At 53.3% G+C, this 57,671-nt stretch carries 48 protein-coding genes, 1 tRNA gene and 1 riboswitch (1 of these 50 running past the window's edge); of the genes, 32 read left to right on the top strand and 17 right to left on the bottom strand.

Annotated features, from left to right (window positions below; genetic code table 11):
- From IEW52_RS12425 to IEW52_RS12395, 7 genes are all read left to right on the top strand, one after another.
- Window positions 1-341 carry the 3' end of a DUF1972 domain-containing protein gene (locus IEW52_RS12425; protein ID WP_188630394.1) on the top strand. The gene continues 766 nt to the left of window position 1, outside the view, so the window shows 341 of its 1,107 coding nt (coding positions 767-1,107); its start codon lies beyond the left edge, outside the window; it ends in the stop codon at window positions 339-341.
- Between the two features lie 15 nt (window positions 342-356).
- Window positions 357-1,448: a dTDP-glucose 4,6-dehydratase gene (rfbB, locus tag IEW52_RS12420; protein ID WP_188630403.1), complete on the top strand. Its 1,092-nt coding sequence runs from the start codon at window positions 357-359 to the stop codon at window positions 1,446-1,448.
- Entirely contained in the window at window positions 1,445-2,305 is an 861-nt protein-coding gene (gene rfbA / locus IEW52_RS12415) for a glucose-1-phosphate thymidylyltransferase RfbA (protein ID WP_188630393.1), read from the top strand. Before rfbB ends, rfbA begins: the two co-directional genes overlap by 4 nt.
- A gap of 16 nt (window positions 2,306-2,321) precedes the next feature.
- Window positions 2,322-2,855: a dTDP-4-dehydrorhamnose 3,5-epimerase gene (gene rfbC, locus IEW52_RS12410; RefSeq protein ID WP_188630392.1), complete on the top strand. Its 534-nt coding sequence runs from the start codon at window positions 2,322-2,324 to the stop codon at window positions 2,853-2,855.
- A gap of 12 nt (window positions 2,856-2,867) precedes the next feature.
- Complete coding sequence (gene rfbD, locus IEW52_RS12405; RefSeq protein ID WP_188630391.1) at window positions 2,868-3,767, top strand: dTDP-4-dehydrorhamnose reductase; 900 nt, start codon at window positions 2,868-2,870, stop codon at window positions 3,765-3,767.
- Window positions 3,768-3,840: 73 nt separating this feature from the next.
- The gene (locus tag IEW52_RS12400; RefSeq protein ID WP_188630390.1) at window positions 3,841-5,226 is read left to right on the top strand and encodes an undecaprenyl-phosphate glucose phosphotransferase; all 1,386 of its coding nucleotides are present in this window, start codon (window positions 3,841-3,843) and stop codon (window positions 5,224-5,226) included.
- Window positions 5,216-6,520, top strand: coding sequence for an O-antigen ligase family protein (locus tag IEW52_RS12395; RefSeq protein ID WP_188630389.1), 1,305 nt, complete (start codon window positions 5,216-5,218; stop codon window positions 6,518-6,520). The genes IEW52_RS12400 and IEW52_RS12395 overlap by 11 nt, the downstream gene beginning before the upstream one ends.
- A 254-nt stretch (window positions 6,521-6,774) precedes the next feature.
- On the opposite strand, the gene map is transcribed toward IEW52_RS12395, so the two are convergent.
- On the bottom strand, window positions 6,775-7,647 hold the full coding sequence (map, locus tag IEW52_RS12390) for a type I methionyl aminopeptidase (protein ID WP_268236664.1): 873 nt from the start codon (window positions 7,645-7,647) through the stop codon (window positions 6,775-6,777).
- Window positions 7,648-8,219: 572 nt separating this feature from the next.
- Here map and rpsB point away from each other — a divergent pair.
- The 20 genes from rpsB (at window position 8,220) to tilS (ending at window position 33,212) form a co-directional block, all read left to right on the top strand.
- Complete coding sequence (rpsB, locus tag IEW52_RS12385) at window positions 8,220-8,945, top strand: 30S ribosomal protein S2 (protein WP_188630387.1); 726 nt, start codon at window positions 8,220-8,222, stop codon at window positions 8,943-8,945.
- A 106-nt stretch (window positions 8,946-9,051) separates the two neighbouring features.
- The gene (gene tsf, locus IEW52_RS12380) at window positions 9,052-9,930 is read left to right on the top strand and encodes a translation elongation factor Ts (RefSeq protein WP_188630386.1); all 879 of its coding nucleotides are present in this window, start codon (window positions 9,052-9,054) and stop codon (window positions 9,928-9,930) included.
- A 72-nt stretch (window positions 9,931-10,002) separates the two neighbouring features.
- Window positions 10,003-10,731: a UMP kinase gene (pyrH, locus tag IEW52_RS12375; RefSeq protein ID WP_188630385.1), complete on the top strand. Its 729-nt coding sequence runs from the start codon at window positions 10,003-10,005 to the stop codon at window positions 10,729-10,731.
- A gap of 172 nt (window positions 10,732-10,903) precedes the next feature.
- Window positions 10,904-11,461: a ribosome recycling factor gene (frr, locus tag IEW52_RS12370; protein WP_188630384.1), complete on the top strand. Its 558-nt coding sequence runs from the start codon at window positions 10,904-10,906 to the stop codon at window positions 11,459-11,461.
- 92 nt (window positions 11,462-11,553) lie between these two features.
- Window positions 11,554-12,312, top strand: coding sequence for a polyprenyl diphosphate synthase (uppS, locus tag IEW52_RS12365; RefSeq protein WP_188630402.1), 759 nt, complete (start codon window positions 11,554-11,556; stop codon window positions 12,310-12,312).
- An 883-nt stretch (window positions 12,313-13,195) separates the two neighbouring features.
- Window positions 13,196-14,071 (top strand): phosphatidate cytidylyltransferase, encoded by an 876-nt coding sequence (locus IEW52_RS12360; RefSeq protein WP_188630383.1) that lies wholly within the window; start codon window positions 13,196-13,198, stop codon window positions 14,069-14,071.
- A 169-nt stretch (window positions 14,072-14,240) separates the two neighbouring features.
- The gene (gene ispC, locus IEW52_RS12355; protein WP_188630382.1) at window positions 14,241-15,431 is read left to right on the top strand and encodes a 1-deoxy-D-xylulose-5-phosphate reductoisomerase; all 1,191 of its coding nucleotides are present in this window, start codon (window positions 14,241-14,243) and stop codon (window positions 15,429-15,431) included.
- Entirely contained in the window at window positions 15,431-16,780 is a 1,350-nt protein-coding gene (rseP, locus tag IEW52_RS12350) for a sigma E protease regulator RseP (RefSeq protein WP_188630381.1), read from the top strand. The genes ispC and rseP overlap by 1 nt, the downstream gene beginning before the upstream one ends.
- Window positions 16,781-17,298: 518 nt before the next feature.
- A complete protein-coding gene (gene bamA / locus IEW52_RS12345) occupies window positions 17,299-19,773 on the top strand; it encodes an outer membrane protein assembly factor BamA (RefSeq protein WP_373286232.1) in 2,475 nt (824 codons plus the stop codon).
- 473 nt (window positions 19,774-20,246) lie between these two features.
- Complete coding sequence (locus IEW52_RS12340) at window positions 20,247-20,750, top strand: OmpH/Skp family outer membrane protein (RefSeq protein WP_188630380.1); 504 nt, start codon at window positions 20,247-20,249, stop codon at window positions 20,748-20,750.
- 12 nt (window positions 20,751-20,762) lie between these two features.
- Window positions 20,763-21,785, top strand: coding sequence for a UDP-3-O-(3-hydroxymyristoyl)glucosamine N-acyltransferase (gene lpxD, locus IEW52_RS12335; RefSeq protein WP_188630379.1), 1,023 nt, complete (start codon window positions 20,763-20,765; stop codon window positions 21,783-21,785).
- Window positions 21,786-21,819: 34 nt separating this feature from the next.
- Window positions 21,820-22,281 carry a 3-hydroxyacyl-ACP dehydratase FabZ gene (gene fabZ, locus IEW52_RS12330; protein WP_188630400.1) on the top strand — a complete coding sequence of 154 codons (462 nt, stop codon included), beginning with the start codon at window positions 21,820-21,822 and terminating at the stop codon, window positions 22,279-22,281.
- 2 nt (window positions 22,282-22,283) lie between these two features.
- Window positions 22,284-23,075, top strand: a complete 792-nt coding sequence (gene lpxA, locus IEW52_RS12325; RefSeq protein ID WP_188630378.1) for an acyl-ACP--UDP-N-acetylglucosamine O-acyltransferase — start codon at window positions 22,284-22,286, stop codon at window positions 23,073-23,075.
- Window positions 23,068-24,288 (top strand): lipid-A-disaccharide synthase, encoded by a 1,221-nt coding sequence (lpxB, locus tag IEW52_RS12320; RefSeq protein ID WP_188630377.1) that lies wholly within the window; start codon window positions 23,068-23,070, stop codon window positions 24,286-24,288. Before lpxA ends, lpxB begins: the two co-directional genes overlap by 8 nt.
- Window positions 24,288-24,896 carry a ribonuclease HII gene (gene rnhB / locus IEW52_RS12315; RefSeq protein WP_188630376.1) on the top strand — a complete coding sequence of 203 codons (609 nt, stop codon included), beginning with the start codon at window positions 24,288-24,290 and terminating at the stop codon, window positions 24,894-24,896. The genes lpxB and rnhB overlap by 1 nt, the downstream gene beginning before the upstream one ends.
- The gene (gene dnaE, locus IEW52_RS12310; RefSeq protein WP_188630375.1) at window positions 24,893-28,360 is read left to right on the top strand and encodes a DNA polymerase III subunit alpha; all 3,468 of its coding nucleotides are present in this window, start codon (window positions 24,893-24,895) and stop codon (window positions 28,358-28,360) included. The genes rnhB and dnaE overlap by 4 nt, the downstream gene beginning before the upstream one ends.
- A 13-nt stretch (window positions 28,361-28,373) precedes the next feature.
- Window positions 28,374-29,324 carry an acetyl-CoA carboxylase carboxyl transferase subunit alpha gene (gene accA / locus IEW52_RS12305; RefSeq protein WP_188630374.1) on the top strand — a complete coding sequence of 317 codons (951 nt, stop codon included), beginning with the start codon at window positions 28,374-28,376 and terminating at the stop codon, window positions 29,322-29,324.
- Window positions 29,325-29,794: 470 nt separating this feature from the next.
- Complete coding sequence (locus tag IEW52_RS12300) at window positions 29,795-30,544, top strand: M48 family metalloprotease (protein ID WP_229667932.1); 750 nt, start codon at window positions 29,795-29,797, stop codon at window positions 30,542-30,544.
- A 426-nt stretch (window positions 30,545-30,970) separates the two neighbouring features.
- Window positions 30,971-31,720 (top strand): M48 family metalloprotease, encoded by a 750-nt coding sequence (locus tag IEW52_RS12295; protein ID WP_188630373.1) that lies wholly within the window; start codon window positions 30,971-30,973, stop codon window positions 31,718-31,720.
- Window positions 31,721-31,883: 163 nt separating this feature from the next.
- Entirely contained in the window at window positions 31,884-33,212 is a 1,329-nt protein-coding gene (gene tilS, locus IEW52_RS12290) for a tRNA lysidine(34) synthetase TilS (protein ID WP_188630372.1), read from the top strand.
- 268 nt (window positions 33,213-33,480) lie between these two features.
- Here tilS and xthA read toward each other — a convergent pair whose 3' ends face one another.
- Complete coding sequence (gene xthA / locus IEW52_RS12285) at window positions 33,481-34,287, bottom strand: exodeoxyribonuclease III (protein ID WP_188630371.1); 807 nt, start codon at window positions 34,285-34,287, stop codon at window positions 33,481-33,483.
- Window positions 34,288-34,875: 588 nt separating this feature from the next.
- Here xthA and IEW52_RS12280 point away from each other — a divergent pair.
- Both IEW52_RS12280 and IEW52_RS12275 read left to right on the top strand, forming a co-directional pair.
- Entirely contained in the window at window positions 34,876-35,907 is a 1,032-nt protein-coding gene (locus IEW52_RS12280; protein WP_188630370.1) for an efflux RND transporter periplasmic adaptor subunit, read from the top strand.
- Window positions 35,894-38,986 (top strand): efflux RND transporter permease subunit, encoded by a 3,093-nt coding sequence (locus tag IEW52_RS12275; RefSeq protein ID WP_188630369.1) that lies wholly within the window; start codon window positions 35,894-35,896, stop codon window positions 38,984-38,986. The genes IEW52_RS12280 and IEW52_RS12275 overlap by 14 nt, the downstream gene beginning before the upstream one ends.
- Before the next feature lie 499 nt (window positions 38,987-39,485).
- On the opposite strand, the gene IEW52_RS12270 is transcribed toward IEW52_RS12275, so the two are convergent.
- Window positions 39,486-39,570, bottom strand: a tRNA-Tyr gene (locus IEW52_RS12270).
- A 124-nt stretch (window positions 39,571-39,694) separates the two neighbouring features.
- Here IEW52_RS12270 and IEW52_RS12265 point away from each other — a divergent pair.
- On the top strand, window positions 39,695-40,168 hold the full coding sequence (locus tag IEW52_RS12265; RefSeq protein ID WP_188630368.1) for a VC2046/SO_2500 family protein: 474 nt from the start codon (window positions 39,695-39,697) through the stop codon (window positions 40,166-40,168).
- Window positions 40,169-40,272: 104 nt separating this feature from the next.
- On the opposite strand, the gene IEW52_RS12260 is transcribed toward IEW52_RS12265, so the two are convergent.
- The 6 genes from IEW52_RS12260 to IEW52_RS12235 all read right to left on the bottom strand — a co-directional run bounded on the left by IEW52_RS12260 (window position 40,273) and on the right by IEW52_RS12235 (window position 45,810).
- Entirely contained in the window at window positions 40,273-41,361 is a 1,089-nt protein-coding gene (locus IEW52_RS12260; RefSeq protein WP_188630367.1) for a ketoacyl-ACP synthase III, read from the bottom strand.
- A 373-nt stretch (window positions 41,362-41,734) separates the two neighbouring features.
- Window positions 41,735-42,112, bottom strand: coding sequence for a thiol-disulfide oxidoreductase DCC family protein (locus IEW52_RS12255; RefSeq protein ID WP_188630366.1), 378 nt, complete (start codon window positions 42,110-42,112; stop codon window positions 41,735-41,737).
- Between the two features lie 80 nt (window positions 42,113-42,192).
- Window positions 42,193-43,668, bottom strand: a complete 1,476-nt coding sequence (locus IEW52_RS12250; protein WP_188630365.1) for a carboxypeptidase M32 — start codon at window positions 43,666-43,668, stop codon at window positions 42,193-42,195.
- Window positions 43,669-43,775: 107 nt separating this feature from the next.
- Window positions 43,776-43,916, bottom strand: coding sequence for a DUF3149 domain-containing protein (locus IEW52_RS12245; protein WP_188630364.1), 141 nt, complete (start codon window positions 43,914-43,916; stop codon window positions 43,776-43,778).
- 203 nt (window positions 43,917-44,119) lie between these two features.
- The gene (locus IEW52_RS12240; protein WP_188630363.1) at window positions 44,120-44,974 is read right to left on the bottom strand and encodes a TraB/GumN family protein; all 855 of its coding nucleotides are present in this window, start codon (window positions 44,972-44,974) and stop codon (window positions 44,120-44,122) included.
- 5 nt (window positions 44,975-44,979) lie between these two features.
- The gene (locus tag IEW52_RS12235) at window positions 44,980-45,810 is read right to left on the bottom strand and encodes an SDR family oxidoreductase (protein WP_188630398.1); all 831 of its coding nucleotides are present in this window, start codon (window positions 45,808-45,810) and stop codon (window positions 44,980-44,982) included.
- 624 nt (window positions 45,811-46,434) lie between these two features.
- Between IEW52_RS12235 and IEW52_RS12230 the strand changes: the two genes are divergently transcribed.
- The gene (locus IEW52_RS12230; protein WP_188630362.1) at window positions 46,435-48,516 is read left to right on the top strand and encodes a putative bifunctional diguanylate cyclase/phosphodiesterase; all 2,082 of its coding nucleotides are present in this window, start codon (window positions 46,435-46,437) and stop codon (window positions 48,514-48,516) included.
- A gap of 112 nt (window positions 48,517-48,628) precedes the next feature.
- Here IEW52_RS12230 and IEW52_RS12225 read toward each other — a convergent pair whose 3' ends face one another.
- From IEW52_RS12225 to IEW52_RS15920, 7 genes are all read right to left on the bottom strand, one after another.
- Window positions 48,629-49,186, bottom strand: a complete 558-nt coding sequence (locus IEW52_RS12225; RefSeq protein ID WP_188630361.1) for a manganese efflux pump MntP — start codon at window positions 49,184-49,186, stop codon at window positions 48,629-48,631.
- 13 nt (window positions 49,187-49,199) lie between these two features.
- Window positions 49,200-49,363: riboswitch (yybP-ykoY riboswitch) on the bottom strand.
- Window positions 49,364-49,472: 109 nt separating this feature from the next.
- Window positions 49,473-50,711 carry an organoarsenical effux MFS transporter ArsJ gene (arsJ, locus tag IEW52_RS12220; protein ID WP_188630360.1) on the bottom strand — a complete coding sequence of 413 codons (1,239 nt, stop codon included), beginning with the start codon at window positions 50,709-50,711 and terminating at the stop codon, window positions 49,473-49,475.
- A complete protein-coding gene (locus tag IEW52_RS12215; protein ID WP_188630359.1) occupies window positions 50,712-51,713 on the bottom strand; it encodes an ArsJ-associated glyceraldehyde-3-phosphate dehydrogenase in 1,002 nt (333 codons plus the stop codon).
- Window positions 51,714-51,717: 4 nt separating this feature from the next.
- On the bottom strand, window positions 51,718-52,224 hold the full coding sequence (locus tag IEW52_RS12210) for a cyclin-dependent kinase inhibitor 3 family protein (protein WP_188630358.1): 507 nt from the start codon (window positions 52,222-52,224) through the stop codon (window positions 51,718-51,720).
- Between the two features lie 11 nt (window positions 52,225-52,235).
- Entirely contained in the window at window positions 52,236-53,255 is a 1,020-nt protein-coding gene (arsB, locus tag IEW52_RS12205) for an ACR3 family arsenite efflux transporter (protein ID WP_188630357.1), read from the bottom strand.
- A gap of 16 nt (window positions 53,256-53,271) precedes the next feature.
- Window positions 53,272-53,991, bottom strand: a complete 720-nt coding sequence (gene arsH / locus IEW52_RS12200) for an arsenical resistance protein ArsH (RefSeq protein WP_188630356.1) — start codon at window positions 53,989-53,991, stop codon at window positions 53,272-53,274.
- Window positions 53,981-54,772: a metalloregulator ArsR/SmtB family transcription factor gene (locus IEW52_RS15920; RefSeq protein WP_188630355.1), complete on the bottom strand. Its 792-nt coding sequence runs from the start codon at window positions 54,770-54,772 to the stop codon at window positions 53,981-53,983. Before IEW52_RS15920 ends, arsH begins: the two co-directional genes overlap by 11 nt.
- A gap of 355 nt (window positions 54,773-55,127) precedes the next feature.
- Between IEW52_RS15920 and IEW52_RS12190 the strand changes: the two genes are divergently transcribed.
- Complete coding sequence (locus IEW52_RS12190; protein WP_188630354.1) at window positions 55,128-55,577, top strand: PliI family lysozyme inhibitor of I-type lysozyme; 450 nt, start codon at window positions 55,128-55,130, stop codon at window positions 55,575-55,577.
- A gap of 513 nt (window positions 55,578-56,090) precedes the next feature.
- Here IEW52_RS12190 and IEW52_RS12185 read toward each other — a convergent pair.
- The gene (locus tag IEW52_RS12185; RefSeq protein ID WP_188630353.1) at window positions 56,091-56,294 is read right to left on the bottom strand and encodes a cold-shock protein; all 204 of its coding nucleotides are present in this window, start codon (window positions 56,292-56,294) and stop codon (window positions 56,091-56,093) included.
- Between the last annotated feature and the right edge of the window lie 1,377 nt (window positions 56,295-57,671).

Genomic DNA, 57,671 nt, shown 5'->3' with positions numbered 1-57,671 from the left:
ATGAGGCCCCAGTGGTAGAAGCGTTACGCTTTTATGCTCGTTTTTATCTTCATGGCCATCGAGTTGGGGGTACTAACCCTTCATTGGTGGAAGCACTGGGTGCAGGTTGTGCGGTCATTGCCCATGATAACCATTTTAATCATTGGGTGGCAGGTCCTGATGCAGCTTACTTTCAAGATGAGCAGGCATGTGCCAAGTTGTTTGACAGTTTATTGGGTGCAACTGTTCGTCAAGCGGATATGAAAGCAGCCAGCCGAGCGCGCTTTTATGAGCGTTTTACTTGGCAAAAAATATTGCAGGAATATGAGCAACTTTTACTGAAGTGGTACCCTAAAAACTAAGGAAATTGAGTGATTATGCGTATTTTGGTCACTGGCGGTGCCGGATTTATCGGCTCCGCTGTTGTGCGTCACCTGCTTGAAAGCACCACTGCCCAAGTGGCGAATTTGGATAAACTTACCTATGCGGGTAACCTCGAATCTTTGGCTGAGGTGAGTGACTCACCACGGTATCGTTTTGATCAGGTAGACATCTGCGATGCTGTAGCGCTAGGTCGGGTATTTTCCGAGTTTCAACCCAGCCATGTGATGCACTTGGCGGCCGAGAGTCATGTGGATCGCTCTATTGATGGCCCTGCGGATTTTATTGAAACTAATATTGTGGGTACTTACACTTTGCTGGAAGCTGCTCGGCACTACTGGAATGGTTTGCCTGCTAAAGAAAAGAGTGAGTTCCGGTTTCACCATATTTCTACTGATGAAGTGTATGGGGATCTGGAAGGCACAGATGATCTGTTTACCGAAACAACCTCTTACGCACCCAGCTCGCCTTATTCGGCTTCAAAGGCTAGCTCAGATCATTTGGTGCGTGCATGGCAGCGCACCTACGGTTTGCCAACCTTGATCACCAACTGTTCTAATAATTACGGGCCGTATCACTTTCCCGAGAAGCTGGTTCCGCATATGATTTTGAATGCTCTGTCCGGCAAGCCACTGCCCGTGTATGGCGATGGCAGTCAGATCCGTGATTGGCTCTATGTGGAAGATCATGCTCGAGCGCTGGTAAAAGTCGTAAGTGAAGGTGAAGTTGGCGAGACCTACAACATTGGTGGCCATAATGAGAAACGTAATCTAGAAGTGGTTGAAACTATCTGCGATCTGCTGCAAGAGATCGTTCCACCAGGATCTTATGTGCATACTAAGTGGTCACCTGTATCTGAGGTTGCCACTTACCGAGAGTTGATCACCTTTGTGAAAGACCGCCCCGGCCACGATGTGCGTTACGCCATTGATGCGAGTAAAATTGAGCGAGAGCTGGGCTGGGTTCCCGAAGAGTCTTTTGAAACAGGAATTCGTAAAACCCTGCAGTGGTATCTGGATAACCCTGAATGGTGGCAGCGGGTATTGAGTGGCGAGTATCAGCTAGGCCGTTTGGGAGAGAAAGCATGAAAGGTATTATTTTAGCCGGTGGATCTGGCACCCGTTTGTATCCGATTACCAAAGGCGTCTCCAAGCAACTATTGCCAATTTATGACAAGCCGATGATTTTTTATCCGTTGTCGGTATTGATGCTGGCGGGGATCCGTGAAGTGTTGGTGATCTCTACCCCTGAAGATCTACCCAATTTTCAGAAACTATTGGGTGATGGCGCGGATTACGGTATTGAACTGAGCTATGCCGAGCAGCCTTCGCCAGATGGCTTAGCGCAGGCCTTCATCATAGGTGAAGATTTTATTGGTGACGACAGTGTTTGCCTCGTATTGGGCGACAATATTTTTTACGGTCAAAGCTTTAGTCGTCAGCTACAGGCGGCTGTTAGCCGTCCTTCCGGTGCGACTGTGTTTGGTTATCTAGTTAATGACCCCGAGCGCTTTGGAGTGGTAGACTTCGATGCCAATGGCAAGGCGCTTTCGATTGAAGAAAAACCTGTCCAGCCCAAATCCAACTATGCGGTTACCGGCTTGTATTTCTACGATAATGATGTGGTTGAGATCGCCAAACAGGTTAAGCCTTCGCACCGTGGCGAGCTGGAGATTACCAGTATCAACCAGGCTTATCTGGAACGGGGTGATCTGAATGTGGAACTGCTTGGCCGTGGTTTTGCCTGGTTGGATACCGGCACTCACGAAAGCCTGCTTGAAGCGAGTATGTTTGTGCAAACCGTTGAACATCGTCAAGGCTTGAAGATCGCCTGCCTCGAAGAAATTGCTTACCGTAACGGTTGGCTTACTCGTGCACAGATGCAGGCACAGGGCGAGCTATTGGCTAAAACAGGTTATGGTCAATACCTGCTCAAGCTGGCATAAGAAGAGAAGATTTAATATGAAAGTGATTGATACCGCCCTGGCTGGGGTGAAAATTATCGAGCCCAGTGTGTTTGGCGATCATCGTGGTTTTTTTAAAGAAACCTTTAATGTCCAACGCTATAAAGAGCTGGCGGGAATTGATCTTGAATTTGTGCAAGATAACCATTCTCGTTCCCGCAAAGGGGTATTGCGTGGCCTGCATTTTCAGAAAACCAAACCACAGGGCAAGTTGGTTAGCGTAGTACGCGGTGCAGTGTACGATGTGGCCGCCGATATTACCCCTAATTCACCAACTTTTGGGAAATATGTAGGGGTAGAATTGAGTGAAGATAATCATCGCCAGCTTTGGGTGCCACCCGGTTATGCCCATGGTTTTGTGGTGTTGAGCGAGGAAGTTGATTTTGTGTACAAGTGCACAGATTACTATGATCCTAGCGATGAAGGAGGAGTAGCCTGGAACTGCCCTGTGCTTGCGATAGACTGGCCATTGCAAGATGTGCAGCTTTCTGAAAAAGATAAACACTACCCCAATCTCAAGGGGCTGACCTAAAGGAACACCATAATGCGAGTATTGATTACCGGCGCTCAGGGGCAGGTGGGGCAAGAGCTGATGCGACTTGCGCCAGCTGAATTTGAAGTGTGTGGGTTGGGTTCTGCTTCCCTTGATATCACCAGTGCTGATCAAGTGTTGTCAGCCGTTACTCAGTTCCAACCTGCGCTGATCATCAATGCGGCCGCTTATACTGCAGTGGATAAGGCTGAATCCGATATTGAACGTGCTTGGGCAGTTAACCATGTAGGCGTAGCTAATCTGGCTACTGCTGCTGAAGGTTTGAGTATTCCGGTCTTCCATATATCCACTGACTATGTGTTTGCTGGTGACACAAGCACACCTTATCGTGAATCGGATGCAACTAATCCTGGTGGTGTTTATGGTGCCAGCAAGCTGGCTGGCGAAGAGGCATTGGCGTCGGCTTGTAGCCAATATCTTGTGCTGAGAACCAGTTGGGTGTTTGGTGTACATGGAAGTAATTTTGTGAAAACCATGTTGCGCCTGGGAGGGGAACGAGACAGTCTATCCATCGTTGCTGATCAGCAAGGCGGACCGACATCTGCAGCCAGTATTGCAACTGCACTTTGGCAGCTGGCCGACATTTATCAAGCGCGTCAGCAGTTACCTTGGGGGGTGTACCATTTTAGTGGCACTCCTCACTGCACCTGGTTTGATTTTGCTGAAGAAATTTGTCATCAGGCTGAATCACTCGGTCTGCTGCAACAATCCCCGCAGCTGTCACCGATCAGCACGGCTGATTATCCTACACCGGCACATCGGCCTGCATGGTCTGTGATGAATTGCACCAAGTTATTCGTAAATTTGGGGATTCATTCGCCCAATTGGAAAGAGGATCTCAGGCTGGTGCTGACTGAGCTGCAACAGAATACAGTGCAAGCTGCAGACTAATAAACAGAGAGACTCAGCCTGATCAAACGGAAGAGCTGTTAACCTGTTTACGCGCTTGAACCAAGAGTATATTATGTCTCGAACTAAACGCGGTCTTACTGATCGTTATCCTGCCCAAATCACAGTACCATTATTTGATGCAGTATCATTGCTAATTGGAGCTGTTCTGGCTCACGCTATGCGCTTTGGCCATATTGAACTGCACGACCGCTATTGGTTGGCAGTCGTTATTATCACCTTGCTGGTTACCTTTATTAATAGCTTTATTGGTGCCTATGAACGCTGGCGTATTACTCGCATTTATACATTGCTGGCTCGCCAGTTTTTAGTATGGCTAGCTGTTGCTATTGTCGTGACGTCAGTCATTTATTTTACGCAGTCTGCCGATCGTTATTCCCGGCTATGGGTTGGTATGGCGCTACTTGTTTCATTTATCTTATCGGCGGGGGTGCGAATAGGTATTCAACTATTACTGCGCAGAGCCCGCCAACAAGGTCGCTCACTGCGCTCGGTATTTATGATAGGGCCTGGGCAGAATATTACGCATGTGGGGCGTGGTATGCGTAACAGTTCAGAGGAGGGTTACCGTATAGCAGGAGTGCAACGACTGAGAAGTGTAGAGGTTGACCCTGATTTTTTGTCTGCACTGTCGCGACGTGTGAGTGAATGTGGCGCGCAAGAAGTGTGGATTTGTGTCCCCCTGGAGATGGGTTCTGTTGTGCGCGCTATTTTTTATGCGTTACGTCACCACACTGCTGAAGTGCGATTTATTCCCGAATTCAGAGATATGCAACTGCTTAACCACCGTATGAGTGAAGTGGCTGGCCAGTATGCCTTTGATTTGAGTGTGACCCCGATGAATGGTGTGGCTCAAATGCTTAAGCGACTGGAAGATTTATTAATTGGTGGTTTGCTCTGCCTCGTCATTATTCCGGTGTGTTTGGTGATTGCCTGTGCTATCAAGTTAACCTCCCCTGGGCCGGTATTGTTTAAGCAGTATCGCACCGGAGTGAATGGTAAAAATTTCAAAGTCTATAAATTTCGTTCGATGACTGTGCATCAGGAACAAGGTGAGCAGGTAACCCAGGCAACCAAAGGTGATGCGCGTATTACGCCTATTGGCGCTTTTTTGCGCCGGACTTCTCTGGATGAGCTGCCGCAATTTTACAATGTGTTGCAGGGGCGGATGTCTATTGTGGGCCCTCGGCCACATGCATTGGCGCACAACGAGTTTTATAAAGAACAAGTTGAATCTTACATGAAGCGCCATAAGGTTAAACCGGGCATTACCGGCTGGGCTCAGGTTAATGGCTTGCGGGGAGAAACCGACACTCTGGATAAAATGGAAAAAAGAGTAGAACATGATCTCTGGTATATCAATAACTGGTCACTGTGGCTGGATTTGAGAATTATCTTTTTGACGATATTTAAAGGTTTTATCAACAAAAATGCTTACTGAATCGCAATATCAATATGGTGCGGATTTGCCTTTTAATAAGGTATCTTTTTCGCTTGTCAGGCGCTACACCAGTCTGGCGGTATTTTTGATGGGGGCGTTGGCGCTGGTTTTAGATAGCGGTTACACCTATGGCCCGGCCTTGCTGTTGTTGGCCAGTGTAATTTTGCTGTGGCGCCGCCCGGTATTGAACTTGCAGACCGAAGATAAATGGCTGATGGCGGTGATTGCCGGTTACAGTCTGTTATTTCTTGTCCAGCTGATGTTGGACGGAGCCGACTCCCGGACTTATGACAGACCCAGTCGTTTTTTGTTTGCCGTACCGGTGCTGTTGTTTGTGTTGGCTTATCCACCCAGGCTGAGTTGGTTGTGGAGCGGGCTGGCAGTGGGCTCTGTACTTACCGGCAGCTGGGCGATTTGGCAAAAGCTGGTTTTGGGCGTGGATAGAGCAACGGGTCATACCTATGTGATCCAGTTTGGCAACATAAGCATGTTGTTTGGCTTGTTCTGTTTGGCCGGTTTGGGCTGGGCAGTGGCGCAACATCATGCTAGGCGATGGGTAGTATTACTGCTAATGGGGGCGGTATTTGGTGTGCTGGGATCTTTGTTGTCCGGAACTCGTGGTGGTTGGATAGGATTTCCGTTTGTTTTTTTGGTGCTATATCGAGCCTATGGCAACTTGCTGGCGGTTAAGCTACGGCTAGGCATCATGGCAGGTTTATTGGCGCTGGTCGCCTTGGTGTATGTTATGCCACAAACCGGCGTACAGTCTCGAGTGCATCAGGCCTTTACCGATATTGACTTGTATATTAGTGGGCAAAGCCAAAACACCTCTTTAGGGGCGCGATTTGAGATGTGGCAGGGAGCGGCACACTTGATTGCCGAAAAGCCGCTTATCGGATGGGGCTGGGAGGGGTACCACGTGGGCATGCAGGCATTGGTAGATAAAGGCGAAGTACCACAGTTTGCCGCCGATAACCATGCTCATAATGAGTACCTGGATAATTTTGCCCGTCGCGGCATTCTGGGTTTACTGTCTTTGTTGGCGCTGTACCTGGTGCCATTACGGCTTTTTTCCAAGCGCTTGATTGAATCTAATTTGGAGCTGCGTGCGCTCGCCACAGCGGGAGCCATTTTACCGGTCGCTTTTATGGACTTTGGTTTGTCGCAGGTGTTTTTCGGTCATAACAGCGGCGTTATGGTTTATGCCTTTTGGCTTGTTGTGTTATGGGGCACGTTAAGGGCGTATGAGTCCGAAAAGGTAGCGCCCGGTGTCAGGGGGCCAACACCCGGCTAAATAAAGGGCTGTGTTTGTAGGCGCATACTTGTTCGCGCTGTGTTGGTGTTGTTCCAGCTACGCAGGCCGCCTAATAAATGGGCGGGCTAAAGGGAATGGAGTTTCGGTTTGAACGTGAAGAGTGAAGCATAGCGCCCGGCGCCTAGCGAAACGAAGATTCAGTATCAGCATGACGGTCAATAAAAAAACACCGAGTCTGTTATCAGACTCGGTGTTTTTTTATTGACCTTTACTCAACATTCAATACTAAAAACTCAGCCCTTGATAAACCGTGGCAAGGTATCATCTTTACGCAGGGTTAAAATCTCGCAGCCGTCTTCGGTTACCAGCAGGGTATGTTCGTATTGAGCAGACAGGCTGCGGTCTTTGGTGATCACGGTCCAGCCGTCGCCGAGCATTTTGCTGTGGCGTTTGCCTACGTTGATCATCGGCTCTATGGTAAAGCACATACCGGCTTCCAGCACGTCCCCGGTGCCAGCTTTACCATAGTGCAGCACTTGAGGTTCTTCGTGAAACTCGGCGCCTATGCCGTGGCCGCAGTATTCACGTACCACTGAATAGTTGTGGGCTTCGGCGTGCTTTTGAATGGCTTCGCCAATGTCGCCCAGGTGTCGGCCTGGCTTGACCATTTTTATGCCAATTTCCAGGCATTCCAGGGTGACGCGGCACAGGCGCTCGGCCATGATGCTGGGCTTGCCTACCATGAACATTTTTGACGAGTCACCGTGATAGCCATCCTTGATTACGGTGATGTCGATATTGATGATGTCGCCGTCCTTGAGCTTTTTGTCAGCCGGAATGCCATGGCAAATGACGTGGTTGACCGAGGTACAGATTGATTTGGGAAAGCCATGATAGTTGAGCGGCGCCGGAATGGCTTGCTGTTCGTTCACGATATAGTCATGACAGATCTGGTTGAGCTGCTCGGTGGTAACACCGGTTTTTACGTGCTCTTCAATCATTTCCAGTACATCGGCGGCCAGGCGGCCAGCCACGCGCATTTTTTCCATTTCTTCCGGAGTTTTGATGACTATGCTCATTGAATCTTGGTCTCTGTGAGTTGGCGCCCGGTAGGTATTGCGTTGTTTAGCGCTGGGCGTCGAATGAATAGGAGTGATAACGGGCACTATTTATGGACAAGAAGGCTGCTATCAGGCCGAAAATTGTAACGCCAAGCGACTAAGAAAACAAAGGGCCAAGAGTTTTTGCCACGGAATCCACGGAAGAACGCGGAAAGAGCAAGATGAGATAGAGCGAAAAGTGACTAAGGCATATGTTTTATAAGGTCTTAACAAAAAGATATGTATTTTCAGATTGGATCTCTATTTTTCAGTGGGTTCCGTTGCGAAGAAGGTTTTGGTTTTTAAAGCTTTTAAAGAGTAAAAAAGGTGCTGGGGCTAGCCCGGTATGTCGGTAGAAGGGCTACAGCGAGATACTGGAGCGAGTCCGGTATGACGGGTGAGAGCTGGCACGGGGCGCTAATCTTTTCTGGTATTTTGGGTGTGTTTTATGATATAAAACGCGCCGTAGTTCCGATCTTGTTTTGCTTGCGGCTTATGGCCGACAGCTTACGGCTTGGCGTTACACACATTCACTTTTTTAACACACACACACATCGGCACATGCTCTAGGGTGCTCTTCGGAGTTGGAGACATGGGATGTGTGGAGGCCTAACCCAATACACTTATTTGAGGAAATCATGGCACAAGTATCTATGCGCGACATGCTGAAAGCCGGCGTTCACTTTGGTCACCAGACTCGTTACTGGAACCCAAAAATGAAGCCGTTTATTTTTGGCGCCAGCAACCGGGTTCACATTATCAACCTGGAAAAAACCGTTCCTATGTTCAACGATGCGTTGAACTACATGGGCAGCGTTGCTTCTAAAAAAGGTAAAATCCTGTTTGTTGGTACTAAGCGCGCAGCTTCTGAAGCCGTTAAAGAAGCCGCTACCAAGTGCGACCAGTTCTATGTAAACCACCGCTGGTTGGGTGGCATGCTGACCAACTGGAAGACTGTTCGCCAGTCTATCAGCCGCCTGAAAGAGCTGGAAACCCAGTCTGCAGACGGTACTTTCGACAAGCTGACCAAGAAAGAAGCGCTGATGCGTTCTCGTGAAATGGAAAAGCTGGAGAAGTCACTGGGCGGTATTAAAAACATGGGCGGCCTGCCAGACGTACTGTTTGTAGTAGACGCTGACCACGAGCACATTGCTATCAAGGAAGCCAACAACCTGGGCATTCCTGTGGTATCAATCGTAGACACCAACTCTAATCCGGACAACATCGATTACATCATTCCTGGTAACGATGACGCCATCCGTGCCGTTCAACTGTACCTGAACGCTGCTGCTGACGCCGTGACTGCTGCTCGTGCACAAGACCTGGCCGTGCAAGCCGAAGACAACTACGTCGTAGAAGAATAATAAAGCAAAAGCCTAGGCTGATGCTCTATTAACCATACGAAAGTAATGGGTTAACAGGGGCCAAGTGCCCCTGTTTTCTTGTAGACCAAGATTGAGGATATTAAAGATGGCGACTATTACCGCGGCCATGGTAAAAGAACTGCGCGAGCGCACTGGCGCTGGCATGATGGATTGTAAAAAAGCACTGACCGAAGCCAATGGTGATATTGAGCTGGCCATTGAAGACATGCGTAAGTCTGGTCAGGCTAAAGCGGCTAAAAAAGCCGGTCGTATTGCTGCTGAAGGTGTGATCCTGATGCGTCAAGCCGACAACAATGCCGTGATGATCGAGCTGAACAGCGAAACTGACTTTGTAGCGAAAGATGCGGGTTTCCGTGCCTTTGGTGAGAAAGTAGCCGACATTGCTCTGGCAAACAAAATTAATGACCTGGACGCCCTGAAAGCGGCCGAGTACGAGAACGGCGAAAGCGTTGAAACCACGCTGACCAACCTGATCGCCAAGATCGGTGAGAACATGAGCCTGCGCCGTGTGGTACTGGTAGAAGGTGACAACCTGACTACTTACCTGCACGGTACCCGGATTGGCGTTATCGCCAACCTGAAAGGCGGTGACGAAGAAGTAGCGAAAGACGTTGCCATGCACGTTGCTGCTTCTAACCCACAGTTTGTTAAGCCTGAAGATGTATCTGAAGAAGTTGTTGCCAAAGAGCGCGAAATTCAGGTAGACATCGCTGTTAACTCCGGCAAGCCAAAAGAAATTGCCGAGAAAATGGTTGAAGGCCGCATGAAGAAGTTCACCGGTGAAATTTCTTTGACCGGTCAGCCGTTCGTTAAAGATCCTTCTATCACTGTTGCCGAGCGCTTGAAGCAGGCCGGTGCAGACGCCATTGGCTTTGTTCGCTTTGAAGTGGGCGAAGGCATTGAGCGTGCAGAAGAAGATTTTGCTGCTGAAGTTCAGGCACAAATTGCTGCTTCCAAGGCGTAATTACCGCTGTTGTTAGTGCTACCGAGACCGCGACATTTGTTGCGGTCTTTCTATGATCAGGAATAGATAAGCATGAGTACCAATCCTAAACCCGCATACAGACGCATTCTTCTTAAACTGAGCGGCGAAGCGCTGCAAGGTGAAGAGGGCTTTGGTATTGATCCCACCGTACTGGAACGTATGGCGCAAGAGATCAAAGAACTGGTTGAACTGGGCGTTCAGGTTGGCCTGGTGATCGGCGGCGGTAACCTGTTTCGTGGTGCAGGCCTGGCTCAGGCGGGCATGAACCGCGTGGTGGGCGACCACATGGGTATGTTGGCGACCGTGATGAACGGCTTGGCGATGCGCGATGCCTTGCACCGTGCTTATGTGAATGCCCGCCTGATGTCTGCCATTACACTGGAAGGTGTGTGCGACCCCTATAATTGGGCGGATGCGATCAGCTTGCTGCGCAAAGGTCGAGTGGTGATTTTTTCTGCCGGTACCGGTAACCCGTTTTTTACTACCGATTCTGCCGCCTGTTTGCGTGGCATTGAAATTGAAGCCGACGTAGTATTGAAAGCGACCAAGGTAGACGGTGTATTCAGCGAAGATCCCATGAAAAACCCGGATGCCGAGCTGTATAGCCACTTGGAATACAGTGAAGTGCTGAACAAAGAGCTGCAAGTTATGGATTTGGCTGCCTTTACCCTGGCGCGGGATCATAACTTGCCCATTCGCGTGTTCAACATGAACAAGCCGGGCGCCTTGCGTCGTGCTGTTATGGGTGAAACCGAAGGCACGCTGATCAGCCGGAAGTAATTTCAGGTGAAGGGTAAAGCGTGAAGAGTGAAGGGTTAAAGATGGCGTCAAGCGCCTTCCTGTAAAGAGTAAAGGGTTAAGCGTGAAGGCCACAGGTTTGGTGTTATGTCGTCCCCTTTACTCTTCACACTTCGCCCTTTACCCTTTACAAAAATAACTAAGGATATAAACCGTGATTAACGAAATTATAAACGACGCTAAAACGCGGATGGAAAAAAGCCTTGAGTCTCTTAAGGGCCAAATGAACAAGGTGCGTACCGGTCGTGCACACCCCAGTCTGCTGGACACCATTTATGTGGACTATTACGGTGCGGCCACTCCGCTCAAGCAAGTGGGTAACATTACCACCGAAGATTCTCGTACCTTGGCGGTCAGCGTGTTCGATCGTTCCATGATCCAGGCGGTAGAAAAAGCCATCATGAGTTCAGATCTGGGCCTTAATCCGTCCAGCGCCGGTACCCTGATCCGTATCCCGCTGCCGGCACTGACCGAAGAGCGTCGTAAAGATCTGATCAAGGTAGTACGTCACGAAGCAGAACAGGGCCGAGTGGCCATTCGCAACATTCGTCGCGATGCCAACGGTGACTTTAAATCTTTGTTGAAAGACAAGGAAATCTCTGAAGATGACGATCGTCGCGCCCATGACGACATCCAGAAACTGACCGATGCCTTCATCAAGCAGGTAGACGAAGCTCTGGCTGCCAAAGAAAAAGAGTTGATGGAAATCTGATAGTTACATCGGGTATAGTGACCGACGCCGCGCAGCTGCCTGTGCGGCGTTTTTCTTTGTGCAGGAGTGAGTTAATGCCAGCGAGTCAAACCATGGCAGCATTCGAGCATTCGGCGCAGTTACCTCGCCATGTGGCCATCATCATGGACGGTAACGGACGCTGGGCCGAGCAACGGGGTAAATTTCGGGTAAGTGGTCACAAGGCTGGCGTTAAATCGGTACGGGTGGCGGTGAGTTTTGCGCATCAGCTAAAGCTGGATGCGCTGACCTTGTTCGCCTTTTCCAGCGAGAACTGGCGCCGACCCGAAGAAGAAGTCAGTGCCTTGATGAGCCTGTTTATTGCCGTGCTGGGCTCGGAAGTGAAGAAGCTGCACCGCAATAACATTCGTCTTAAGGTGATTGGCGACTGGAGTGATTTCAGCGCGCATTTGCAGCGTAAAATCGCCGACGCCGAAGCGCTCACCGCCAACAATTCCGGACTGACGTTAAATATTGCCGCCAATTACGGTGGCCGCTGGGATATTACTCAAGCTTGTCGCCGTGCGGCAAAGCAGGTGGCCAGTGGCAAACTCGATGCGGCTGATATTAACGAAGACTATTTAAACGGCCTGATGAACATGGCCGATCTGGCACCGGTTGATTTATTGATCCGCACCGGTGGCGAGCAGCGGATCAGCAATTTTCTGCTTTGGCAGCTGGCCTATGCCGAGCTGCACTTTACCCCGGTGCTCTGGCCAGATTTTGACGACACCGCCTTTAGTGAAGCCATTGCCGCCTTTGTCGGCCGAGAGCGCCGCTTTGGCTGCACCGGAGAACAGATTCGCGCGTTGCTGGTTAAGGGTGAAGAGTGAAGAGTGAAGAGCAAAGGGTTAGAGCCTTGTTTGGTGTACCCCTTCACTCTTCACCATTTACACTTCACATTGAATTGTAGCGTGCCGCTTTAGCTGGCACTCCCGCCTTGGCGGGATTTAAAAATACATCCTGCTAACGCAGGACTGGCAGCTAAAGCGCCGGGCTACAGGGTGCCGGTGTGGTTGGGGGTTGATGTATTTGTAGGGTGCCGCTTTAGCTGGCATTCTCGCCTAGGCGGGATTTAAAAAATACATCCTGCTAACGCAGGACCGGCAGCTAAAGCGCCGGACTACAGGGTACCGGTGTGTTTTGTTGGGTTTGATGTGTTTGTAGGGTGCCGCTTTAGCTGGCACTCCCGCCTTGGCGGGATTTNTTGTAGGGTGCCGCTTTAGCTGGCACTCCCGCCTTGGCGGGATTTAAAAATACATCCTGCTAACGCAGGACCGGCAGCTAAAGCGCCGGGCTACAGAGTGCGGTGTGGTTGGGGGTGATGTGTTTGTAGGGTGCCGCTTTAGCTGGCACTCCCGCCTAGGCGGGATTTAAAAATACATCCTGCTAACGCAGGACCGGCAGCTAAAGCGCCGGGCTACAGGGTGCGGTGTGGTTGGGGGTTGATGTGTTTGTAGGGTGCCGCTTTAGCTGGCACTCCCGCCTTGGCGGGATTTAAAAATACATCCTGCTAACGCAGGACCGGCAGCTAAAGCGCCGGACTACAGGGTGCCGGTGTGTTTTGTTATTTTGCCTATCGTCAGGATCTGTTTTTTGGGCCGGTATGGTGTGCCCCTCACGGTAAGAAAGGGTGAGGCGTAAGGAGTGATGAGTCTGGTGTTTCCCCCTTTACTCTTCACCCTTCACTCCTCACTTTTAAAAAGAGGATTTATTTTGTTAAAGCTTAGAATTATCACGGCTTTATGCCTGGTTCCCCTGGTGTTGGCCGCCATGTTTTTGCTGCCACTGACGTATTTCTCCTTGTTTGCGGGGGGCGTGTTTTTACTGGCGGCCCGGGAGTGGGGCAACTTTATTGATCCACAGAAAACCAGTGTGTTCATGGTGTCGTTGGCCCTGATACTCATCGGCTCTATGGCCTTTATTCCCCAGAGTCAGTTATGGCTGGGCTCCACGGGTGAAGAGAGTTTATTGAGCGGCCTGCAAGCCTCGGCTGTCTGGGTATTGGGGGCGGGCAGTATCTGGTGGCTGCTGGCGTTGGGCCTGGTGCTGACCTTTCCGCGCAGCGCCGGTTTTTGGCGAGAGCAGCCGGGTTTGAAAGCGCTGTTTGCCATGCTGACGCTGGTGCCGTTTTATTGGGCCCTGCTGGTGCTGCGCAGCTATCAGTATGATCAGGACGCTCATTATGGCGCCTGGTTACTGTTGTTTGTGATGTCACTGGTGTGGGTGGCAGACACAGGTGCATATTTTGCAGGCAAAGCCTTTGGTAAACACAAGCTGTGCCCCAATGTCAGCCCGGGTAAAACCATAGAAGGCATGGTAGGTGGCGTAGTGGCGGCCAGCGTGCTGGCTCTGATCGTTACCCAAAGTATGGCCTTGCCGATGCATACCAGCGTGGTATTGCTGGTGGCGTCAATTGTCTCTGTGTTTGCTTCTGTGCTGGGTGATTTGGCAGAAAGCATGTTCAAGCGCGAAGCCGGCCTTAAAGACTCGGGTAATATCCTGCCCGGCCACGGCGGCATTATGGACCGCATTGATAGTCTTACCGCGGCACTGCCGGTGTTTGTTGTCGTCGTCTGGTTGTTAGGTTAATGATGATAAATCGAGTCACATTCAGCGGCAGAGGCGAAACTCGAACGCAGACTTGCCGTAAACCCATCCATGGGGGCTCTGCTGCGCCATCCCTGGCGCAGAAGGTCTGCTCACGAGCACTCGCCTCTGCCGCCCAACTCTCAGCCTCGTTTTTAGTGGGGGGGAGAAGATGGAGTTGCTAACCATACTCGGTGCTACCGGCTCTATTGGTCAGAGTACTCTGGCGGTAGTGCGCCAGCACCCGGAGCGCTTTACGCTGTTTGCCCTTAGCGCACACCAGAATGTGGTGCGCATGCTGGCCGATTGCCTCGAGTTCGCACCTCGCTATGCGGTGATGGTGGATGATACCGCCGCCAAAACCTTGCGCCATGAGCTGGCACAGCATGGTTGCCCCACTCAGGTATTGAGCGGCGCCAAGGCATTATGTGAGGTGGCCGCCGAGCCGGAAGTGACCACCGTCATGGCCGCTATTGTGGGCGCGGCCGGTTTATTGTCGACTCTGGCTGCGGTTGAGGCGGGCAAGCGGGTGTTACTGGCCAATAAAGAAGCGCTGGTGATGAGCGGTGAGCTGTTTATCGACAAGGTGCACTGCCATGGTGCCGAGCTGTTGCCGATAGACAGTGAACACAATGCTATTTTTCAGTGCCTGCCAACTACTCTGCAACAAAATCCGGGACGCGGCTGCCTGAGCGATGCCGGAGTCAGTAAAATTTTACTCACCGGTTCGGGCGGACCCTTTCGTTACACCCCGGTTGAACAGTTGGCGGCGGTAACGCCGGCCCAGGCGGTGGCACACCCCAACTGGAGCATGGGCCCGAAAATTTCCGTTGATTCGGCGACCATGATGAACAAGGGCCTGGAATATATAGAAGCCCGCTGGTTGTTTAATGCCGCCCCTAATCAGTTGCAGGTATTGGTGCATCCGCAGTCGGTTATTCACTCCATGGTGCAGTATTCCGATGGCTCGGTATTGGCGCAGCTGGGCCAGCCAGATATGATGACCCCCATTGCCCATGCCCTGGCGTATCCGGCACGGATTGCCTCGGGTGTGGCGCCGCTCGATTTTTGTACCCTGGGCGATTTAAGCTTTATGGCGCCAGACATGGCGCGGTATCCTTGCTTGCAGCTGGCGATAGACGCCTGCGCCAGTGGCCAGGGTGCCACCACGGCGCTGAATGCCGCCAACGAAGCGGCAGTGGCGGCTTTTTTGGCCGGCAAATTGAGTTTTATGGGCATTGCCACAGTCAACGAGGCGGTGATGCAGCAATTGGGTAGCACGCAGGTGGATAATCTGGATGACATTATAGCGCTCGATAATCAGGCACGACGGTGTGCCGCAGCAGAAATAGGGAAGCGATAATGGGTGGTATTTTATGGAACCTGGGCGCCTTTATTGTCGCGCTGGGAATATTGGTGGCGGTGCACGAGTACGGCCACTTTTGGGTAGCACGGCGCAATGGCGTCAAGGTGGAACGTTTTTCCATCGGTTTTGGCAAGGCTATCTGGCGGCGCATGGGTAAAGACGGCACCGAATATGTGCTGGCCATGATCCCCCTGGGTGGGTACGTTAAAATGCTGGACGGCCGGGTGGATGATGTACCGGTCGAGCTGCAAGATCAGGCCTTTAACCATAAGTCGGTATGGGCGAGAATGGCCATCGTGGTGGCGGGCCCCATGGCAAATTTTGTGTTTGCCGTTTTTGCCTTCTGGTTGATGTTTTTGATTGGTGTGCCGGCAGTAAAGCCGGTACTTGATGACGTAACCATGTCGTCTCCGGCGGCCGAAGCCGGGCTGACGCCGGGCATGGAAATAGTCGGTATCGATGGCAAGCCGGTGCGCACCTGGGAAGAGGTCAATTTTGCGTTGCTGGCTCGCCTGGGTGACGATGAAACCCGCTTTGAAGTTCAGAATAATGCCGGTCAGCGCAGCGAAGCGCGCATTGATCTGGCCAACTGGCAATTTGATCCCGATCAGGAATCGCCCATCGGTGCCTTGGGACTGGTGCCGGTAGGACCACAGCTTACGCTTACCGTGGCGCAGGTGGTGGATAATGGTCCGGCCAGTGCCGCTGGCGTACAGCCTGGCGATGTATTGCAGGCGATAAATGGCGAGCCACTTACCGATTGGCGTCAGTTGGTCAATCAGGTACAGGCCTCACCCGAGATTGAAATGGAACTTGAAGTGCTGCGCAATGGTCAGAGGCTGAGCCTGGCGTTAACGCCCGAGCGTCGCGAAAGTGCACAGCGGGTGTTTGGCTATGCCGGTGTGGCGCCTGAAGTAGAGCAGGTAGCCGACGAATATCGTTTCGATCTGCGTTACGGGCCGCTGGATGCCATTGGCGCCGGTATTGGTCGCACCTGGGACTTAATGGTGCTGACCTTTCAGATGCTGGGCAAGCTGGTAACAGGCGTGGTGTCGGTTGATAACCTAAGCGGCCCCATTTCTATTGCCAAGGGCGCTGGCGCCACCGCCGAATACGGCCTGGTGTATTTTTTAGGGTTTATGGCGCTGGTGAGCGTTAACCTGGGCATTATCAACTTGTTGCCATTACCGGTGCTGGACGGCGGCCACTTGCTGTTTTACCTGGTAGAAGCCGTTACCGGGCGACCCGTGCCAGAAAAAATTCAGGAAATCGGTTTTAAAATTGGAGCCGCCTTATTGATGATGTTGATGGGGTTAGCGCTGTTTAACGATTTTGCTCGGCTGTGAGGTTGTGAAGGGTGAAGGGTGAAGAGTTAAGGGTAAAGCGGACAAGCCAACCCCGAACTTGCAGAGACGGTGTGCTAGCCGTCTTCCTGACGAACGTCAGGATCTGTTTTTTGGGCCGGTATGGAGCCCCCCTTCACTCTTCACCATTTACACTTCACATTGAGTTGTAGGGTGCCGCTTTAGCTGGCACTCCCGCATTAGCGGGATTTAAAATAAATCCTGCTAACGCAGGGGCGAGCCTGCCTCGCCGTGACGAATCATTTCAGCTTAATCGAATATCCAGTGAATATTCGCAGTGGGCTGAAATGATGAGTATCCACTTAGCTAAAGCGCCGGGCTACAGGGTGCCGGTGTATTTTGGTAGGGTCGAATTCATTCGACCCTACGATTGATAATGATCTAGCCGTGAGGTGTGAAACGTAAGGCGTCGGGTTGACCACTTTACTCTTTACGCTTCACCCTTCACTCGCTTTCCCGAGTTTAGTTTATAAAATTACTTACAAGGATAGAGTCAGACCATGTCAGTTAAAGAAAGGGCAAAAAACCAAAAGGCGGTGAAGACCCCCGCTTTTACCAATACGCTGGTGGCTACCTGTTTGCTGGGGGCCAGTATGATGGCCCAGGCTCAGAGCGGTATGACTCCGTTTGTGGTGCAGGACATTCAGGTTAATGGCTTGCAACGGGTGACTCTGGGCGCCACCTTGCTCAGCCTGCCGGTGCGGGTGGGTGAAGAAGTAGACGCCGAGCGTCTGTCGGCGGCCATCAAGAGTCTGTATGCCTCCGGTAACTTCGAAGACGTACAATTACTGCGCGACAACGGCATTTTAGTGGTGCAGGTGACCGAGCGGCCCACCATTGCCGGCATCAGCTTCAGCGGCAATAAAGAAATAAAAGAAGAGCAACTTAACCAGAGCCTGGAAGGCGCCGGCGTGCGGGTGGGGGAGCCTCTGGATCGTACGACTCTCAGCTCGCTTGAAAAAGGCCTGGAAGACTTCTATTACGGTGTGGGCAAATACTCGGCCAAGGTGAAGGCGGTATTAACGCCGTTGCCGCGTAACCGGGTTGATTTGAAGTTTGAATTTGTGGAAGGCGCCGCCGCCGAAATCAAGCAAATCAACATTGTGGGCAACAAGGCGTTCAGTGAAGAGCAGTTGTTGTCTCAGCTTGAACTGTCCGACAGCGTACCCTGGTGGAACTTTATGGGCGACCAGCGCTACCAAAAGCAAAAGCTGGCCGGCGATATTGAAACCCTGCGTTCCTACTATCGTGACCGAGGTTATTTGAAAGCCGAAGTCAGCTCGACTCAAGTCGCCATGTCTCCCGACAAGGAAGGCGTGTATATCACCCTGAACGTGAGCGAAGGCGAGCGTTATACCGTATCCGGTGTTAACTTGCGCGGTAACCTGGTGGATCGACGGTCTGAACTGGAAGCCCTGGTCCCCCTGCAGGCGGGCGATTTGTATTCCGCCGCCGACGTGGCCCACATGGAAGAAGTGCTGTCCAAGTTTCTGGGCCGTTTTGGCTATGCCTACCCCAAGGTGTCGACCTTTCCGCAAATAGACGAAGCCAGCAAAAAAGTCGAGTTGGTGGTGAATATCGATCCGGGCAGCCGGGTGTATGTGCGCCGCATCAATTTTGGCGGCAACATCATCACCAAAGATGAAGTGCTGCGCCGCGAAATGCGCCAGATGGAAGGGGCCAGCCTGTCCAGCGAAGACATAGAGCAGTCGCGTACTCGCTTGAACCGTCTGGGTTATTTTGAAACCGTTGAAGTGGAAACCCGCCGTGTGCCGGGCGAAGCGGATCTAGTGGATCTGGATGTTAACGTTAAAGAACAACCCGCCGGCTCCATCAACTTTGGTGTGGGTTTTGGTACCGATTCGGGTTTCAGCATTCAGGCCGGTTTGCAGCAGGAGAACTTCCTGGGTACCGGTAACCGGGTGGGCATCAATTCCCAGATGAACGACTACTCGAAAGATGTTTCTCTGGATTATACCGATCCGTATTTTACCGTGGATGGTGTGAGCCTGGGTGGACGTATTTATTATCGTCAGTTTGATGCCCGAGACGCCAACATAGCCGACTACGACAGCACCTTGTACGGCGTACGCGCATTAAGCGGTTTTCCGGTTAACGAAGATAACCGACTCAACTTCAGTGTGGGTTACGAGCACAATACCCTGGGCAAGCCCAGTGACAGCTATGAACAGCTGAATGATTTTTGGGCGTTACATGGCGACAAGGTGGCGGGCAGCAACGAAATCAGCTTCGATACCTTTGATATTACCGCCGGTTGGACTCGTAATACCCTGAACCGGGGTTACTTCCCGACTGCGGGTGATCGCCAGAATCTGTCGCTTAAAGTGACGGTGCCGGGCTCGGATTTGCAGTATTACAAAACCAGCTTCGACGATGCCCATTACTTCCCGCTGGACCGCGAGCACAACTGGGTGCTGGCCGGCAAGTTCCGCGCCTCTTACGGTGATGGTTATGGCGATACGGACTCGGGCGCACAGCGTCTGCCGTTCTTTGAAAACTATTATGCCGGTGGCTTTAATACCCTGCGTGGTTTCAAGAGCAACTCGGTAGGCCCGCGGGCTGTTTATAACGATGGTACGCCAGGTAATCCTGATTATCGTGGTGACGACAGCACCATAGGCGGCAACGCCCTGGTGGCGGCGTCCGCCGAACTGATAGTGCCGACGCCGTTTGCCGGTGAAGATCTGCAGCGTTCGTTGCGTACCAGTGTATTCATGGATGTAGGTACGGTATGGAACACCAACTATTCGGCCGACTACGCCGGCAACTGTGCCAGCAACTGTGACCTGATTTATGACTTTGGTGATCCGTCCAACATCCGTGCCTCGGCAGGTGTGAGCATGCAGTGGCTGTCACCTCTGGGCCCGCTGGTGTTCTCGTTGGCGGCACCGCTGAAAGAAGTAGAAGGCGATCAAACCGAAATATTCAACTTCAATATCGGTAGAACGTTTTAAAAATTCGTGAAGGGTAAAGAGTGAAGGGAGAAGCGAACAAGCCAACCCCGAACTTGCAGGAGCGGCGTTTTAGCCGTCATCCTGACGAACGCCAGGATCTCGGTGTTTTTGTAGGGTGCCGCTTTAGCTGGCACTCCCGCCTCGGCGGGATTTAAAAATACATCCTGCTAACGCAGGACCGGCAGCTGAAGCGCCGAACTACAGGGTTGGGTGTGTTTTTGTAGGGTGCCGCTTTAGCTGGCACTCCCGCCTTAGCGGGATTTACAATAAATCCTGCTAACGCAGGACCGGCAGCTGAAGCGCCGAACTACAGGGTTGGGTGTGTTTTTGTAGGGTCGGCTTATTTTAAGCAAGAGTATTCGACCTCTGTGAATAGTGAATAGGGCGACATAACACCGAACCTGTGGATTAGGTGGCTTGTTCTCTTCACGCTTTACCTTCACTCCTCACATTGATTTAAAAGGAGAATAACTTTGAAACAGATGATTAAAGTGTTTGGTGTATTGGCTCTCATGATGAGCGCGGGTATGGCCTATGCGCAGAATACCAAGATTGCCGTGGTCGACACGGCGGCGGTATTTCAGAAAATGCCCCAGCGCGAACAGGTTGCCAACAAACTGAAAGGCGAGTTCAGCAGCCGGGTTAAAGAAGTGCAAAAGCTGGAAGCGGACGGTCGCACCTTCATTGAAAAGCAGCAAAAAGACATGGCATTCATGAACGATCAGCAAAAAGCCGATGCCCAGAAAAAGCTGAACGAAATGCAGAGTACCTATGTGCAAAAACGTCGCACCCTGGAAGAAGATCAGGCGCGTCGTGAGCACGAAGAACGCCAAAAAATGTTAAAGCGTATTCAAGGTGCCATTAACGACATTACCCAGTCACAAGGTATCGATCTGGTTATTGAGCGCGGCGCCGTTATTCATGTTTCACCCAGCCTCGATATCACCCAGCAGGTGATCAGTCGGGTTAGCAAGTAAGAGCTTTTGGTTATGACAATCACGTTACAAGAACTGGCACAGCTTCTGAATGCAGACCTTAAGGGTGATGCAAGCGTTGTTATTCGCCGTGTAAACACCCTGGATAAAGCCGGACCGGATGAAGTGGCTTTTCTGACGGACGACAAATATCACCATCTGCTTGAAGGGACCAAAGCCGGTGCGGTTATTGTCAAACCAGCCGATCAGGCCTTGTGTCCCGTGCCCAGTCTGGTGATGGACAACCCGTATCTTGGCTTTGCCCTGGCCGCTCAGGCGCTGGATACCACGCCGCAGCCTGCGGTTGATATTCATCCCAGCGCCGTGATCGCCGACGATGCCGTGTTGGGCCAGGGAGTCGCCATTGGTGCCAATGCCGTTATCGAGTCGGGCGTGACGCTGGGCGATGGGGTGGTGATTGGCTCGGGGTGTTTTATCGGCAAAAACGCCAGCCTGGGGGCTCGCAGCCGGTTATGGGCCAATGTGAGTATTTATCACAGAGTCACCCTGGGAGAGGACTGTCTGGTACAATCGGGGTCCGTGATTGGTGCTGATGGCTTTGGCTATGCCAACAACAAGGGCGAATGGGTCAAGATCCCGCAGCTGGGTGCCGTTGTTATTGGTAATCGGGTCGAAATTGGCGCCTGCACCACCATAGACCGCGGCGCCCTGGGTGATACCTGCATCGCCGATAACGTGATTATCGATAATCAGTGTCAGATTGCCCACAACGTCAACATTGGCTATGGCACCGCCGTGGCCGGTGGCACCGTAATGGCGGGTAGTCTAAAAGTCGGTAAATATTGTATTATTGGCGGCGCCGTTGTGATCAACGGCCACATAGAGATTTGTGATGGGGTGACGATCACCGGCATGAGCATGGTCATGCGACCCATCACAGAGCCAGGCATCTACTCTTCCGGTATTCCGTTGCAGCCAAACAAAGAATGGCGTAAAACGGCGGCTCGGGTAATGCGCATCGATGATATGCACAAGCGGTTGAACCGGCTTGAAAAGCAGTCAGACAAAAAAAATTAAGTACAATTGGTAGGGTTACATTTTGAATAACGAACTGAATACAGAACAGAATCAGTTGGATATCCAGGAAATTCTGGAACTGTTGCCGCACCGCTACCCGTTTTTGATGGTAGACAAGGTGGCACATTATGAAATTAGCCCTGAGCGCAAGACCCTGAGAGGCATCAAGAACGTGTCTTTCAATGAGCCTATGTTTACCGGTCATTTTCCGGGTAAACCTGTTTTTCCGGGTGTGTTGATCCTGGAAGCCATGGCCCAGGCCACCGGCATTCTGGCCTTTAAAATGGTGGGCAAACCCAAGCCCGGCGAACTGTATTATTTTGCCTCTATTGATAACGCCCGTTTCAAGCGTCCGGTCGTGCCAGGAGATCAACTGGTGCTGGATGTGGTCTATCTTAAAGAGCGTCGTGGTATCGCCAAGTTTACCGGTGTGGCCACCGTAGACGGCGAGGTAGTGTGTACCGCGGAACTGATGTGTGCCAAACGCGAGGGCTGAGTGTGAGCGAACAAAGTGCAAAGATTCATGAAACCGCCATTGTTCATCCGGATGCCAAAATAGGCAAGGGGGTCGAAATAGGCCCCTGGACGCTGATTGGTGCCGAGGTCGAAATCGGCGACGACTGCTGGATTGGTCCTCATGTGGTGATCAAGGGGCCAACTCGTATTGGTAAGCGCAATCATATCTTTCAGTTTTGCTCGATAGGGGAAGACTGCCAGGATAAGAAATACGCCGGCGAGCGCACCATACTTGAAATTGGCGACGATAACGTGATTCGTGAGTCTTGCACTTTTCACCGTGGCACCAGCCAAGATGAAAGCCTGACCCGAGTCGGCAGCCGTAACCTGTTTATGGTGAACGTGCATGTGGCTCATGATTGTCGTATTGGCGATGACTGTATTTTTGCCAATAACGCCACTCTGGCCGGCCACGTACATATTGGCTCGCACGTGATTTTTGGTGGCCATGCGGCGATTCACCAGTTTGGTCGTGTGGGCAGCCACGCCTTTATTGCCGGCTGTGCCGCCCTTAATAAAGACGTGCCGCCCTATGTGATGGCAGCCGGCCTGTATGCCAAGCCGTTCGGTGTGAACTCCGAAGGTTTGCGCCGTCGTGGTTTTTCGCCCGAGGCGATTTCGGCCATCAAGAAGGCCTACAAGATCATCTTCCGAAGCGGTAAAACCGTGGCCGATGTGATCCCCGAGCTGGAAGCGTTGAACAAGCAGCAGCCGGAAGTGGGCGTGATGATCGAGTTTTTGCAGCAAAACGAGCGCGGTATTATTCGTGCCTGAGTCTCAGTCACCCGACCGGGCTCAGGTTGATCCACGCCCGTTGCGCATCGGGTTGGTCGCCGGTGAGGTGTCGGGCGACACCCTGGGTGCCGGCCTGATCCGCGAACTGCGCCAGCGTCATCCCAATGCCATATTCGAAGGTATTGCCGGACCACAGATGGTGGCCGAAGGCTGCAACGCCTTGTTCGAGATGGACGAACTGTCGGTCATGGGCCTGGTGGAAGTACTGGGCCGACTGCCGCGTATTTTGAGCATTCGCAAACAGATTGCCCGCCATTTTCTGGATAACCCGCCGGATGTGTTCGTGGGCATAGATGCGCCTGACTTCAATATCGATCTTGAGCTTAAACTGCGCAAGTCCGGTATTGCCACCCTGCATTATGTGAGTCCCTCCGTGTGGGCCTGGCGACAAAATCGCATTCATAAAATAAAGAAGGCCACCGACATGGTGCTGGCCTTCTTGCCGTTTGAAAAAGCCTTTTACGATCGGTTTGACGCCCCGTGCCGCTTTATTGGGCATACCCTGGCCGATCAAATGCCCCTGGTACCCGACACCCAGGGTGCCCGCGAGCGGTTAGGGCTAAAGGCCGATGGCCATTACATGGCGCTGTTGCCCGGCAGCCGTCACGCCGAAGTGACCTTGCTCAGCCCCGTGTATCTGGAAGCCTGCAAGCAGCTTAAAGTGCGCCACCCCGACCTTGAGTTTGTGGTGCCACTGGTGAACCCCAAGCGCCGCGCAGAGTTTCTGGCCATTAAAGAGCTGGTGGCACCGCATCTGGACATCATTTTGATTGAAGGCCAGGGCCGTGAGGTGATGACGGCGGCGGATATTATTCTGCTGGCCTCGGGCACCGCTACCCTGGAAGCCATGCTGGCGAAAAAGCCGATGGTGGTGGGGTACAGATTCAAGCCGCTGAGTTATTGGCTGGCCAACAAGCTGGTGCATACCGCCTATGCCTCTTTGCCCAATCTGCTGGCGGACCATATGCTGGTGCCGGAGCTGATTCAGCACGAATGCACGCCAGACCATATAGTGGATGAAGTGAGCAAGCTGATTGACTTTGACACCAGCGAGCTGCTTGCCGAATTTACCCGGTTGCATAAAAAAATTCGCTGCAACGCCGATGAACAGGCGGCGATGGCGGTGCTGGAGCTGGCTGAGCGGCCGTTGGCTAATCGATCTGTGACAAACCGATCCGTGGCAAACAAGTAATGCTGGAAATTGTATATCCCCAAGGGGTGTTGGTGGCAGGCGTAGACGAAGTGGGCCGTGGCCCGCTGGTCGGCGACGTAGTGACTGCGGCCGTTATTCTGGACCCCAAACATCCCATTGCCGGCCTGGGTGACTCCAAGGTGTTGAGCGACAAGAAGCGCCAGTTATTGGCACCCTTGATACGCGAACACGCCCTGGCCTGGGCTATTGGCCGTTGTTCGCCCGCCGAAATCGACGAGCTGAATATATTGCACGCCACCATGCTAGCCATGAGCCGTGCCGTGGCGGCCTTGAGCGTGCAGCCCGGCTTTGTGTTTATTGACGGTAATCGTTGCCCGTCTTTGCCTATGCCCGCCCAGGCGGTGGTCAAAGGCGACAGCCGGGTGGCCGAAATCAGCGCCGCCTCCATTCTGGCCAAGGTAGCCCGCGATCAAGACATGATAGAGCTGGACGCATTGCATCCCCAATACGGCTTTGCCCAGCATAAAGGCTACCCCACCAAGGCGCATTTTGCCGCGCTGGCGCAGCATGGGGTGTTGCCGGAATATCGGCGCAGCTTCAAGCCGGTGGCAGCCCAGCTGTTGTTAAGCGGGGAGATCGCTAAATGACCACGGCCTTTGTTCACCTGCGGGTACACTCCGACTTTTCCATGGTGGATGGGGTGGCCAAAATTGGCCCCATTAACCAGCGCGCCCAGGAATTGGGCTATCCGGCGCTGGCGCTGACCGATCAAATGAACCTGTGCGGTCTGGTGCGCTTTTATGGTGACGCCCATCGCAAGGGGCTAAAGCCGCTGGTGGGTACCGACGTTTGGGTGCAAAGCGATGAGCTGGGCGATCAGGTGTTTCGCCTGACGCTACTGGCCATGAACAACGACGGCTATCAAAGTATTACCCGCATTATTTCTGCCGCCTACGAGCGAGGCCATGTACAGCACAGGCCGCTGGTCGACAAGGCGTGGTTGGCCGAATTCAACGACGGCATTATTGTGTTGTCGGGTGGGCGTGAAGGCGATGTGGGCATGGGTCTGCTAAAGGGCAACGAGGCGCTGGTCAATGAGTGCCTGGCCTTTTATCAGCAGCACTTTGCCGATCGTTATTATCTGGAATTGCAGCGTACCCTGCGGCCCGACGAAGAAACCTATCTGCACATGGCGGTGGCGCTGGCCGAGCGCGAGCAGCTGCCCGTGGTGGCGACCAACGAGGTGGTCTTTCTCGATAAAAGCGACTTTGATGCCCACGAAATTCGGGTGGCCATTCATGACGGCTTTACTCTGGATGATAAACGCCGGCCGCGGCGGTTCAGCCCCGAGCAATATTTAAAAAGCCCGGCCGAAATGGCCGAACTGTTCAGTGATATTCCCGAAGCGCTGGAAAACAGCGTGGAAATTGCCAAGCGCTGCAACGTTACCGTGCGGCTGGGCGAATATTTCCTGCCGGATTTTCCTACCGGCGACATGAGCATTGAAGACTTTCTGGTTAAGTGCTCGGAGAAGGGACTGGAAGAGCGACTGGAGTTCCTGTTCCCTGACCCGGCGGTGCGCGAAGCCAAACGCCCCGAGTACGACGAGCGACTGGCAATAGAGCTGGGCGTGATCAACCAGATGGGCTTTCCCGGTTATTTTTTGATCGTGATGGAGTTTATTCAGTGGTCGAAGGATAACGGCATTCCCGTGGGGCCGGGGCGGGGCTCGGGTGCCGGCTCTTTGGTAGCCTATGCGCTGAAGATTACTGATCTGGATCCTCTGGAATTCGACTTGCTGTTCGAGCGTTTTTTGAACCCCGAGCGGGTGTCGATGCCCGATTTTGATATCGACTTCTGCATGGACCGCCGTGACGAGGTTATTGATCACGTAGCCGAACTGTACGGCCGTGATGCGGTGAGTCAGATCATCACCTTTGGTACCATGGCCGCCAAGGCGGTGATACGGGATGTGGGCCGGGTGCTGGGCCACCCCTATGGTTTTGTGGATCGCATTTCCAAGCTGATCCCGCCGGACCCGGGCATGACGCTGGCCAAGGCCTTTGAAGTCGAGCCCAAGCTACCCGAGCTGTACGACCAGGATGAGGAAGTACAGGCGCTGATCGACATGGCGCGCAAGCTGGAAGGCGTGACCCGTAACGCCGGCAAGCACGCCGGCGGCGTGGTAATAGCCCCCACTCGCATTACCGATTTTTCGCCACTGTATTGTGATGAACATGGTAACAACCCGGTTACCCAGTTTGATAAAAACGACGTAGAAGAAGCGGGCCTGGTCAAGTTCGACTTTCTGGGGCTGCGCACCCTGACCATTATCGACTGGGCGCTGGGCATGGTGAATCCCAGACTGGCCAAAGAAGGCAAGCCACCGGTCGATATTGCCGCCATTCCCATGGATGATCCCGCCTCGTTCAAGGTGTTGAAGCGCTTTGAAACTACCGCGGTATTCCAGCTGGAATCCCGCGGCATGAAGGATTTGATCAAGCGGCTGCAGCCCGACTGCTTTGAAGACATGATCGCCCTGGTGGCCTTGTTCCGCCCGGGGCCGCTGCAGTCGGGCATGGTGGATAACTTTATCGACCGCAAGCATGGCCGCGAGGCGGTGTCTTACCCCGATGAAACCTGGCAGCACGAGTCTCTTAAAGTTACTCTGGAGCCCACCTACGGCATTATTCTGTATCAAGAACAGGTAATGCAGATTGCGCAGATCCTGGCGGGGTATTCGCTGGGTGGCGCCGACTTGTTACGTCGTGCCATGGGTAAGAAAAAGCCCGAAGAAATGGCCAAGCAGCGCGCCGGTTTTGAAGAAGGTGCCAAAGCCAACGGCATCGACGGCGAGTTGGCGATGAAAATCTTCGACCTGGTGGAAAAGTTTGCCGGTTACGGCTTTAACAAATCCCACTCCGCCGCCTATGCGTTGGTGTCGTATCAAACCCTGTGGCTGAAAACCCATTATCCGGCCGAGTTTATGGCGGCGGTGATGACCGCCGACATGGACAATACCGACAAAGTCGTGACCCTGGTCGATGAATGTCAGCGCATGGGGTTAACCTTGCTGCCGCCGGATGTGAATTCGGGGCGCTATCGGTTTACCGTGAACGAGCAAGGCCATATCGTCTACGGCATTGGTGCCATCAAGGGCGTGGGCGAGGCGCCCATCGACTCGATTCTGGCGGCGCGAGAAGCAGGACCGTTTCGGGATCTGTTCGACTTCTGTAATAGAGTCGACCTGAAAAAGCTCAACAAACGAGTCATGGAAAAGCTGGTGCTGTCTGGCGCCATGGACCAATTGGGCCCGCACCGCGCCTCGCTGATGGCGACCCTGCCCGAAGCCATGAAGGCGGCAGAGCAGCACGCCAAGGCCGAGGCCCTGGGCCAAAGCGATATGTTTGGCGTGCTGGTAGCCGAAGAGCAGACCGAGCATGCGTTTGTGGATGTGCCCGCCTGGCCCGATAAAATATGGCTGGACGGCGAGCGCGACACCCTGGGGCTGTATTTAACCGGGCACCCCATTAACCAGTATGCAAAAGAACTGCGCCATTACACCAGCGGCCGTCTGATTGAATTGCAGGCCACCAGCCGTGATAAAACCACGACCGCGGCGGGCCTGGTGATTGCCGCCCGAGTCATGACCACCAAGCGCGGTAACCGCATGGGCATCATTACCCTGGACGACAGATCCGGCCGATTGGACGTGACCTTGTTCTCGGAGGCGCTGGAACGCTATGAGTCTTTGCTGGAAAAGGATAAAATCCTGGTTATCAGCGGACAGGTCAGCTTTGATGATTTTTCCGGCGGCCTTAAAATGTCGGCACGAGAAGTGCTGGACATCAGTGATGCACGAGAGCGTTTCGCGCGTGGCTTGGCGTTGAATATTAATAAGAGCCAGATTGATCAGCACTTTTTTACCCAATTGCTGGACATACTCACCCCCGTACGGGCGGGAGTGTGTCCTGTTCGAGTGACCTATTATCGACCGGGAGCGCGGGCGCAGCTGATGCTTGGTACCGAGTGGCGGGTAACCCCCACCGACGAGACCTTGGCATCGTTAAAGCAGCTGCTGGGCCCGGATAAAGTCGAACTACTTTTTTGAATAGAGGGGACTTATGAGCCACCATTTTCTGGATTTTGAACAACCGATTGCCGAGCTGCAGGCTCAGATTGAAGAACTTCGCCATGTGAATGAAGGCGACGCCGTCGATCTGGACGAAGAAGTCAGCCGCCTGGAAGTCAAGCGCGATGAGCTGACCAAAAAAGTGTTCAGCAATCTGGGTCCCTGGCAGATTTCGCAGTTGGCTCGCCATCCGCGTCGTCCCCATACCCTGGATTATCTTGAGCATATTTTTGGTGAGTTTGACGAGCTGGCCGGCGATCGTGCCTATGCCGACGACAAAGCCATGGTCGGTGGTGTGGCCCGTATCGACGGTCGCCCTGTGATGGTGATTGGTCAGCAGAAAGGCCGTGAAACCAAAGAAAAAATTCGCCGCAACTTTGGCATGCCACGCCCCGAAGGCTACCGCAAGGCCTTGCGCCTGATGGAAATGGCCGAGCGCTTCAAGATGCCGATTTTAACCTTTATCGACACCCCGGGCGCTTATCCGGGTGTGGGTGCAGAAGAGCGTGGCCAGAGTGAAGCCATTGCCCGTAACCTCAAGGTTATGGCGGGTTTGAAGACGCCCATCATCTGTACCGTTATTGGTGAAGGTGGTTCCGGTGGCGCCCTGGCCATTGGCGTGGGTGACCGCGTTAACATGCTGCAATACTCCACCTACTCGGTGATTTCGCCAGAAGGCTGTGCTTCCATTTTATGGAAGAGTGCCGAAAAAGCCTCGCTGGCCGCCGAAGCCATGGGCATTACCGCCAAGCGGATCCACGAGCTGAAGCTTATCGACAACGTGGTTGAAGAGCCAATGGGCGGTGCTCACGTTAACCCTATGCTGGCTGCCGATTTCCTTAAAGCCCGTCTGTTGAGCGATCTGGCCGATTTGGAACAGCTGGATATGGACACTCTGCTGGAACAGCGCTACCAGCGCCTGATGGGCTACGGTTACTGCTGATCTCTCAGTGAAGAGTAAAGGGTAAAGCGTTAAGTGCAAGAGCATCGAACTCGAGGGTTCGGTGCTTTTTTATTTGTGCCGTCATCCTGACGCACGCCCGGATCTCGCTCTTTTGCAGGGTGCCGCTTTAGTTGGCACTCCTGCCTGGGCGGGATTTAAATCATTTCTGCTAACGCAGAACCGGCAGCTAAAGCGCCGGGCTACAGAGTGCGGTGTTTCGTGGGTTGGGGTTGATGTATTTGTAGGGTGCCGCTTTAGCTGGCACTTCCGCCTGGGCGGAATTTACAATCATTCCTGCTAACGCAGAACCGGCAGCTAAAGCGCCGGGCTACAGGGCAGGGTGTGTTTTTGACGCGTTTTCGTCGCACGCAGTCACCGCTTCGTCTGGCATGATTGACATTGCTCGGGTTAAGCGGGTAAATGATATTTGCGGACTATGAGTGTCATGACGATGGGTTTCAGGAGCGATGATGAAAAAAACGATTATAACCGCCATATTGATGACGGCAGGTTTAAGCGGTTGTGTAGCGAATGATAATGGACAATTATTAAATGCTGGCCTGACTGCACTTAAAGGTGCGACCTTGACCAAAGATCAACTGCAAACTGAAGCCCGACTGGCGGCTCAGCAAATGGACAGCGAGAACAAGCTGGCACCGGCCAGCAATGCCTACAGCAAGCGATTGGCCAAGGTGACACAAGGGCTGACCAGCATAGACGGTACGCCGCTTAACTTCGCCGTTTATCTGGACGACGAGATCAACGCCTTTGCCATGCCGGATGGTTCGGTGCGGGTCTATTCCGGGTTAATGGACGTGATGAAAGACGATGAGTTGATTGCCGTGATTGGCCATGAGGTGGGCCACGTTAAATACGAGCATTCGCTCAGCCAATTTAAAACCGCATATTTGACCAGTGCCGCTCGACAAGCTGCCGCTGCTGCTGGCGGAACCGTCGGTGCTCTGGCATCGTCGGAATACGCCGATATTGGCACCAAGTTCATGAGTGCGCAGTTTTCGCAGAAAGACGAGCTGCAATCCGACGTTTACGGTATAGAAGTATTATGCCAGCTGAATATGGACCCTTATGCGGCCATGCGTGCCCAGCAGGTGTTGATGAGCCAGTCTGGCAACGGTGGCGGAATATTCTCCAGTCACCCGGCTACCGCCAAGCGTATTGAGCTGGCCAGAGACGCCGCCGCAAATTCCAGCTGTCGCTAAAAAGTCGGCAGATGGACGCCGGGATCGGGAAGATAAGCACCCGGCTGATATCGAAATACAAAAACCGCCAGATTGGCGGTTTTTTATTTCCGGGCTTTAAACTCAATAAAGAGTGGAAATTTATTTTCGCCGCCATCCTGACGAAACTCAGTATCTTGTTTGGACGCTGGCGCCTCTTGCAGCAAGAGAGGATAGCCATTCCGAGGCCTTTTTTAGTATTCGTTTTTTATTAGGCATCTGGCTCTTGAATGTCATTTTATTTATATTTCCGTTGTTTAATAAAAACGATAATCGGGTTATGATTCGAATGGAGCTGCTTGGTCGTATTGCAAGTTGCGCCCGCACGCAATGTTTATTATTAAAGATATAAACGCGATTAGATTAATTCTTATTAATATTTTTACGAGCACACACAACGAGACGAAAATGAAGAAAACATTAATTGCAGCAACGTTACTCACTCTTGGCTTAAGCGGTTGTGTATCCAACGACGGTGGTGGCTATATGCAGGCAGGATTAACTGCATTTAAAGGCATGACATTAAGCAAGGATGAACTGCAGGCCCAGGCAAGCCTGTCTGCCAAGCAAATGGACAGCGAGAACAAATTGGCGCCGGCCAACAGCCGCTACAGCAAGCGGTTAGCCAAGTTGACCAAAGGACTGACGTTTGTTGATGCGACGCCGCTTAACTTTCAGGTTTATCTGGCCGATGAAATCAACGCCTTTGCCATGCCAGACGGTACAGTGCGCGTTTACTCGGGCCTGATGGACGTGATGAAAGACGACGAGCTGGTCGCCGTTATTGGCCATGAAATTGGTCACGTCAAGTTCGAGCATTCTCTCAGCCAGTTTAAAACGGCGTATATGACGACCGCTGCACGGCAAGCCGCCGCCGCCGCTGGTGGCACGCTGGGAACTCTGGCGTCGTCTCAGTATGCGGATATTGGCACCAAGTTCATGAGCGCGCAGTTCTCCCAGAGTGACGAGTTGGAGTCTGATGTTTACGGCATAGAGATACTCTGCCAGTTGAATATGGACCCTTACGCCGCCATGCGCGCGCAACAGGTATTGCTTAAGCACTCGGGCAATGGCGGCGGTTTGTTCTCCAGCCACCCATCCAGCGCCGAGCGCATAGAAAAAGCCAGAGCAGCCGCGGCCAGCGCCAAGTGTAGCTAACCGTAAGCCGAGAGCTGGAATAACAGCGTCGAGCTAAATACAAAAAACCGCCAGCCTGGCGGTTTTTTGTTATTCTTGTGCTCCAGGTTCAACACCGGCGGTTGCTTTTTTTGCCGTCATCCTACGCTCGTCAGGATCTCGGTTTTGGTTTTAAGGTTTGGTGATGGATATTTACCCTGTATTTTGCCGCAATATGCGTGAGTTACCCCCAGATTCATCCCTGGTGGTGGGGTTTAGCGGCGGGCTGGACTCTACCGTATTGCTGGCACTGGCGGCTCGCTGGTCAAAAGAGCAGGGCGCCTCGCTTAGAGCGATTCATATTGCTCATGGCTTGCAGGCGGCTGCGGAGGTCTGGCCGGCGCATTGTGCCCAGGTCGCCGAGCAGCTTGGTGTTCCCTGCCAAACCATAGCGGTGCAGGTGAAACTGGGGCCCAGAGTCAGTCTGGAGGCGGCGGCCCGAGATGCGCGTTATCAGGCATTGGCCGATGCCATGCAGCCCAACGACATATTACTGACCGGACATCATCTTGATGATCAGGCCGAAACCCTGTTGCTGGCGCTTAAACGGGGGGCGGGTATAGCCGGGCTGGCCGCCATGCCAGAGCGCAAGCCCTTTGGCGAACAGAAAAAAAACAACCAACAGTGGCGGCCGTTATTAACCTGCTCGCGCCACTCGTTGGAGGCCTATGCCGAACGGCACCAGCTGAGTTGGGTAGAGGATCCCAGCAATAACGACGATGCCTTCGATCGCAATTTTTTGCGCAATCGCATCCTGCCCGGTTTGCTGGTGCAATGGCCGTCATTCAATCACACCCTGGCCCGCAGTGCCGAACTGTGTGCCGAGCAGATGGACTTGGCTCAGGAGGTGGCGGAGCAAGACCTGCCTGCCTTGATGAACGAACAGTTGGGGTTGATGATTGCGGGGTTGCAGGCATTAAGCCCGGCCCGGCGCTCGAACGTTCTACGCCATTGGTTACAACTACACCAGATTCATCCCGGCCGTAGTCAGCTGCAGGCTATCTGGCAGGAAGTGGCGCTGGCTCGCGCCGATGCCACGCCAGAAGTGCGTTTGGGTGAATCTCGCGTATGTCGTTATCACAGCGCGCTTTACGTGCCCCCGACATTGGCCGAACCTCAGCCGTTAGCGGAAATTATGGCGGAACAATGGCTGAGCTGCGGCGCCGGACTGCTCAGGTTGAGTGCCGTGGAGCAACATGCCGATTTAACCGCGGAGCTGGATTCTGCCCTGCTACGTATTGCGTTTCAGGTGCCGGGCCTGCGTGCTCAGCCGGTAGGCCGCGCCGGTTCCCGGCCGCTGAAAAAGCTCTGGCAAGAATACGGCGTGCCCCCCTGGCAACGCGCACATATTCCGCTACTGATGCACGGCGATACCCTGGTCGCCGCCCTCGGCCTGTTTGTGTGTCAGGAGTTCAGCCCCGACCCAACAGCAGCCGGCTGGCGGTTGGAGTGGCAACCAAAGCTTGGGTCGTGAAGCGAAAAGAAAGCCGTAAGCTTTAAGCCAGAAGCTGTAAGTTAAAACCTAACCCCAATCTTGGCCGTCATCCTGATGAACATCAGGGGCTCGGTTTTGGTTTTTGGTAGGTGCCGCTTTAGCTGGCACTCCCGCGTTAGCGGGATTTACAATCAACCCTGCTAACGCAGAGCCGGCAGCTAAAGCGCCGGACTACAGGGTATGGTGTTCGTAGGTGTTGGCCTTATGTCGTTCTCTTCACTCTTTCCGCTTCACCCATCATCGGGTTTTATTTAAATGTCGCCCAGATGGGGGCGTGATCCGAGGGTTTTTCGATGCCGCGCAGTTGGTAGTCGATGCCGGTTTCCTGCAGTTGTTCAACCAGCGGCTGGGTAGCCAGCACCAAATCGATACGCAGGCCGCGATTATCATCAAAGCCCCGGCTGCGATAATCAAACCAGGAATATTGCTCGGCTTGCTCCGGGTTCTGCAAGCGCCAGGTATCCGTCAGCCCCCAGCTCAGCAGGCGCTCCATCCATTCTCGTTCTTCCGGCAAAAATGAGCATTTACCATCGCGCAACCAGCGCTTGCGGTTGGGCTCGCCAATACCGATGTCGAGATCGGTATGCGAGATATTGACATCTCCCATCACAATCACGGCTTCATCCGGGGTGTGGTATTCGGTGAGGTAGGCCTGCAAGTCTTCATAAAAACGCGCCTTGGCCGGAAACTTGGTTTCGTGCTTGCGGTTTTCACCCTGAGGAAAATAGCCGTTGAGTACCGTGACTTCACTGCCGTCGGGGCGAGCAAAGCGGCCCATGATCATGCGGCGCTGGGCATCTTCTTCATCATTGGGAAAGCCTTTGCGAATTTCCAGCGGCGTGTGTTTACTGAGCAAGGCCACGCCATAGTGGGCTTTCTGGCCATGAAAATGCACCTGATACCCCATGGCTTCCACTGCTGCTACCGGGAATACCTCGTCGTGCACCTTGATTTCCTGCAGTCCGATAATGTCGGGCTGATGCTTGTCGATTAGCGCCTGCAATTGATGTAACCGAGCTCTAAGACCATTGATATTAAAGGAAATAACTTTCATAACTGCGCCTGATGCAAAAACATGACGCTATGCTAGCAGAAAGCATCGGCTCCAGCGAAATATTGGTAGTGAAGGGCGAAGAGTGAAGGGTAAAGCGAATAAGCCAGCCCCGAATTTGCAGAGCCGGTGTTTTGGCCGTCATCCTGATGAACATCAGGGTCTCGGTTTTGGTTTTTTGTAGGTGCCGCTTTAGCTGGCACTCCCGCGTTAGCGGGATTTACAATCAACCCTGCTAACGCAGGGCCGGCAGCTGAAGCGCCGGACTACAGGGTGCCGGTGTGTTTTGGTAGGGTCGAATTCATTCGACCCTACCATTGATGATGACTTCGCCGTCATCCTGACTATCGTCAGGACAGGATGTGGTATTTTTTCAGGTTTTGGGGTTATGTCGTTCTCTTCACTCTTTACTCTTCACTCTTTACGCTTCACCCATCACCGATATTCAGTGTTTTACTTTCAGCTTCCAGCTGTGTGTCAGCCACACTTTGTCACATTTTAGCGGCTTGCTGACATAGTCTGGCGTGGGGAAACAGGTAAACTAAGCCAGGTTTAGGGTTAACAGGCCCTGTTATAAGGAATAAAAAAAGCATGCTTGATAACAAATATTCTGGGTGGCTGGGAGCGGGGTTACTGGCATTGGTCGCACTTACTCCGGCTACCGTGCTGGCGCAGCGCAGTGCCGTGGTGACCACGGTGCGGGTAACTGAACAACCAGTTTCTGCCAACATTGAACTGATCGGTACCTTGAAGGCGAGCCAGCAAGTGGCCATAGCGCCGCAGGTGAGTGCTCGGGTTACGGAAGTACATTTTGTGCCGGGCCAGGAGGTTGAACAAGATCAGCTGTTATTAAGCCTGGACGACAGGGCGGCGCAAGCGGCGGTGCGCGAAGCCCGCGCCGTGCTGATGGATGCACGGCGAATTTCCAAAAATTATCAAACCCTGTTCACGCGCAAGGCGGTGACCCAAACCGAGCTGGACGGGCAACAGGCCGCCGTGGCCATGGCCGAAGCCAAGCTGGCAGCGGCCAGTGTGGCGGTGGATTATTTAACGCTGCGCGCGCCCTTTGCCGGTGTGATGGGGCTGAGCGACGTTGCTCCCGGTGCCTTGCTGGCAGCCAATACCCCCGTGGCCGAATTGCTGGATATTCGCAGCCTGAAGCTTGATCTGGCAGTACCCGAAAAATACTTTGGCAAGCTGACCGTGGGTGAGCAATTAACCGCTTATACCCAGGCCTATGGTGAGCAGGCATTTATCGGCGAGCTGGCGGTGATTGCGCCCAGTGTGAACAGCGATACCCTCAATGCCGAGGTACGACTGGTATTTGATAACAGCGATGGACTGCTGGTGCCGGGCATGTTGATGCGGGTACAGCTGACCATTGCCAACAACACGCAAATGACCATTCCTGCCCAGAGCCTGCTGTATGCGGGCCAGCAGCGTTATGTGTATGTGGTGGATGAAGAGGGCAAAGTCAGCCGCCGCAACGTGAACACCGGCCGTAACCTGGGCGACATGGTGACCATTGCCAATGGGCTGAAAGTGGGCGAGCAGGTGATCCGTGAAGGCACCGTCAAGGTGCGTGAAGGCAGCATGGTTGAGGTGATCAATGAAGCTCTCTGATCTGTCTGTCGCGCGCCCGGTACTGGCTACGGTATTCAGCCTGATGCTGTGCGTGTTTGGGGTGATTTCTTTTTTTGAACTGCCGCTGCGCGAAATGCCCGACACCACCTCGCCGGTGGTCACGGTGCGTACCGACTATACCGGTGCCAGCGCCAGCGTGCTGGAAACCCAGGTCACCAAACGACTGGAGGACGAACTGTCGGGCATCAGCGATGTGAAATATATCAGCTCCAGCACCAGCGACGGTCGTTCCAGTATCACCATTGAGTTCGATCCTGCCCGTGACCTGGACAATGCGGCCAGTGACGTGCGTGAAGCGGTTGCCCGAGCCTCCCGCAGCCTGCCCGACGAGGCAGACGCGCCCATAGTGACCAAAGACACCGGCCGCAACGACGTCATCCTGTGGGTGACGCTGCGCTCGACTGGCATGTCGCCACTGGCCCTGGGTGACTATGCCCAAAACGTACTGGCGGATCGGTTCAGTCTGCTTGATGGCGTGAGTTCGGTATGGGTGGGTGGGCGCAAAGAGCGGGTGATGAATGTGCGACTGGACCCCATGGCCATGGCGGCGCGGGGCGTTACCGTGGCGGATATTCGGGCCGCGTTACGTTCACAAAACGTCGAGCTGCCCGCCGGCACCCTGGAAAACAGCCAGCAGAACTTTGCCGCCCGCATTCAGCGAGGCTATGACCAGGCTACCGATTTCAACACCCTGAGCATTCGCCGTATCGACTCGGGCAGCCGTGTCTATCTGGGGGATGTGGCCGAGATATGGGAGGGCGAAAAGCCCGAAGATACCCTGTTTCGTTCCAATGGCCAAAACGTGGTGGGGCTGGGCATTGTCAAGCAAACCCAGGCCAATACCCTGGAAGTGGTAGATAAGGTCAAGCAGGCCATCGTTGCACAACAGCCCTTTTTACCCGAAGGCGCCGAGCTTACCTGGACCTACGACAGCTCGGTATTTATCGAGAGCGCCATCAGCGAGGTATACCAAACCTTGCTGATCACGGTGGGGCTGGTGGTATTGGTGATTTACATCTTTCTGGGGCAGGTGCGCGCCACCTTGATTCCGGCGGTGACCGTTCCGGTTTCTCTGATCAGTGCCTTTATCCTGGCCTATGCGCTGGGCTATTCGGTCAACCTGATCACCCTGATGGCGCTGATCATGGCCATTGGCCTGGTGGTGGATGACGCCATAGTCGTGCTGGAGAATATTTACCACCATCTGGAGCGGGGACGTTCACCGTTGGCGGCGGCCTATCACGGTGCCCGAGAGGTGGGGTTTGCGGTGATCGCCACCACCCTGACCCTGGTGGCGGTATTTTTACCCATCGTCTTTATGGGCGGCATTATTGGCCGTATTTTCACCGAGTTTGCGGTGTTGCTGGCCGGTGCCGTTATTTTCTCGTCACTGGTGGCGCTGACGCTCACCCCTATGATGAGTAGCAAGATATTAACCGCCAACCAGACGCCAGGCTGGCTGGCCACCCGCTTCAATGCCGGCTTTGCCCGGTTGGAACAACACTACCGCCGTATGCTGGGTGCTAACTTGAAGCGACCCTGGTGGGCTCCCGTGATTATGGTGCTGGCGCTGGGCGGGATGACGATATTGTTTAGTGCCGTGCCGCAAAGCCTGACCCCCAAAGAAGACAGGGGCGTGGTGTTCGTGATGGTAAAAGGGGCCGAAGGGGCCAGCTTTGAGCGCATGAGCAGCGCCATGGGCGAGGTGGAGCAAAGGCTCAGCCCCTTGCAGGAAGAGGGGACAGTGACCAGCCTCACGGTGCGTACCCCCGGTTTTGGCGGCGGGGTAAACAGCGGCATCGTCATTGCCAGTCTGGAAGCCTGGGATAAACGCGCGGTATCGGCCGAAGATATAGTAGGGAGAATTCGAGGCATGACCAAAGACGTGGCCGATGTACTGGTGATCCCCATTTTGCCGTCATCCATTCGAGGCGGGTCCAGCTCGCCGGTGGAGTTTGTGCTGGGTGGTGCCGACTTTGACGAGCTGTACGACTGGGCGGAGCAATTACGCGTGCTGGCGCGGGATAATCCCGGTTTGAGCGATCTGGATCTGGATTATGCGCAAACCAAACCCGAGCTGTTGGTTGAAGTGGATCAGCAGCGGGCCGCCAAGCTGGGCATTTCGGTCACCGAGGTGGCCGATAGCCTGAATGTCATGCTGGGCGGACAGGCCATCACCACCTACGAGCGCCAGGGCGAAGAGTACGATGTGTATCTCAAGGGGCTTCAGGATGAATTTCGCCAACTCAGTGACATTGGCAGTATTTATCTGCGCAGCGGTAATGGCGAGCTGATTTCGCTGGATAATCTGGTCACCCTGAACGAGCAGGGCGCGTCGCCGTCGCTGAACCATTACAACCGTAAAAAAGCCATCACCCTGAGTGCCAACCTGGTCGGCAATTACAGCCTGGGCGAGGCGCTCGATTATCTGGATCAGCAGGTGCGCGATAATCTGCCCGACTATGCCATTGTCGATTACAAGGGCGAGTCACTGGAATACAAGAGCAATCAGAGCGATGTAGCCTTCGTATTCGGGCTGGCGCTGGTGGTGGTGTTCCTGATTCTGGCGGCACAGTTTGAAAGCTTTATACACCCCTTTATCGTACTGCTGACCGTGCCTCTGGGCTTGGTAGGCGGCCTGCTGGGATTGTATTTTGCGGGGATGACGCTGAATGCCTACAGCCAGATCGCCATGGTGATGCTGATAGGGTTGGTGACCAAAAACGGCATCTTGATTGTTGAATTTGCCAATCAGTTACGCGATCGCGGTCATGCCTTCAGTGACGCCATAGTAGAAGCGGCAGTTCGTCGCTTGCGGCCTATCCTCATGACTGCCTTCACCACCATCATTGGCGCCATTCCGCTAATTCTGGCCAGTGGCGCCGGTGCCGAAAGCCGCCAGGCAGTGGGGATAGTGGTATTCGCCGGCGTGTCTTTGGCTACCTTGCTGACGCTGTTTATTGTACCGGCCATGTATCGACTGCTGGCCAAAGGTACTCAGTCACCCGAGCATCAGCAACAGTTGTTAGAGGCGGCGCTGGAAGAGACGGGTGAATAGTGAAGGGTGAAGAGAATAAGCTAACCATACCAAACACAGGGCCCAAGAATTTTTTGCCACGGAATACACGGAAGAACACGGACGAATGGCAATAAAATAATGGGGATTGGGGGTTTGTGGCTTGCCGTCATCCTGACAGGTTCTTGGTATTTTGTAGGGGGCCGCTTTAGCTGGCACTCTCGTCTTGGCGGGATTTAAAATACGGTATGACGGCATAAGGGGAGGCTGGAGTAGGGCTAGCTCTTTGCACTTTACTCTTTACCCTTCACCCATCACCACTTTCAATAGGCATAAAAAAAGCCAGTGCGATGCACTGGCTTTTTAATGATGGTGGAGGAGGCTGGATTCGAACCAGCGAAGGCTGAGCCGTTCCTCCACAGTTAACTTTTATACGGTATCGCTTTGCACTGTGGAACAGGCTAACCGTTTACTGCTTGCTCGATGCTTTAGTTAAATGACCTATTTAACTGCTGACCCACAGCAACGAGTGACAAATAGATGGTGGAGGGAGCTGGATTCGAACCAGCGAAGGCTGAGCCGTCAGATTTACAGTCTGATCCCTTTGGCCACTCGGGAACCCCTCCACACTTTGTGGAGCGCATACTACCAAAAAGATCCGGCTTGTGAACCCCTAAAGTGTAATTTTTTGCTAATTAAACAGGGTTTGCTGCCGATAACTAATCAAACGCCTAATATTTGCACTTTTTTATGCTGCCAGAACTCAATAACACACTGCTCGTTAACGACAGCCAACTCGGAGACCACCTTAATCAGGCGGTCCGGGAAGGTCGTCGTAGCGACTTTGGTTTATTGTTGGCGTTGTTGTCTGAAGATGCCCGGGATTTACCGCGCATTGAAGAAACAAAAAATGAACAGGGGCAACCAGACTGGCGCGAATACTTTGCGTTGCCGGGCCAAAACCCGCTGTATGCCGAAGAGCAGGATGAAATACGGGCTCCCCAGTTATCGGCCCTGGCTAGTGGTTTACAGCAAGACAGCTTGCGCCTGATGCTGGCCATGCGTGCCGAGCCGCTGCGGGTGAGCAATGACGTATTGCCAACCGACGTCAGCAGTAACCTCAACCCCCGCACCCGGGCAAGACTGGCCGGTGAATACATGACCAGCACCTTGCCACAAGATCCCAGCCGCATCCTGTCGGTGCTGGAAGCGTTAAAAGCATGATGGGTGAATGGTGAATAGTGAAGGGAAAAACACCGAGCTTCAGGCTCGGTGTTTATGTTGTTCTCTTTACCAATCATCAATCATCAATCATCAATCACCAATCACTAATCACCTTTCATCGGGCTTTCCTGGCAGCCCTTGATGGCGGGGGCCAGTAGCTCCAGTGCCGTTAACTCGCAGGGAGGCAGGGCGGCGTTGGACTGCTGTAATGGCGTGACGCGATCGCCCCAGCGAATAACGCCGGCACCCCAGGTCAGGCCTGCGCCAAAGGCGGCGGTAAGTAACAGCGCACCCGGCTGAATGCGGCCTTGCTCCAGGGCATCACACAGGGCGATAGGCACGGTGGCGGCTGAGGTATTGCCGTATTGCTCAATGTTGACCATGACCTTGTCGCTGGGCAAATCCATCTTTTTGGCCAGGGTTTCAATAATGCGAATGTTGGCCTGATGAGGCAGCAACAGGTCGATATCCCGTCCTTCTACTCCTGCCTGGGCCAGTACATTGGCAGCCGCTTCGCCCATGCCTTTGACCGCGCGCTTGAAAATCTCTTTACCTTCGAAGTTCACTTCAAACAGACCATCGGTATGGGCAAAACGCTCGCGGTTGGTGCCGGAGTTGGGCACGGCCAGAATGTCGTTGGCTTCGGCATCGCAGCCCAGCTTGTCGGCAATCAACCCCAGAGCTTGCTCGCTGGCTTCCAGTATCACGGCACCCGCACCGTCGCCAAACAGCACGGCGGTGTCGCGTTTGGTCCAATCGAGATAATGGGTCAACCGCTCGGCACCAATCACCAATATCCGTTGCATGGTGCCGGCCTTGATTAATGCGCTGCCCACACTCAAACCATAAATAAAACCGGTACAGGCGGCATTGATATCAAATACGGCAGCACTGCCAGCCCCCAGATTACGCTGTATGGCAGAAGCGGCGCTGGGCACCAGGGTGTCCGGGCTGGCGGTGGCCAGAATAATGCAGTCCAGATCATTCGGCGCCAGTCCGGCGGCGGCCAGCGCATGGCGAGCGGCGACGGTGGCCAGCTCGGAGGTGGATACATGAGCGATACGACGAGAGCGAATACCGGTACGGCTGTAAATCCAGTCGTCAGAGGTCTCCAGAAAGGTGCTGAGATCGTCATTACTCAAGGCTGCCGGGGGCAAGCATTTTCCCCAACCCGTGATATTGGCGTAGCGCATAATAAGCCCTGCTTGGTGTGATAAAGTCTGTTACCGGTTATGCCCCAGCCATGTTTGGCTGTCAAATTTAAGTCATTTTGTGATGAGTGAAGCGTGAAGGGTGAAGGGAACAAGCCTCCCCCGAACTTGCAGAGCCGGTGTTTTTGGTCGTCATCCTGATGAACAGCAGGATCTCGATTTTATTTTTTGTAGGGTGCCGCTTTAGCAGGCACTCCCGCCCGTCTCAGCGGGATTTAAAACCCTCCTGCTAACGCAGAACCGGCAGCTGAAGCGCCGGACTACAGGGGGCGGGGGATTTTGTCGCTTTTGGTGTTTATGTCGTTCTCTTCACTTTTCCCCTTAATTCTTTACCCTTCACAATTTACTCTGGTACTTAGATTCGACCTTGTCGTTGCAAGCGGCGCTCTACCCAGGTGCGATAAAGCCAAGACAGACAAGGTCGAATAATGGGCAGGCCAATAAACCAGGCCAGCGGCTTGAGCCTTGGCACTCGACGCATCAACAAAATGTAGGCGTCGATTTCCGAGAATACCTGGCCATCGGCGGTTTGCACATGCAACTCGCGTAGTACTTTTTGTGGCGTCAGCCCCAGGCTCAGCAATACATCTTCGCGGCCGGTAATATCAAACCAGTAGATATCACTGCCCCCTTCACCGGCCCAGCGTTCGTAGTTGGCGCGATCCTTGATGCAACCTTCGCAACTGCCGTCATAAAACACCACCAGTTGATGGCGAGGCTTTTTCCCATCCATAGTCAGACTCTCCATCCATTACTGGTCTGCCAGATCCACATATTAAGCATAGACGGCATTAACCGGAATCCTGTTAACGGTTAACCCAGATAACGTTGCAGCAAGTGCTGTTTGAAGGCATCTGCATTCAATGGCTGACCACAGGCCTGAGTAATGAGGGTGTCGGTGTCATGCAGGCTGGCGTGCTGCCAAATATTCTGTTGCAGCCAGTCGAATATGCTTGGCAGACGTTGCTCAATCAGTTGATCCAGTGAACCTTGTTGTTGTTGCATGGCCGAGGCTTGCTGAGCGGCATACATGGCGCCCAGGGTATAACTGGGAAAGTAGCCAAAACTGCCGTCGGTCCAGTGAATGTCTTGCATACAGCCGTCTTTATAGTTGCCCTGAGTGCTTAAGCCCAAATAGCGCTGCATCAGTTGATCCCAACGCTCGGGCACGTCTCTGGCCTCGAGTTTGCCTTCAATGAGATCCCGTTCAATTTCGTAGCGCAGCATAATGTGCGCGGGATAGGTGACTTCGTCGGCATCGACCCGTATCAAACCGGGTTTCACTCGGGTATACAGCTTGGCCAGATTGTCCGGCGCAAACGCGGGTTGTGAACCAAAGTGGCGTTCCAGCAAGGGGGCCAGCTGGATAATAAAGGCCGGGTGCCGGGCCAGCTGCATCTCGAAGAACAGGCTTTGTGATTCATGCACGCCCATGGATCGGGCCTGGCCAACCGGCAGTTTGCGCCACTGTGCCGGTAGCCCCTGTTCGTAGCGGGCATGGCCGGTTTCGTGGATCACGCCCATCAGTGCCTGTGCCACGTCCTGTTCGTCGTAGCGGGTGGTCAGGCGCACATCTTCGCTGACACCCCCGCAAAATGGGTGCACGCTGACATCCAGTCGCCCGTGGTTGAAATCAAACCCCAGCAGCGTCATCACATCCAGCCCCAGTGCGCGCTGCTGCTCGATGGCAAAAGGCCCCTGGGGCAGCAAGACACTCTCGCCGTTTTGCTGGTGTTGTACCTGGTTTATCAGGTCGGGTAACCACTGTTTGAGGCCGGAAAATACATTATCGAGCGTGGCGCTGCGCATGCCTGGCTCGAATTGTTCCAGCAAGCTGTCGTAACGGGATAGCCCCAGTGCATCGGCGCGCGCTGCCGCAACCTGACGCGACAAGTTCAATACATCTTCAAACAACGGCAAAAAACCGGCCCAGTCGTTGGCGGGGCGCAGGGTGCGCCAGGCGTGTTCACAGCGCGATCCGGCCAGCGAAAACGCACCCACCAAATCACTGGGCAACAGGGTGGCATCGCGCCACTGGCGTTGCATTTCACTCAGGCTGACGCTTTGCGCAGGCGTTAATGATGCCTGCTGGGCGGCGGCAAACCAGTCTTCCAGTTTTGGATCCTGCAATTGTTGGTGGCTTAACACGGCCAATGCACTCATGGCTTCTGCTCGGGCCTGATTACCACCGGGCGGCATCATGGTGGCCTGATCCCAACCGCAAATCGCGCCTAAATGCTGCAAGTGATGGAGCTGTTCAAAGTGATGGGTTAAGGCAGAATAAGACATGGGCAGCTCCGTAAAATAGGGGACTGCAGTATAAGCAAGTTATTGAACAAGAGGAAACGACAAGCCCCGGGGAGGAGGAGGTGAGGGCCTGCCGTTGTAAACTGGGATTATTTTTCTGGCTGGGCGGTACGTACCTTATAGACAAAGTAGCAACCCAGAAAGCTGATGATAATCGTTGTAAAAATAATCGTCAGCATCGCCATTAAACCAACGTCGCTACCAAACATTAAATCAAGCCAGAATGCCATAGTCGTCTCCCTTCGTGTGCGCTATGACGGTATCTTATCGACTGGCCCCAATGTAATGCTGATCTCGATCAATAAAGCGACGTTCAGCGCATTTGTCGGCTTTTAAATCACTTTGCTTAGCCCATGAACAGGGGGGAAGGATGAGAAAACAGCTCTCTGCATCCCGCCAGGTATTTTATAACTCAGCTTGTCCCTTTTACTCTTCACCCATGACCCTTCACTTTTTTGATTTGGTAGCCGGCTTGTTGCAATAGTTGCAGCAGGCCGTGTTCACCGTATAAGTGCAGCGCCCCCACCACCAGCAATGCTTTTTGCGGCGCTTGCTGCTTCAGTGTGGCCAGCCAGTGTTGATTGCGTGCCAGCAAGAGTTCCTGCTCGATAAAAGCACTCAGCACGGGGGATTGTTCATCGTGTAATAACGCCAGCAGGGCCTGTTCGTCGCCGCTTTGCCAGGTGGTTAACAGCCGGTCTAGTTGCTGGGCCAGATGCTCTTGCTCGGCAAGGGTATGGCGCACAAAGTCCTGTTCCAGCTGGCGCCCGGGCAGCGAGGCCAGCAGCTCAAATACCAGCGTGGGTGACTCGAGCCCTACCACGGGAACCTGTTGCTGTTTTGCCAGGCGCAGCAGTTGCATATCCACTCCCTGGTGACTGGAAAATCCCAGACGCTGGGCATTGATCTGGCTGAGTTGCATGGCGGCAAACCAGGGGGGCAGTTGTTTTAACTGTGTCAGCCCCAGCGTATCAATATGCTGTTCCAGTTCGGTGGCGAGTGGCTTCCCTAATCGGGCTTGCCAGGTCTCGTTATCTGCCAGCGTCAAATAAGGAGCCAGCATCGCCGGGCTGAGGGTGTCGGGGTCTATTTCCAGATAAAGCCGCTCACTTGCTGCCAAACGCTGCAACAAGGGCTCGGGCAGGGCGCCAAGCCGCGCATCTGCCAGGTGAACAGAGCCAAACAGCCATAATTGCTGCTCGCCCTTGGTAGCGGACCACAAGGCGGGAGCGGCCAAGCTGTAAGTGCTGCTGCACCATAGCAACAACAAAGAAAAGAGTTTGAACACGGGGGTCAGCCTCCTGCCTTTAATAACAGTTTGTCCAATGCCCGTGCGCTCAGCAGGCGGCGCAACCAGCTCATCATCACGGTGGGCCGGGTAACGGGGTAGCGTATTTTCGGTTTGGGGCTGGTGAGTGCATGTAACAAGGGGGCCATGCAGGCTTCCGGTTCCAGGCTATAGCGCGAGCTGGGCCCCGGCCGTTGCAGTCGCTCCAGTGTTTGCTGATAACCGGCCTGGTGGCGGCTGGCATTGGCATCAATATGGCGCAAGAAGGCGGTTTTTGAATTGGCTCTAAAGCGAGTTTCAATAGGGCCTGGCTCTATCAGGCTGACCGCAACACCGGTGCCATGCAGCTCTAAACGCAGGGTGTCGGTGTAGCCTTCCAATGCGAATTTTGACGCGTTATAGGCGCCACGAAAGGGCAGGGCGACCAGTCCGAGAATAGAGCTGTTTTGCACGATGCGGCCTTCTTTGGCTGCCAGCATGGTGGGCAGAATTAACCGGGTAAGATGATGCAGACCAAATAGATTGCTTTCAAACTGTTCACGCAATGCCTGGGTTGGCAAGTCTTCCAGCGCGCCGGGCTGGCCGTAAGCTGCGTTATTGAATAATCCATACAGCTTGCCGCCGGTAAGCTGCAGTGTTTGGGCTACCGCTGCGTCAATGCTGGCTTCATCGGCCAGATCCAGTAATACCGCCGTAAAACCGGCTTGCTGCAAGGTATCTACGTCCGCTTGCCGTCTTGCCGAGGCAATCACCTGAAAACCCTGTTGTTGCAAAAAATGTGCGGCACACTGGCCAATACCCGACGAACAGCCGGTGATCAGCACGCTTTTTACCATCGAGTCATGCACCTGACCGGATTTATTCATAGATATCGCCATAGATAATGATAAGCCCAGAATCAGTTAAAATCTGGATTAGCTGAAATGAAAATAAACACTTACTCTGCCTGCGCTTGCGTGGTTCGGCAAGCTCATTGTCTACTTCGGATATGAGGGTGTTTAAGTCGGATTTTTAAGTGGTAGCAACATTTACTTGAACTAAATCACACCGATATAAGGAATGGTGTGCGGAATAGTGACCGTGCTACAGTTGGTCTTGCTGCTATTTACGAGCGGTTTCATGTGCAAGAACGATAATAATATCACTTATGCATTAGCCGCTGCTGGCTTCTATTAATCGCAGCAAGAGTCAGAGTGCTGGGGTAGACAGTGAAGCTGGATTGTCTGACGGTCATGTCTAATTCTTATCTGACGATTTTGTTTAATCATATCGTCTTGTCAGGCTATATTCCGGTCGGGCAGCTTCACGGATAATCGAAGTGTTTTTGTCGTCAATCGCGTATTTTTACAGCCAACTTAACTCGTTGCCGTTAGAATACGGGCACCCGGATCGGTGTTTAAATCAAGCGCAAGGCAGGATAGCCATGCACCTTTAATGACATTACACACAACAGGTTTTCAATGTTATCAAGCAGCTACAACCAGATTCTCGTTATCTGTTCCGTAATCGTTGCCATTCTGGCCTCTTATACGGCCCTTAACATGGCCAGCCGGGTATCCAGTACCTCGGGTAGATCTGCCTTGTTGTGGTTGATTGGCGGCTCTTTTGCTATGGGGTTTGGTATCTGGTCGATGCATTTTATCGGCATGCTCGCCTTTCGCCTTCCCATCTCATTGGGCTATGACGTCCCCCTTACTCTGGTTTCATTACTCATTGCCATAGTGTCCTCTGCGTTGGCTTTGTATTTGGTCTGTCAGGAAACCCTGCCCTGGAGCCGACTGGTGTCGGGAGGGGGGCTGATGGGGCTTGGGATTGCCAGCATGCACTATACCGGCATGGAAGCCATGCTGATGACTCCGCGGATCATTTATGTACCCTGGGTATTTGTGCTGTCTATCGTGATTGCCATTCTGGCGTCTATAGCGGCCTTGTGGCTGGCCTTTCGTCTGCGTAAAGACTCCACACGCACTCCCTTCACACGCATGGGCGCGGCCTTGGTGATGGGCTGCGCCATCGTGGGGATGCATTATACGGGAATGGCCGCCTCTAAATTTCCATTGAACAGTTTTTGCAGTGCGGCCAACAGTGGCATCGATACCAAGTGGTTGGCGATATTGGTGATTATTGTGAGCCTGGCGGTGTTTGCCATTGCGCTGATTATTTCTATGCTCGATGTTCGTACCGACCGGTTGGCCAACTCGCTCGATAAAGCCAATAACGAGTTGCTTGAGCTGGCGCTGCATGACAATTTAACCCGTTTGCCAAATCGCATGTTATTGGGCGATCGTCTGGAACAATCCATACACAGGGCAGAACGCAAGCAAGGCGAGTTTGCGGTGCTCTTTATGGATCTGGACGGATTCAAGGCTGTTAACGATATGTACGGCCATCATATTGGCGATTTGCTGTTGAAAGAAGTCGCTCGGTGTCTGCAGAAAATCTCGCGAGAACAAGACACGGCAGCAAGGCTGGGTGGTGACGAATTTGTGCTGTTGATGGAGCCGGACTCCCCTGAAAATTCGGCCTTACTGGCACAGCGATTGATTGACGTCATAGCGCAACCCTTTCATATTTCGAATATTTCATTGCATATATCAGCCAGCATCGGCATTGCCATTTACCCTCATGATGGCAAAACCGAACATGAGCTGATGGTGAACGCCGATGCTGCCATGTATCACGCTAAAAAACAGGGGCGCAACGGTTATCGCTTTTTTGAGCATGCTATGAATGCCGATGTACACCAGCAGATGCAGTTGCAGCAAGATCTACGTAAGGCGATTCATAACAACGAACTGGTGCTGTATTACCAGCCCAAGCTGGTGGCTCCGGCTGGGCCCCTCACGGGAATAGAAGCCTTGATCCGTTGGCAAAGCCCGGAACACGGCTTTCTTACTCCGGACCGTTTTTTGCCGCTGGCCGAAAGCTCGGGGCTGATAGTTCCGATTGGCAACTGGGTTATCAATGAGGCTTGCCGGCAGATGAAAGTCTGGTTCGATCAGGGACATAGTGACTGGAGTATGGCGGTGAATTTATCTGCCGTGCAGTTGGAGCACATCAGCCTGGTGGATGTGGTTAGAGAGGCGCTGGAAGAGCATGAGTTGTCGCCCGCCCATCTGGTGTTGGAAATCACCGAGTCTACCGCCATGCGTGATGCCGAAGCTAGCCTCAAGGTGCTGAACAAGCTGGCAGCGTTGGGGGTCTCCATTTCCATTGACGACTTTGGTACCGGTTACTCCAGCTTGCTTTACCTGAAGCACTTGCCGGCCAATGAGCTGAAAATAGATCGTGGCTTCATTACCGAGTTGGCGCAGGGTAACGATGATGAGGCCATTATTCAGGCGATTATTGCGCTGGGTAAAACACTGGGCATGAAAATTGTGGCAGAAGGCGTAGAAACGCCAGAGCAACAAGAGCTATTGACCCGGTTGGGCTGTGACACCCTACAGGGGTACTTGTTGGGCCGACCCGGGCCTGCCGATATGGTCTCTACCATCACGGAACAGCCAGAACGGGCTCCGGATTTGGTTCCCGCTTTTTAATCATATCTGCCTCCTCTGATTTGTTATCGGCTCGGGGAGGTAGATTTATGTGTACCCACTATCTTGTGGCAATGCATCACACTGCCTGCAAAGTGATGCATTGTCATCAGCATCAAAGGTGGTTGAACAAAATCCAGGCACCAATGGCAATCAGCGTCAGACCGCCCATTATCTCGGCCTTGTGGCCGAATAGAGAACCCACCACTTTTCCCAGCATAATACCCAGCGTCACCATTATGGTGGTAGCCAGGCCAATCAACCCCGCTGCCAGCAAGATATTGACCTCTATAAACGCGAGACTGATGCCGACCGCCATCGCATCTATACTGGTGCCAAATGCGGTCAGGGCTGTCTTGAAAAAGGAGTGTCTGGGCGCCGAATCGGTCTTGTCGTCGTCGGGTTTCAGGCCTTCATAGAGCATGTGCATGCCGAGGGCGACCAACAGAGTAAAGGCTATCCAGTGATCCCATGCTTCTACATAAGATGCGGCCGAATTACCAATCAACCACCCTATGATGGGCGTAATGCCCTCTATGATTCCAAAGATAAGGCCCATTCTCAGTGCTTCGGAAAAACGGGGATTTTTGAGGCTGGCTCCTTTGCCTATGGCCACCGAGAAAGCATCGGCAGACATGGAAAATGAAAGTAACAGCAGGGCGACAGGGTTCATTGCTAGTTCTCTGGTCAGGCTTCGAGTCCACGACATATCCACACGCCTGACCTTCAGCATGGATATATCGATGGTCTCGCCAACCGAGCGGTGTTCGCACCATGGCATATGGCCAAGTATGTTGACACGAACGCTTTCAAAAACCGAAAGCAGGCTACTCCCCAAAGAGCCGGCAGATTACCATAAATGACGTGAAAATCGAAGGTGAGCGCTTAACCAGGCTTTCTTCTTGTGACATGACAGACACAAGAAGAAAGCTGGCGGACGTTGAAGCGTATTTTTTGCGCTATTGGGATCTGGCTGCTTGTTCCGATCGTGGCAGCTTGACGGACACCAGTGTTGCCAGCAGTAAAAACGCCAGCGACACCCATAAGCAGGCTTGCAGACCTGCGCTGCCCTGGCCTGCCCACTGGAATATCCAACCCGATAACAGGGTGCCCAACAGGCGGCCCATGGCATTGGACATATAATAGAAGCCCACATCCATGGATACGCCATCACGCTTGGCATAGCGAATGATCAGGTAACTGTGCAATGACGAGTTGACCGCAAACACGGCCCCGAACAGCAGCAAGCCACCAATCAGCATGATAGCCGGATCCTGCTCCAGCATCAGCGCCAATGCAATCAGCCCGGGCAGCAGGGTTAACGCCAATGCCCAGAGGGTCGCCACCCGACCATCGGGCACCTTGCCCGAAGCCTTGCCGGTAATGCGCGGTGCCAGGGTTTGCACCAGGCCGTAGCCGATTACCCATAAGGCCAGAAAGCCGCCGGTCTGGCTGTGATTCCAGCCCAGGGTCTGAGACAAAAATACCGGCAGCGCCACCACAAACCACACATCACGGGCACCAAACAGGAACATTCTGGCCGCCGAGAGAATATTGACCGCCCGGCTTTTGGAGAAGATATCGCGAAATCTGGGCTTGTTTTTTGCCTTGCCAAGATCCTGCCGAAGCAAGACCAGACTCAGCAGCCACACCAGGGTGAGCGCCACCGCCATTGCCGCCACGGCACCGCTGAAACCCAACCCCATGAGCAACACGCCGCCCAGAAAGAAGCCGACGCCCTTGAGTGCGTTCTTGGAGCCGGTAAGAATGGCGACCCACTGATACAGCTTGCCCTGGGCATCTCCGGGCACCAGTAGCTTGATGGAGCTTTTGGCGCTCATCTTGTTGAGATCCTTGGCGATGCCCGACAAGGCCTGGGCCGCCATCACCCAGGGCACGCTCAACCAGACAGGCGGCACCAGCAGCATGGTCAGTGCCACCACCTGCAATGCCAGGCCAATGTTCATGGTGCGATTGAGCCCCAGGTGAGCGCCTAGCCAGCCTCCCACCAGATTGGTGATCACACCGAAGATTTCGTAAAACAGAAACAGCAGTGCAATCTCCAGTGGAGAATAACCCAGGCCATGAAAATGCAGTACCACCAGCATGCGCAAGGCACCGTCGGTAAGCGTGAAAGCCCAGTAGTTGCCGGTGACCACCAGATATTGGCGAATGGCCGGAGAAAACTGGCCCAGCATTCAGACTCGTCCTACCTTCAGCGCCAGTTCGGCAGTACGGTTGGCATAGCCCCACTCGTTGTCATACCAGGCGTAGATTTTCACCATGCTGCCATTTACCACCATGGTGGACAGGGCATCTATGATACTGGAGCGCGGATCCGTCTTGTAATCGATGGACACCAGTGGCCGTTCTTCGTAGCCCAGAATACCGTTCAGCTCACCCTCGGCGGCGGCTTGCAGCAGTGCATTGACTTCTTCGGCCGTGGTCTCGCGCGCGACTTCAAACACGCAATCCGTCAGCGACGCATTGGCCAGCGGCACCCGAATCGCATGGCCGTTCAGCTTGCCCTTCAGCTCGGGAAAAATATGGGTAATGGCGGTCGCCGATCCGGTCGTGGTCGGGATCAGGCTCATGCCGCAGGCACGGGCACGGCGTAAATCCTTGTGCGGGGCATCCAGAATAGTCTGGGTGTTGGTGATGTCGTGAATGGTGGTCATGGAGCCGTGCTTGATGCCCAGCTGCTCGTGGAGCACCTTGACGATGGGCGCCAGACAGTTGGTGGTACAGGAGGCAGCGGTCACTATGGGATGCTGCGCGGGATCATAGAGATGATCGTTGACTCCCATCACCACGTTCAGCACGCCTTCTTCCTTCACCGGCGCCGTCACCACTACCCGCTTGACGCCCTGATCCAGGTAGGCTTGCAGCACGGCCTTGCTCTTCATCTTGCCGGAAGCTTCAATGACCAGGTCGCAGCCCGACCAGTCCGTTTCCTCGATTGTTTTATTGTGACTGACCGTCATGGTGCGGTCACCAATGTGTATATTGTGACCGTTGGCGGTGGCTTCATGATTCCAGCGGCCGTGTACGGAATCGAAATTCATCAGGTGGGCCAGGGTGGCCGCATCGCCGGCAGGGTCGTTGATCTGCACAATTTTCACGTCACTGTGCTCGAAAAGTGCCCGCACGGTCAGGCGACCCATGCGCCCAAAACCGTTGATACCTATGTTGATGGTCATCTTGTTACTCCGCTGACAGGGTGGCTGAATTAAAAATATAATCCCGTTGTGCGGGATAGCTGAACGCCCGTGGGCGTAGCGCCTGAATGGCCGAGATTGCCGCTTCGGGCGACTCGCCCGAGGCAAGCATCAGCTTGGCGGCCACCATGCCAGTACGGCCGGAACCCCCTTTGCAATGCAGGACCAGTGTGGCTCCTGACTGCAGACGCTGCAGCAGCTCGGTATGACAAGCGCGCCAGGCCTGGTCAAAATCTGCCCCCGGCACGCCAAAGTCCGGTATTGGTAACTGGAACCAATCCAGGTGGCTGGCGTTTACGGCACCAGCAAAATCGGGCAGGCCCGATTCAGCAAGCTCTTCGCTACTCATCAAGGTGATAACGGCCGTGGCTCCCTGCGCTTTCAGTTGCGCCAGCGACTCGCTCAATGCCACATCCCGGGTGCCGGGGCAGGGCGTCAGGATCAAGGTGCCATTGTGAACGGGGAGTGACCAGCACGGATGGGATACAGACATGAATAATCCTCTTATTTGGCAAACCAGTGATGGGTTTTATTGACGAAATAAACCAGCGACAACATGACAGGTACTTCCACCAGAACCCCGACCACGGTGGCCAGCGCCGCCCCCGAATGCAGGCCGAACAGGGAGATTGCCACCGCCACCGCCAGCTCGAAAAAGTTGGAGGTGCCAATCATGCAGGCAGGGGCAGCCACATTGTGGGGCAGGCGCAACCAGTAGGCCGCAGCATAGGCGATGATGAAGATACCGTAGGTTTGAATGAGCAACGGAATGGCGATCAGGCCAATGGTCTGGGGTTGATCGAGAATGGTTTGTGCCTGAAAACCAAACAGCAGCACTATGGTGGCCAGCAGACCCAGCATCGACCAGGGTTTGAGCTGATGTAAAAAGACGTCAAGACGAGCAGTGTCCTGTTTTCGCTCCAGGCGGTGGCGAGTCCATATGCCGGCCAGCAGCGGTAATACCACATACAGCACCACAGACAGCAGCAGTGTTTGCCAGGGAACCTGAATATCGCTGACGCCCAGCAGAAAAGCGGCAATCGGGGCAAAAGCGAAGATCATGATGATGTCGTTGACCGATACCTGCACCAGGGTGTAATTGGCATCGCCCTTGGTCAGCTGGCTCCAGACAAACACCATGGCCGTACAGGGCGCCACACCCAGCAGGATCATGCCCGCGATATATTCCCCGGCACTGTGCGGATCAACCCAATCGGCAAAAAGCACACGAAAGAACAGCCAGCCCAGTGCCGCCATGGTAAAGGGCTTGATCAGCCAATTAACAACCAGCGTCAGCACCAGTCCCTTTGGTTTTCTGCCTACATCCTTGATGGCACTGAAGTCTATTTGCACCATCATGGGGTAAATCATCACCCAGATGAGCAGTGCCACCACCAGATTAACGTGAGCCAGCTCCAGCCGTGCGATGGCGGAAAACACATCAGGAGCCAGATTGCCCAGCACTACACCGGCAACAATGCACAGTGCGACCCAGAGGGTCAGGTAGCGTTCAAAAATACCCATTACAGTGGTCGCTTCCCTAAATTGCGCGCTGGTTAACGCGAGCGGAGAGCTGTTCGGCATTCTCGATGCGCTCCGAGTATCGATTGGTGAGGTAATCGCTGGCCCCTCGGGTGAGCAGGGTAAACTTCATCAACTCTTCCACGACATCGACAATGCGATTGTAATAAGGCGAGGGTTTCATGCGGTTGTCGTCATCAAACTCCATGAATGCCTTGGCCACCGACGACTGATTGGGAATGGTGATCATCCGCATCCAGCGTCCTAGAATGCGCATCTGGTTAACCGCATTAAAGCTTTGCGAGCCGCCACTGACCTGCATAACGGCCAGGGTTTTGCCTTGCGTTGGGCGCACGGCTCCCATGCTCAGCGGAATCCAGTCAATTTGCGCCTTCATTACCGATGTCATGGCCCCGTGGCGCTCGGGTGAGCACCACACCATGCCTTCGCACCACTGCACCAGCTCACGCAATTCCTGTACTTTGGGATGGTTTTCATCGGCATCGTCCGGTAATGGCAGGCCGCTGGGGTTGAAGATACGGGTATCCGCTCCCAGTACCTGCAGCAGCCGGTTCGACTCTTCGGTGACCAGTCGGCTGAAGGAACGCTGGCGCAAGGAGCCATACAGCAACAAGATTCTGGGGGCGTGCTCGGGGCCCGAAGCGCGTAAAGCGTCATGATCCATAGCTGGAAGTTGCTCACCATCAAGGTTGGGCAGGTCATTTATGTTATTGGTCATTAATCTTCTCCTCACCACACACATTGCCCCCCTGTGAAGGGCGTGAATTCATGTAGTTCAGGCGTGCCCCGGGTGTATTAAGCAGCTGTGGATTATGGGTTAGCGTGTCTTTTACAATGTTGTGCATCCAGTCGTTCAACAGCGGGTGTATGCGATAGAACACCCATTGCCCCTGACGCCGGTCCAGCAGCAGGCCCACTTTTCGCAACTGACTCAGGTGCCTTGAGATCTTGGGCTGTGGCAGACTCAGCGCGGCCATCAGTTCACAGACACACAGCTCACCTTGCTGTTCGATCAGCAGCAAACACAGCAGGCGGGTTTCATCTGCCAGTGATTTGTAAAAATCCAGCGGCTGTATGGATTTGACCTCGGACTTCACTTCTTTGCTGTTGACCTGCACAAACTGGCGGATCCGTTCACCGAGATCCTGCAGCGTCAGTGCAAAGGCTTTGGGGGCGTTACTGGTTTTGGGATCGGGAAAGTCCCATGCCATGACCACGCCACTGCCAGGCCAGTGCCGACATTCTTGATGCGCCTTGTCGCACAAGCTGATCACGAAATCGAAATGCTGATCTGCAATACTGTCGATGGACTTGGACACCAGGCCTTCGCTTGTGAGTCCAAAGTCCTGCAGCGCCTTAATGGTACGCGGATCGACCTCGGAGGGCTCTGTACCCGCACTGAATACCTTGAAACTGTCGCCGGCAAAATGGCGCAGCAAGGCTTCTGCCATTTGCGAACGGGCAGAATTGGCCGTACAGACAAACAGGACTCGTTTCATTGAATACCCTCTGAGTAACGTGGCTGAATGTTACATGCGGTAAAAAGCATATGCAAATAAACATATATGCATGATTTGAAATGAAACACAGCTATCAGCGACCAATTCAGGGTGATCTTTTATGCTGGGCGTCTTCTTCCATTCGGCGGCCCGCATAGTCATAATAAAATGGTTTCATACGATTCCATCTTGATAAGGGATATCAGCGTAGATACTGCGCACTGCCATGCCTCAAGATGAGTATGCGTGTTTTTGCCGGTGTGTATTTTTATGTAGATTTAAAATAACAATTAAATCATGTTGTTAGGCATCTTTGGTGCGCATTGTCGGCAGGCTGAACTAGAGGGGAGACGTTGTGATAAAAATCTGGAAAGCCGCAATCCTATTGTTCCTGGCTGTTCCCATTAGTGCCGTGGCACAGGACCGCTTCTCTTCGAAGCTTACCACCTCAACGGGACAAACACTGATCATCGCAGAAGGTGATTTTGAGGCTCGTTCTATTGGTAGCTTCAGCGTGCGGCTCTATGAGGCCGCGGCAGCGCCGGATGAAACTACCTTTTTCATTACTGGGCTGATTCGCGCTCGAGATGGATTTGTAGAAAAAACGCTCCTTGCTGATATCAATGGCGACCAGGAGCAAGAGGTTATTATTGTGGTGCGTTCCGTAGGTACAGGGAGTTACCAGTCAGCGCATGCGTTTGCAATTGTGAACGATACACTGGTATTCCTTTCTTCCGTGGAAGGTCTAGCCTCAGATGCAGATCCGGTCGCTGTCTTGCGGGAAGCAACGAGCAACCAGGAGTAATACCAAACAGATTAAATAACTGATCTATTTGGTTGTTCTACAAAAGGTCGGACAAAGTGGCCGGCTCCCCCGACTCGCCGTGGATCCCTCCCTGGAGGCTCAGCCGCGCCATCCGTGGCGCGGATGGTCGGCTGAGCAGATCCCTTTGTCCTTCTTGATGCACCGGCGTTGGCTGTTAGCGCCGTCCACAGACAACTCGATGCTCGAGAATAGGCAACAGAGATCGACTCCCACGACCGTGAAATGCCATGGACGGCATTTCCCGAGCCCTCAGGGATGAGTTCATGGCGTGTCGTGGAAGGCGACTGTGTTGCCTCTGAGCTCGGGTTTAAAAATGATCAGATCTTTATTCAAATTGGTATAACACTATACCTGACATGCGCTTAAGCCGACCGTGCAGTTCCCCGTTTGAACATAACGGCGTAGTATCGATAGCCAGTGAGTTGGTAAAATTCAGGCACAAAAAAACCCGCCGAAGCGGGTTTTTTAGACTGTTCATTACCCGAGGGGTAATTAGATAGCCTGAATCTGTGAAGCTTGAGGACCCTTGGCGCCTTGAGTGGCGGTGTAGGATACTGCCTGGCCTTCTGCCAGTGTTTTGAAGCCGCTGCTTACTATTTCTGAGAAATGTGCGAACAAATCTTTGCCGCCATCTTCAGGAGTAATAAAACCAAAACCTTTCGCTTCGTTGAACCATTTTACGGTGCCGTTAGCCATTTGTTCTTACCTTCATTCAGGAGTGAGCATACGCTCGAAAGTGCAATAAATATCAAATAAGGGAAGTTTGGTGACTGTGGAACCGTGAGGAACTAACAATATACAAAGGCCGCGCTAACTTGAAACATCTTGCTTGTGTGGTGCACAGTACGGCAGTAGAGGGGTAGCGTCAAACTAAATCGTCAATATTATCGATCATAGTTTGCGAACTGGACTCGTCTTCTGGGCGCCTGCTGATCATGACGTTTGTAGTAGAAAGCCCCCCCTCAGGCGCTGTCCGTCGGGTTAGGCTAAACGCGTTTAACTCGAACAACACTTAACCAAGAAAGGTCAACAGACCCTAGCCAACTATGCGGCCAAGGCACCAGCCCTTTACTCACCAGGCATCCTACAACAGTAATGCCGCATAACCTGCGTGGTTGTGTCGTTATTCCCGCGAAGGAGAGAATCCTGGGCCTGTGACGCAGCTCATCAGCCCGTGCTGCTCCTGCAAAGACACTGGCCCCGTGCCCGCTTACGCGAGGATAACGTTCCTTCGCGAGGGTGACGAGGAAGGAAAGACAGCCCAAGTATCCCCAGTGATGAGATATTGCTTATTACCCTTGATTAAAACGCGCAGCTTAAATATGAAATAGCGCGCTTATCACATCCGTTACCGACAGCCACGTTGAAATCGAGCCGGTATAAATTTCTGTGGTCGGTTCTCGACGGTAACGGATTATGATTGATGCCTACTGTCACGATTCAACAGTGAATAATCAATGCAGTATTTAAAGTCGAAGCTCGACTGTATATGGAGTTATTCAATGTGGGGGATATTCTTCCATTTTGCGACCTGCAACGTCATAATGCGATGGTTTCATACGATTCCAATACAATAATGGAGATCAGCCTCAAAACAGGGAAGAGGAGAGGCAAGGTCGCCCACAAGACTCGGGCGGTAGCGTGCCTGTTACAGGAACGTTCTGCTGATGGTGTCTGTATGAAAAAACAGTATTTTAGAGTCTGGTTGTGCTCATTACATACTTGATGCAAGCGGAGTTATACGACAGTTGTCGCAAAACTTCGTGATTTTGGGCCTGTATAGATTATAAGTCACTGAAAAATATATGATATTTAATAAGGTTGAAAGTGGATAAGCGAACAGACATGCTGCGTAAAAAGCGACCTTTGACGCTTATTCCTCGAGGTGTCATTTTTATGGTGCCTTAAGTTTTTGATAAAATTGAATTTTTAATGATGAGATTGATGCTTCAGCAGAAGTAAATGCGTTTTGCATAGATGTCATTTGTCGTTGAATTAGCTGTTGAACTTGCCTCGCAGGCTCGGGGAAGTGAATTCACATCAAGTATAGCTGGATAAACATACAGTGGTGTT

The sequence above is a fragment of the Oceanisphaera marina genome, from assembly GCF_014643915.1.
Taxonomy (GTDB): domain Bacteria; phylum Pseudomonadota; class Gammaproteobacteria; order Enterobacterales; family Aeromonadaceae; genus Oceanimonas; species Oceanimonas marina.
Note: the sequence above shows the minus strand (reverse complement) of the source record. Positions and strands in the feature narration are given on the sequence as shown.

Excerpts from the sequence above, each read along its gene's own strand:
- tilS (WP_188630372.1), top strand. The coding sequence starts at position 31,884 with ATGGATATTTACCCTGTATTTTGCCGCAATATGCGTGAGTTACCCCCA.
- rfbD (WP_188630391.1), top strand. The coding sequence starts at position 2,868 with ATGCGAGTATTGATTACCGGCGCTCAGGGGCAGGTGGGGCAAGAGCTG.
- IEW52_RS12230 (WP_188630362.1), top strand. The coding sequence starts at position 46,435 with ATGTTATCAAGCAGCTACAACCAGATTCTCGTTATCTGTTCCGTAATC.
- rpsB (WP_188630387.1), top strand. The coding sequence starts at position 8,220 with ATGGCACAAGTATCTATGCGCGACATGCTGAAAGCCGGCGTTCACTTT.
- dnaE (WP_188630375.1), top strand. The coding sequence starts at position 24,893 with ATGACCACGGCCTTTGTTCACCTGCGGGTACACTCCGACTTTTCCATG.
- IEW52_RS12400 (WP_188630390.1), top strand. The coding sequence starts at position 3,841 with ATGTCTCGAACTAAACGCGGTCTTACTGATCGTTATCCTGCCCAAATC.
- rfbB (WP_188630403.1), top strand. The coding sequence starts at position 357 with ATGCGTATTTTGGTCACTGGCGGTGCCGGATTTATCGGCTCCGCTGTT.
- IEW52_RS12225 (WP_188630361.1), bottom strand. The coding sequence starts at position 49,186 with ATGAACCCTGTCGCCCTGCTGTTACTTTCATTTTCCATGTCTGCCGAT.
- IEW52_RS12245 (WP_188630364.1), bottom strand. The coding sequence starts at position 43,916 with ATGGCATTCTGGCTTGATTTAATGTTTGGTAGCGACGTTGGTTTAATG.
- rfbC (WP_188630392.1), top strand. The coding sequence starts at position 2,322 with ATGAAAGTGATTGATACCGCCCTGGCTGGGGTGAAAATTATCGAGCCC.
- arsB (WP_188630357.1), bottom strand. The coding sequence starts at position 53,255 with ATGGGTATTTTTGAACGCTACCTGACCCTCTGGGTCGCACTGTGCATT.
- IEW52_RS12210 (WP_188630358.1), bottom strand. The coding sequence starts at position 52,224 with ATGTCTGTATCCCATCCGTGCTGGTCACTCCCCGTTCACAATGGCACC.
- rseP (WP_188630381.1), top strand. The coding sequence starts at position 15,431 with ATGGGTGGTATTTTATGGAACCTGGGCGCCTTTATTGTCGCGCTGGGA.
- accA (WP_188630374.1), top strand. The coding sequence starts at position 28,374 with ATGAGCCACCATTTTCTGGATTTTGAACAACCGATTGCCGAGCTGCAG.
- IEW52_RS12265 (WP_188630368.1), top strand. The coding sequence starts at position 39,695 with ATGCTGCCAGAACTCAATAACACACTGCTCGTTAACGACAGCCAACTC.
- pyrH (WP_188630385.1), top strand. The coding sequence starts at position 10,003 with ATGAGTACCAATCCTAAACCCGCATACAGACGCATTCTTCTTAAACTG.
- IEW52_RS12185 (WP_188630353.1), bottom strand. The coding sequence starts at position 56,294 with ATGGCTAACGGCACCGTAAAATGGTTCAACGAAGCGAAAGGTTTTGGT.
- IEW52_RS15920 (WP_188630355.1), bottom strand. The coding sequence starts at position 54,772 with ATGAAACGAGTCCTGTTTGTCTGTACGGCCAATTCTGCCCGTTCGCAA.
- bamA (WP_373286232.1), top strand. The coding sequence starts at position 17,299 with ATGTCAGTTAAAGAAAGGGCAAAAAACCAAAAGGCGGTGAAGACCCCC.
- xthA (WP_188630371.1), bottom strand. The coding sequence starts at position 34,287 with ATGAAAGTTATTTCCTTTAATATCAATGGTCTTAGAGCTCGGTTACAT.
- arsH (WP_188630356.1), bottom strand. The coding sequence starts at position 53,991 with ATGACCAATAACATAAATGACCTGCCCAACCTTGATGGTGAGCAACTT.
- lpxD (WP_188630379.1), top strand. The coding sequence starts at position 20,763 with ATGACAATCACGTTACAAGAACTGGCACAGCTTCTGAATGCAGACCTT.
- IEW52_RS12235 (WP_188630398.1), bottom strand. The coding sequence starts at position 45,810 with ATGGTAAAAAGCGTGCTGATCACCGGCTGTTCGTCGGGTATTGGCCAG.
- IEW52_RS12300 (WP_229667932.1), top strand. The coding sequence starts at position 29,795 with ATGAAAAAAACGATTATAACCGCCATATTGATGACGGCAGGTTTAAGC.
- IEW52_RS12255 (WP_188630366.1), bottom strand. The coding sequence starts at position 42,112 with ATGGATGGGAAAAAGCCTCGCCATCAACTGGTGGTGTTTTATGACGGC.
- IEW52_RS12295 (WP_188630373.1), top strand. The coding sequence starts at position 30,971 with ATGAAGAAAACATTAATTGCAGCAACGTTACTCACTCTTGGCTTAAGC.
- arsJ (WP_188630360.1), bottom strand. The coding sequence starts at position 50,711 with ATGCTGGGCCAGTTTTCTCCGGCCATTCGCCAATATCTGGTGGTCACC.
- rnhB (WP_188630376.1), top strand. The coding sequence starts at position 24,288 with ATGCTGGAAATTGTATATCCCCAAGGGGTGTTGGTGGCAGGCGTAGAC.
- uppS (WP_188630402.1), top strand. The coding sequence starts at position 11,554 with ATGGCAGCATTCGAGCATTCGGCGCAGTTACCTCGCCATGTGGCCATC.
- tsf (WP_188630386.1), top strand. The coding sequence starts at position 9,052 with ATGGCGACTATTACCGCGGCCATGGTAAAAGAACTGCGCGAGCGCACT.
- IEW52_RS12215 (WP_188630359.1), bottom strand. The coding sequence starts at position 51,713 with ATGACCATCAACATAGGTATCAACGGTTTTGGGCGCATGGGTCGCCTG.
- IEW52_RS12280 (WP_188630370.1), top strand. The coding sequence starts at position 34,876 with ATGCTTGATAACAAATATTCTGGGTGGCTGGGAGCGGGGTTACTGGCA.
- IEW52_RS12275 (WP_188630369.1), top strand. The coding sequence starts at position 35,894 with ATGAAGCTCTCTGATCTGTCTGTCGCGCGCCCGGTACTGGCTACGGTA.
- IEW52_RS12250 (WP_188630365.1), bottom strand. The coding sequence starts at position 43,668 with ATGTCTTATTCTGCCTTAACCCATCACTTTGAACAGCTCCATCACTTG.
- rfbA (WP_188630393.1), top strand. The coding sequence starts at position 1,445 with ATGAAAGGTATTATTTTAGCCGGTGGATCTGGCACCCGTTTGTATCCG.
- ispC (WP_188630382.1), top strand. The coding sequence starts at position 14,241 with ATGGAGTTGCTAACCATACTCGGTGCTACCGGCTCTATTGGTCAGAGT.
- IEW52_RS12260 (WP_188630367.1), bottom strand. The coding sequence starts at position 41,361 with ATGCGCTACGCCAATATCACGGGTTGGGGAAAATGCTTGCCCCCGGCA.
- IEW52_RS12395 (WP_188630389.1), top strand. The coding sequence starts at position 5,216 with ATGCTTACTGAATCGCAATATCAATATGGTGCGGATTTGCCTTTTAAT.